This is a genomic window from Wolbachia endosymbiont of Onchocerca ochengi, from assembly GCF_000306885.1.
GTDB lineage: Bacteria > Pseudomonadota > Alphaproteobacteria > Rickettsiales > Anaplasmataceae > Wolbachia.
Genome location: NC_018267.1, coordinates 346028 through 403698, shown reverse-complemented (window position 1 = coordinate 403698; position 57671 = coordinate 346028). Strand labels below are relative to the sequence as shown.

Sequence of the window (57671 nt, the reverse complement as noted above, 5' to 3'; positions counted from 1 at the left end):
TTTCCAAAGGTAGCGCCACTATAGTATCTACAATTTGAGACATAGTCTGTTTTCTTATCGGTAATCCAGTTACAGGTGAGTAAGGAACTCCTATTCTGGAATATATTAAGCGCAGATAGTCATAAATTTCAGTAACGGTCCCAACTGTCGATCTTGGATTCTTTGAGATCGATTTCTGATCAATGGATATTGTTGGAGAGAGGCCTGTAATCGACTCAACATCTGGTTTATCTTTTACGTTAAGAAATTGACGTGCGTAGGTTGATAGGCTTTCAATGTAGCGACGTTGACCCTCTGCATAAATTGTGTCAAATGCAAGGCTGGATTTACCAGAACCACTTAGCCCAGTTATAACAACTAGATTATTTTTTGGTATATCAACATCTATACTTTGTAGATTATGTTCTCTCGCACCCTTAACTCTGATGAAACTTTCCATAAACCAAGTATTTTTGAGTATTATAGTCTTATAAATACATGAATTTATACTAACTTTCTACAAACTTTTAATTATTATGGAAAATAATATGAATATAGGCTTACAAGAAAGATATCACGCAAATAGCTAACGCATTCAGACTTTTTCAGCCACAGAAATAAAAAAACATTTAACAAACTTTTTAGCTCTCTTCTTACAATACTGAGGATGTTTAATTGTCTTTAACCCATGCAAGGTTGAAACGATTGGTGATGCTATATAGTTGATGTCTTATGTTTAATTTCTCGCACTATGTGTACCTATATCTTTATTAATTTTATCTAAATTCTTAACTTCTTAAGTTGAGAGTGCTCATAAAGTTTTTTAAGCACAGCATAGCGTAGAACATCAATTTGAGAAAGTAAACAATTATTTATCATGGTCCCTTGCCTTTTTTCTGTTTAGTAGATTTCTTAAAAATTAAAGCAATCACTAAACTAGCAAGCAATGATAGGAAATTTAAGTGGAACAGTCGATAAAATTCAGAGCAACCATATAATATTGAATGCAAAGGATGTTGCTATATAGTATAGCTTTCATCTAAAGCCTTAAATAAAGGCTTCCATTGAAGGTAAAATCAAATTGTTTATTGAAACTATGTGAATAATAGAGAGAACATTATTCAGCTATATGCTTTTATAAACAAAGAGGAGCAGCAAGTTTGCTAATTGTAAGATAAGCTGTGTTATCTATAGAACTGCAATATAATTTTGAGTAAATTAACTCCAAAACAGATGTTTTTAGCAATCACAAGCGAGAAGAAAGTTGCACTCAAAATAAGTGAACTCGGTTTGAAGCTCATAAATCAAATTATTACTAAACTGAGTAGCAAAGTGAATAAATCGAAAATAAATAATAATAACTTTCATCCGATTAAAGAAGATTCTGTTTCAGCTTTGATAGATCTTGGATATAAAAAAATGAAAGCCTACGATATAATAAAAAACACAAGACAAATCGCTAAACCTGAATATTAAGAACATTATTTGTATGGCGCTTAAGGAACTTTCAACATTATAAAAATAATACTATTTGATAAAGAATATACTGAAGGTATATGGAATTTAAATATTAGAGCCAAGCGGCTTAATGATTTTGTCTAGCAAAAAGAATTAATACAAAATTTAAGAGTGTTTATAAATGCTGCACACAGACAAGAACTAAAGCTTTGGATCACATTCTATTGTATGGTCTCCCCAGGAATTGGAAAAACAACTTTAGCATAAACTGTTTCTAAAAAATTAAGAGTCAGCTTTCGTGTAACTTTTCTGATTCTTTACTTAACAAAGCTGGGAAATTTAGCTGCAGTACTTACTACTTTAAATACAAAAGACGTTTTATTTACAACAAAATCACAAATCAAACCACAACATTAAAGAAGTTTTATATACTGTTATAGAATATTTCCGCCTAAACATATTAGTAGGTGAAGGCCCATCTACTCGCACTCTAAAAATAGACCTACCACCATTTTACGTTGATTGGAGCAATAACACGCCTTAGACTACTTTCCGCATCGTTGAGAGAACGTTTTGGTATCCTTTTGCATCTCGAATTCATCCTTTTGAAGAGCTGGTTAACATTATAATAAAGGAGGCGCAAGAGTTCTTTCTGATCAAATCAGAAGGGTGCAATACAGGAAAATTGCTTATCGTGTACGTGGCACTCCAGAATTGCTTTGAGATTACTCAGAAGAACAAAGAATTTTGTCGAAATGAAAGATGATAAAAAAATACTCACGAAATTTCTGACTCCGCGCTATCAAAAATTGAGCATAGATAAAATGAGACTAAATAAATTAGATATGAATTATTTAAGGTAATATCCCAGGAGCATTCAAATTAACACCATATCCACTGCGCTATCTGAAAATAGCGGTGTATTGAAGAAATGGTAGAGCTTTATTTGATAAAAATCACTTTTATAAAGTGCATACCATGGGAACACGTTCTAACTAACTAAGCGGAAAAGTATTTTAGCCTTCAATATTAAACAGCTGAAATATTGACTAACTGATATAATATTTTTATACTAGTTATACGTCAATATTAATGGAGAAGTATATGTTAGACAAGATTAGAAAACTTTGGAAAGCTATCTGTTCTACAATTAAGGGCAAAGTCGAAAGTCCTTATGCACTTATGGCAGAAGAACCTTCTTTTAATGAGACAGATTTAAAACCAAACAAAAAAAAACAAGAGGAGCATCTTATTTCTCTGAATAAGAAAGTAAGGGGAGATGATAATCCTGATATAATTGTGAAAGAAGAACTTTCTGGTGATTTGAGCAATCAAAATATATCTAAATCAATATTAGACAAAGGCGAGCATAGCATCACTCTTGATGATGACGAAGCATGGAATAAGTTTTTTTCATTGCAAAATAACCTTTCCACCAATATCACAAACCCAAAGCCCTTTGCTCGTGGTAAAAATAAGTATAATGGCAAAGATATTACAGGCAAAATATCTGAACAAATCAAAAATGAGATATCTAAAAACATAGTAAATAACACTATAGAATCTATAAGACTCAAAGAAGCCAAAAGGGAAAATGATATCGTTTACCCTTCTATAAGAGTTGTGTTAAATGATAGTGAAAAAGAAGTAAATGTAACCAAACTTCTAAGTGGCAACATATGTAGAAAATACAATGTAAAAACAATCACATTTTGCTACCCTAATCAAAAAAAGACAAGAGGAGCATGTTGCTATATTAATGATAATGGAAAAAGAGTTTATGAAGTAATTAATGGATCATATCAAATGACTATAAAATGGTATGCCGGAGAAAAAGAATGTAATATTAAAATTAACATTAACGACGATGGCTCCATAAAGCTTATCAAAGATAATGGCATTACTGAAGAACAATTACGTGCAAATAAAGAAGTAAAAGTAGGCAAGAAATGTGAAGCAAAATTTTTACATGAAGCATTAGCATCACAATTACAACAAAAGAGCTCTGAATTAATCAAAGTTTTGCAACATCCTTCAACAAATGTAACAGGTATAGATAAACCACAAGAACATCAAGCTCCTGTTTCTCAGAGATGTATATATCCTCTTAATTAAATAGGGAAAAACAAAAACATTATAAGTTACTTGTAAATACAAGTAACTTATAATGTTATAATGAATAATATAATACTACCAAGAAATTTCTATAAACAGCCAACTTTGATTGTAGCCGGAAAGTTGTTAGGAAAAACATTAAAGTTTTCCAGCTTTAGTGGGATAATAACTGAGGTTGAAGCCTATATAGGAACAGACGATCCAGCTTGTCACGCAGCACAAGGCTATACTAACCGAACTTCAGTAATGTTTGGCATGCCTGGATTTTCATACGTGTATTTTATATATGGAATGTATCACTGTTTAAATATCGTAACAGAAACAGAAGGATTTCCAGCTGCAGTATTAATACGAGGGTTGAAGCTTATTAAACCGCTCGAAGTAAATCTAAATGGGCCAGGAATACTATGCAAAAGACTGAATATTACAAAAGAATATAATAAACGAGATCTTACTATAAGCCATGAATTTTGTGTTTACGAATCCCATCTCAAGCCAGATTACGTCTGCACTCCAAGAATTGGAATTAGTAAAGGCAAAGAGAAATTTTGGCGATTCAAGGTTTTTTAACTTTAGCATTATTTCTATAGTTTAGCCACGGAAATAACATGTAAAATACCCTAGTGAAATTTAACAAGCTTATCTATAGTTTTAGTAATAATTCTTGGAGTATCAGGAGAAACCTCTAAGCTTAGCTTATTTAGTTGCTCTATAGTAAATTCACTGTTCTCATTTATTACAAAACTAGATAAAATCTTTTCTATACCTTTAGTAATATTTTCATACTTTTTCAAAGGATGGTTGTGTGGATATCTATTTATAGTCTTAATGCTGGAGTACTCACCAAACACTTGATCTTTAAAAGCAAGTTGTTCTAATCTCTTTTTGAATTTCACTTCTTCCTCTTGTGCTAAAAAACAAGATTTTATTAGTAATTTTACAATTGAATTTATAACCTGATATACTCCAAAATATACTACTATATTAATAGTATTCTCCTTCACTACACAATCATACATACTTTCCCCACGCTTTAATAACTCTATAAACATTCTACTATTTTGCGAATCTAACTCTAAATTCTCTTCATTCATAGGAGTTATTATGAAAACGTTTTTATTTACTCTAATATTAAATTGTGGAGAACCATCAAAAAGGGAAAATACCACATCCTTAGCTTCAAGTTTACTATTATATGCAGAAAAGAGAGTGCATGCTACAACGTCGCTTGGTATCTCCATCCCATGTCTATTCAAGTGAAGTAATATATTTTCAACGTCATGATATATAAAACCTGAACTCTTTAGCAAATTAACAACCTCTATGTTGTCATGTTGTTCATACTCTATTCTCACTTCTTCTGTAAAAAGAGTTTTTGCTGCTACGTGTTTATTAAGCACTGTGAAAATCTTAATGAAATTTTCTAAATCTTGTTTATTAACTAGTTCAACACTAATCAAATTCTTATCAACAATTAAAATATTCCTTGTCATTTCTACCCACTAAAAAACTTACCAAGTGAATTGTATTTTTAATGGATTAAAAATTACTTAAGCAAGTATACTAATTTTTCACTTATAAATTGAAAAACAATGAAAACGAGATAAGAAACTACATAAAATTATCATCTGGTGGTATAATATATTCTTCACATTCACAATTGCTATCTGTATAGGCAGTAACACCAATATAATCCTTATTATTGTTTAATATATAATCCAACTTTCCTTCTCTGTCAAGATTTATCAATTTATCACAACCAGCAATATGGTACATATAATTGCCATTATCATCATTAACAAAGATTTGTGGAACTGTTCTAACATTATATTTCAATTTTATATCATCAAACAAATCTGAGTTTTCAATCACATCGATTTCTTTATACTCCACCCCTTTTTTGTCTAGCAGCTCTTTTGCTTCTTTGCAGAATGGACAATACTGCCTTACGTATATTACAACCTTTTCTTTAGTATTTTTCACGATTTACCTCGGTAGTTTATAAAATATACCTATTATATATAGAAATATTTATAAAATATCAAGTTATATAAAAGTTGTTTATGACTGCAAACAAGGGATAAAAAGTAGCGTAGCATTAAACTTTCGGAAATTTTGATGGCGTGCATTTAGGATATGAATTTGCAATTTCTTCTTTAAAGAAAATAGCTCAGGAAAGAAAATTATCCTCTGTAATTCTAACTTTTGAGCCTCACCCATCAACTATTTTATTTAACAGAAATAATTTCAGCTTAATAAGCCAAAAACAGAAAAAAGAGCTAATCAGCAACTACGGCATAGATTACTTATATAGTATTAATTTTAATGAAGGTTTTGCTCAAGTAAGCTTTAATGATTTCATTAGCAAGATTTTAATAAATAGATATGGCGCAGAATACATAATTGTTGGAGAAAGTTGCACTTTCGGTTATAAACGATTGGGTAACACATTAATTTAAAAAAAACGTTCTGAAATATATGGATACTCTTTAGCTAAATTGGAACCATTGATGATTAATGAAAAAGTTTGTTCCTCTTCTCTAATCAGAGAACACATACAAAAAGGTGAAATAGAAACTGCTAATAAGTTACTTGGTAGGCCTTACCAAGTTTCTGGTATTGTAACAAAAGGTGCATGTAGAGGTAGGAAAATAGGATTCCCAACTATAAACATTACGATAGAAGATTGCATGATAAAACCCAAGTTTGGTACATATTGTGCTAAAGCAGCATTTTCTGATATCAATCCAAATTGGCTATATGGAGTAGTTAATATTGGTATGAGACCTACGTTCAAGGACTTGAAAAAGCCTATAGTAGAAATGCATATATTCGATTTTAATAGAGATGTATATGGTTGTAACGTTAATATACAACTTTTTAAATTTATCAGATCAGAAAAAAGATTTCATAGTATTGATGAATTAACAAAACAAATAAATCACGATATACTTAAAGCTTATCAATTAATGGCAAACTTATGAAAAAATTATGTTTAATTGCCATACTAATTATGGCATCATCTGATCAGATGAGCAAATTATACATAAATTCATTAATTGATGAAGGAAAGTCAATCGAAGTTTCTAGCTTCATAAAATTAGTTAAAGTATGGAATACAGGAATTAGTTTTGGAATGTTCAGCACTTTACCTTATAGTGACTTTTTTTTTTCAATATCTTCAATACTAATAATTAGCATACTCATATATTTAATACACAAATCTAATGATAAACTAACTTATTTTAGTTTCTCCCTTATGGTCGGTGGGGCAATTGGAAATGTAGCTGACAGAATCTACTGGGGAGCTGTATACGATTTTATATATTTTCATATTGGCAATTGGTACTGGCCAGCCTTTAATTTAGCAGATATATATATAGCCTGTGGAACATTTATATTGTTATATAAGTGGTACATACACAACAGATTCATTTCAAAATAGAGCGAGGAATAAGGTCATAGTCTTAAAAGTTAAATTATATTAGGTTAGAGCAATGCTTTACAAGTTTTTTAGTTTCTTTATATTATCCATGCTTTTTTTTATCTACTCAATTCCCTTGAAAGCCATAAGTGCAGAATACAACATAAAATATGCTAAACTTAGCAATAAACTGGATATCTATGTCGTACCTAATCATCGAATTCCAGCTGTTTTACACGCAGTAATATATAAAGTTGGAGGAATGGATGATCCAATTGGCAAAGCAGGATTGGCTCACTATTTTGAACATTTAATGTTTAAAACTACGGGAAAATTTAAAGATATAGAATCAACCATGAGTAGCATTGGAGCGCAATTTAATGCGTTTACCACTAGGGAATATACCTGTTACTACGAACTAGCTCTCAAAAAAGACTTACCATTAGTAATGGAAGTTGAAGCAGACAGAATGAGCAACTTTAACATTACTCAAGATAAAATAGATATAGAAAAAAACATTGTATTAGAAGAAAGAAAGATGAGATTCGATAATCATCCTAACAATTTATTGTGGGAAGAAATGAACAATGCATTTTACCGTACTGGCTACGGAAGATCCGTTATTGGATGGGAGAGTGATATCAAAACTTACAATCAAGATGATATAATAAGGTTTCATAACAACTATTATCACCCAAACAATGCAATACTAATGATTGTTGGAGATGTAGAGTTCGATGAAGTAGTAAGATTAGCAGAAGAGAAATATGGGAGAATTGAAGCTAAGCCTGTAATTAGATATTACCCAAATCAAGATCCAACACATAATGCAGATCTGTTGGTAACTTTAGAAAGTACTGAAGTAAAAGAACCTGTTTTATACTTTCGCTACCGTGTTCCTTTATTTAAGCGCATAGATGAAATCTTTGTTGTTGATTTAGCAGTTGATATTTTAGGAGGTGGCAAGTCTAGTAAGCTATATGAAAATTTAGTTTTAGATAAAGGTATCGCAGTTTCAACAAATGCCCACTATAATGGTTTAGCTTTCAGTGATGGCTATATTGATATCGAAATAATTCCAAAAAGCGGAATAAAGTTGGACGTTATTGAAAGAGAGCTAGATAATGCCATCAACAATTTTATCTCTGAAGGAATAACAAGTAGAGAGTTGAAAAGTGCAAAGTCAAAATATAAATCAGCACAATTTGATAAGCTATCTGACTTAACTAATACAGCAATATTTTATATACCATATTTAGCACTTGGTATTCCACTTAATGAAATAGACATTTCATACAGCAAGATTAACAACATTGATTTAGATACTGTAAATAGTAAAATCCGTACTATCTTTTCTACTGATAAGTTAATCGGTCGTTTGCTACCAAAAGGAGGTTATAATGAAAATAAGTAAACTTGTATTTCTACTTTTTTTCTGTCTAGGCTTTAACTTACAAGCAAGTAGTAACCTAATAAATATAGAAGAGGTCACTACCCGTAAAGGATTTAAGTTTTTATTTGTTAAAAATTGTGATATACCGAAGGTTTCACTGAATATATCGTTCAAGAATGCAGGTTATGCGTATGAGAACAAAGAAAAACAGGGACTCACTTGGCTTACTTCTCTTGTAATTCAAGAAGGAGCAGGAAAAAATGATTCCAAAGGTTTTGCAAAAAAGCTTGAAGATAAAGGAATAAATCTAAGCTTCAGCACCAGCCTAGAAGCATTTAAAGTTTCATTAAACACTTTATCTAGCAACTTAGAAGACACAATTTCGCTACTAAGCGACGCTATAATGCGTCCTAAAATTGACCCTGAAGGGTTAAATAGAATTTTTGAAAAAGCTAAAGTTAATTTTAATAATCTTGAAAAAAAACCTCACTTTGTTGCTACCAAGAAATTAGACATGCTTTTGTTTAAAAAGCACCCTTATTCAAAAAGTGAATATGGAACTTTTAACACTATAATGAGCATTACTAAAGAAGATATTCTAACATACATAAAGCGTAATTTTACTAAAGATAACATAGTTATCAGTGTTGCTGGTTGTGCAACAAAAGAAGAAATTAGTGCACTACTGGATAAATATTTATTCAAGCTACCACCTAAAAGATCGATAATTAAAAAAATACCTGTAAAAAATGATTTCGGCCCTGCAGAAAGCGAGAGCATTTTTATGGATATACCACAAAGTATAATACTTTTTGCTCAGAAAGGTATAACTTATGAAGACCCCAATTATTATAACGCTATTGTCTTAATTAATGCTCTTGGCGGCATGGAGCTAAATTCAATAATGATGAAAGAGTTAAGGCAAAATTTGGGTATTACTTACAGTGCTAATATGAGTATTATTTCCAATAAACATGGAAACGCTATAATTGGATTTATAAGCACTGATAGCTCCACTGCTAGCAAAGCTATATCAGCAGTGAAAGATATATTGAGCAGGATAAAAAAGGAAGGAATTGATAAGCAATTGTTCAAGGATGTAAAAATCAGATTAATAAATAATCTTACCTTTTTCCTATTCAATAATACAAACATAGCAATGTTGCTTAATGACACACAAATAAATGATCATGATATTAATCGCATAAATAATTATGCAAACATCATTAATAACGTTAAATTAGAAGAAGTAAACAAATTAGCAAACTCTTTACTGGATCCTGAAAATTTGTTTTTTGTTAAAGTTGGAAGAAGTACCTAAGGTTAATGATTAATATTTTCTGCTATCAACCTTATTGCTTCCACGTAACACTTATGCTCTTCAGCAAGAATGCGTTCTGAAAGGCTTTGAATATTATCATTTGGTAACACTGGCACAGCAGTTTGAGCGATTATGCTTCCAGCATCAACCTCAGGAGTAACGTAATGCACGGTACAACCTGTAATTTTGACACCTGCCTTTAAAGCTTGCTCTTGAGCACTTAAACCCTTAAAAGATGGAAGTAAAGAAGGATGAATATTTATAACTTTATTATGCCATTTAGTCAGAAAGTCAGCTTTTAAAATCCTCATAAACCCTGCGAGGCAAATTAAATGAACTTTATGTTGAACAAGTATTTCGTGAATTCTATCAGCATCAAGTGGGTTATTCTCAACAATAAATGCTGAGATACCTGCTTGCTTTGCTATTTTCAAGCCAGCTGCCTTATTGTTATTTGTAATAACACATACAACTTCTGCAGGAAAACTGCAATCTTGGCCTGCCTTTATTAGGGCCTGCATATTTGATCCCCTACCTGAAATCAGTACTCCGAGTTTTATCTTTTCCACTGATATAATTAATTTAGAACTTATGTGAAAGTCAATATTAATAAAATAGCTAACGATAGAAAACCTATTTTATAAAGAATAGAACAACATTATATTAACAAATTTTCTCTGTTATAGATGGAAAAACTTCTCACTTTATGTTTTATGCTTTGCTGAACAGTATAAAGCATCATATACATAACTAAAATTAGCTATAATGCTAATTAATATTAAACCATTTGTATATAAATATACCAACAACACAGCTAGGTAGCATTTGTAATCACATTATCATTTATTTAAAAAAGTACTAGTATAATCTAATTACTAGGCCAAATACAAATAGAGAAAACCGAATGAGTAAATTATCGCATAACATAAAAATAAGTAAACTTCAGGTTACTCAGTGGAAAATAATAAAAAATTGTAAATATGCTGATAACTGCTTGTCAAAAGCAGCAACCTTATACATGAATAGCTCGATTGTCTAACCTTTATACAAATAAAGAATACTATCTTGATAAGAGTAAATATAACAAGTAAAAATGTTTTCTTAGATAAAGCTATTACTATTGAAATTATGGAAAATATTTTTCCATAAAAATTCAACAATGAGAAAAAAATAACATATTAAGATTAGAAAATTTATATAATCATTACCCTTTATTGTTGGTAATAGCCTTCCAAAAGAAATGTTTGAAAGCCCAGTAAGAGAATATGATAATGCTACTAATTTATTTAAAGCAATTACTTAATTAAATGTAGTAGCCTTAAAACTTCGTTCTCTATTTTATAAACGCCACTCTTAAAGCTTTCATCCATCAAACATACAGTAGAAAGATATATTTGCTGTTTTCTTGCAACATCGATAGTCAAAGTACCAGGAGTGATCGTGACTGAATTTGCAAATAATGCAATACTTTTATTGTTATGTCCTTCGCATTTCTTTACAATGATTATTGGCTTGAGTTTAAGTTTAGTTTGTAAAACCTTCTTTGTTACATAAATGCTTGATAAAATAATCTGATATGTTAACCACGGCATATAATTTACTAGTAACTTATAAAACGATAATTTACTTGCACCATTTAAGATCTGACTGAAAGCACTTTCAGCATTTATCAATCGTTTAAAGATAAATAATGTGAACACAGAAGAAAATACCCCACAAAGAACAAAAAACGTCTCAAAATTACCGGATAACATAGTCCATAAAGAAAACAAAATTATAAATGATAGAGAAAAAAACTTAATTTTTTGCTTAAGATTCATGATTTGCAGTATAATTCAAGTAACTTCTTAAGAAAAGAAAATAATAAATAATAACCGATATGAATTTACATATTAATAATGATCTGATTTTAGGCTATAGAAAGAAAATTCAAATTTACTAATAAATTGTTAGTCCACTACAACATACTAGCAACTAAGGCCACAATGGTATAGTGCAGAGAAACTTGACCTGCACTTTCGTCCAAGTAGAAGTTACTTAATTTTTACATATCTACTGTAGAATAGAATAGCTGAATCTGAAATGAAAATGTTAGCTGAAGCTCAAACTTTACTAATGCTTACATTACTTGAAATTATACTTAACATAGATAATTTGATCTTTATTTCTTTATCTCTAGATAAGATACCAAATACACTAAAAGAAAGAATACGCCTTGCAGGTCTTGGACTAGCACTGTTAATGCGTCTTATAACACTGTTTTTTACATCATACATATTATCAATGCAAAAACCTATATTTCATCCTGCATCGCTAAACATTTCAGTAAAAGATTTACTTATGATAACAGGAGGATTATTTCTCATCATTAAAAGTGTCATAGAGTTACAGAATGACATTTTTTTATGCAAGCAATCTGAAAAAAAAATAGATATTAAATCACAACCATTTTTAGTTATATTACAAATCACATTAATAGACTTAATCTTCTCAGTTGACTCTTTATTAACTGCTATAGTATTAACTCACAACGCGGCTATAATTGCTATAGCGTGTACATTTTCTATATTAGTAATGATATTCTTATCGAGTTACACTGTTCAGTTAATTAAATCTAGTACAAGACTAAAAACAATTGCCATCTTATTTATTTTACTTGTTGGTGTATACCTAACCCTTGAAGGGATTAATATAGAATTACCAAAAGGATACTTATACTCTTCATTGATATTTGCATTGCTTGTAGAAGCTACAAACAATATAAAAAAAAGTATGCTGTATGAAAAAGAGAAAAAACAACTTTAGATTTTATTCCCACTCAATAGTTGCTGGTGGTTTAGAAGTTAAATCATATACGACTCTATTTACCCCGGAAACATTGTTAACGATTATGCTGCTGACATCTTGTAAAAAACTCCAAAATATTGATGAATATTGACTTTTATTTTCAAATGGAAATGCATCAGCTGTCATACCATCAGAAGATGTCACGGCTCTCAAAGCACAAACATACCCGTACGTACGACTATCTCCCATGACACCTACAGTTCTTATTGGCAACAGTACAGCAAAAGCCTGCCATATTTGATCATATAAATTATAATTTCTCATTACATTAATATATATTTCATCCACTTCTTGTAATATTCGTACCTTTTCTTCATTAACCTCACCTATAATCCTTACTGCGAGCCCAGGTCCAGGAAAAGGATGTTGAAATAATATTTTATCTGAAAGACCAATTTCTCTTCCAAGCATTCTTACCTCATCTTTAAACAGGTAGCGTAAAGGTTCCATCAACTTTAGATTCATTTTTTCTGGCAATCCACCAACATTATGATGAGATTTAATTGTACTAGCATATCCTGAAGCGTGTCCTGATTCAACTACGTCAGAATAGATGGTACCTTGCATCAAAAAGGCTACATTACCTATTTCCTTTGCTTTTTCTTCAAACACTTCGATAAAAGTGCTACCAATAATTTTTCGCTTTTCCTCTGGATTAATTATTCCCTTCAATCTATTCAAAAACAAACTTGATTTATTAACATAGTTCACAGGAATTTCTTTCAACATAGTGATAATCTGGCTCCTGTGTAATAATCCAGTATCAATAAAAATACAATTCAATTGTTTCCCTATAGCTTTATATGTGAGAGTTGCTGCAACACTCGAATCAACTCCACCACTTACCGCAGCGATTACTTTCTTATTACCTACTAAATTCCTGATTTTCCTCTTCTGTTTTTCAACAAGTGATTTCACCGTCCAATCTCTTTTACAATTCGTAATATCCAAGAAATTAGAAAGCAACTTACTACCATTTGTCGTAGGCTTAACTTCAGGATGGAACTGAGTACAATATATCTTACGTTGTTCGTTGACAATTATTGCAATTGTTTGATTTATTACACCTGATGCAATAACAGTAAACCCTTGTGGTATAGTTTCAACACTATCTACATGATTCATCAATACATCTACTTCAGAATTAATATTCCATGTACCTTTTATAATAGGAGATTCTTTTAGTATTTTAATCTTAATTTTACCAAATTCTTGCTTGAATTCCCTTCTTACCTTTGCCCCAAAATGATGACAAATAATTTGTTGTCCATAGCATATCCCAAGTATAGGAACACTCGTTACCTCGTTAAATTTTATAATCTCACGTGCTACTCCATCTATATCAGAATAACTATCATTGACAGATTGCGGTCCTCCAGAGAAAATAAATCCATTGCATTTTGACATTACTTCAAAATTAATGTTGCTTTGGAATATCTCACAATAAACACCCATTTCTCTGATTTGTTTTGCAATAAGCTGTGTAAATTGTGAACCAAAATCAATAATAGCAATCACTGATAACGTGTTCCTCTATATCATATTATTCAAAGCAATACTCAATAATAAAGAAAATGATGGAGTAAGTAAATTGAGACCTCCTCAAAAACTCTAATATATGGTGTAGGCTAACTTAATTTAGCTTAAGTTGACAGAAATTCTACATAATGTAATTTGACTCTCTTACCCTTTCTTCTTAAGGTTAGGCATATTTTAAGTTTTTCCTTAACCATTATAATTCCCCCCCTCAATAACAAAAATAATGCTATTACCTATATATAGGATGTGTATAAAGACTTAGCTAAAATTATTTCCCGGTTTCACTGTTTATAAACTTTTTCCACTTTAATTCCATATCTCTACCTCTTTTAGAGTAATTTAACACAAGCATTTTTCCTAAATATAAATAAAGCATCATCAATAAGCTCCTCATTTTATACTCCAGTATATTCATACTTAATTACCTTTTAGGCTTATCTACCCTTAGATTTATCGACTTTAAATATATCTAACGCTCACTACCCACCATATTATTCAATACCTTACACAACAGTATATATAATATTATAATTTTGTCTCTAACTCTCTCTCTGCCCTTTTTTACCTACATATTTTTCTATTCCACTAAAAACACACATTCCTAAAATGTTAAGAAAATTTCATAAGTTGAATAAAATTAATTTAGATGCTTTTATAAATTTTTTCCCAATTCCATTACCACTTGAATAATGTATCCAGCACACCAAAATACACTTAAGAAAGACAATCAAAATTCCTGACTTTAATCTTTAATATACAAGCACATACTAACTACCAATGTCGTACCTGAAAAATCCTCCTGGCCATCGCAGAAAATTTAACGCCGAATATACTTTATTTTTAGCTTCCTCTAAAGTATTCCCCTCTCCTACTACATTTAATACTCTTCCACCATCAGAAATCCAATTACCACTTTTATCCAATTTAGTACCAGCATGAAACACCAATATACCAGGAATGCTTTCAATTTTATCCAACCCTTTAATTACTTCTCCTGTTTGATAATTACCTGGATAGCCCTTACTTGCAACAACTACACAAATTATAGTTTTGTTGGTGAGTTCCACCATTTTGGAACTTAATTTTCCTTCTGCAACTGATAACATCAATTTTAATAAATCACAATTTTTATCAAATCTAGGCAAAATAGATTGTATTTCTGGATCACCAAATCTAACATTATACTCAAGAAGTTTTGGGTCATTTTTACAAATCATCAAACCAGCAAAAAGCACTCCACGATAAGGGGTCCCCATATTAGCCAGTGCTTGAATTGTCGGGTATATTATTCTTTGGACAATTTTTTGTTCCATATCCTTACTTATCATCGAAGGTGATGAGTATGATCCCATACCTCCAGTATTCTGACTATCATTACTCTCATCAACCCTTTTATAATCTTTCGCACATCCAAGAGTTACTACTTTTAACCCATCAACAAGAACAAAAAAACTTATCTCTTCCCCAACTAAAAATTCCTCTATAACTATTTCCTCACCTGATTCACCAAATTTCTTTTCTACCAGCATCGAATCTATTGCTACAAAAGCTTCGCTTTCTCTATTACATATTATCACACCTTTCCCTGCAGCAATCCCATTTGCTTTTACCACAAGTGGAAATTTTATCTTATTGCTGAGTATAAAGTTTTTAGCTAATCCCTCATCAATAAAACACTCATACTTAGCAGTTGGTATGCCATATTGCCTGCACAGCATCTTGGTAAAGGATTTTGACGCTTCAAGTTTTGCAGCAGCTTGACTTGGAGCAAAAACATTTATTCCCTCTGCAACTAAGTTGTTAGCAAGACCATCAATTATTGGTTGTTCTGGGCCAATGATAACTAACTTTATATTTTCTCTTTTGCAAAATCGTGTAACATCAATTGGTTTTTTAATATTTATGTTCACAAGAACCCCAAGATTTCTCACAGCTGCTCGTCCAGGAGCGACATACAACTCAGTTAAAATAGGAGACTTTTTGAGAGCCCAAAGCAAAGCGTGCTCACGTCCACCAGAACCCACAACTAGAACCTTCATCTTTAATTTCCTCGTTTTTCCACATACTTAAACCATTACCTGTCTATAACGGTATCATTACTCATATACTTTTGCAACACGCTTGGTATTGCAATCGACCCGTTAGAATTCTGATAATTTTCCATTATGGCAATAATCGTCCTTCCTATAGCTAAGGCTGAGCCGTTTAAAGTATGAACGTATTTTTTCACCCTTTTATCAGCCTCTAAAGAATATTTAGTATTCATTCTTCTTGACTGAAATGTACCACAACTCGAGCAACTTGATATTTCTCTGTACTTATTTTGCCCAGGCAACCATACTTCTATGTCATAAGTCTTTTGCACAGCAAAACCCATATCACCACTACATAGCAGCATCACTCTATATGGTAATTCTAATCTTTTTAATATCTCTTCAGCAATACTCGTCATGCGTTCAAGTTCGTCTTTTGATTGGCTTTCAGTTGTGATACTTACCAATTCTACTTTACCAAATTGGTGTTGTCTTATCATACCCCTTGTATCCCGCCTTGCACTGCCAGCTTCTTTACGAAAGCACTCTGAATACGCAGCAAAACGAATAGGCAGTTCCTTTTCTTCTATTATTTTACCAGTAACTAAATTTGTTAAAACAACTTCACCTGTAGGAATCAATCTTAACTCATCGGTAGTCAAATATGAATCATCAGAAAATTTAGGCAGCTGGCCAACGTTATACATCGCCTCATTCTTCACTAAAATTGGATGATATACTTCAGTATAGCCAAATTCATTAACATGCATTTCAAGCATAAAATTTATTAATGCTCGTCCAAGCTTGGCTAATTTCCCTTTCAACACTACAAATCTTGACCTAGAAATTTTCGTCGCTTGTTCAAAATCCATTAAATTCAACCCTTCCCCGAGTTCATAATGAGACTTTGCTATAAAACCAAATTGTCTTTTTTCTCCATACCTTCTAATCTCTAAATTAGAACTCTCACCTTCACCCATTGGTATATCTTGCATAGGAATATTTGGTAAACTAAATAAGATATCCACCAACCTGTCATTCTCTATTTGCTCCTTTAAGCTAATCACCTTTATTTCACTTGCAATACTTCTTGACAATTTTATTTGCTTTTCGCAAGGGCTATTGCTCATTTTAAGTTTTTTTATTTCCTCTGTAATTTCATTAAGTTGCCTATTTAAATCTTGCAATTTAGTGGTCAATAATCTTTTTTCGTGATCAATTTCTAATACCTTTCTTACGGTAAACTCTTTAATTCCTCTTTCCCTCATAATCTTCTCAAATTCTTCAGGTTTTTTTCGTATATATCTTATGTCATGCATATATTGCATTACTACCAACATTGTTACTGTACCTCAAAAGTCTTTAATACTCAATATCTTTACTCATATTACTAACAAACGCTAAGATCAGTACAATTGACCTTATTCTCAAAATTCATTAAAATTTAGTTAGTGTCCGTAGAACTAATATGTTATCCATAACAAAAAGATACAATAAGTTCAAAGGAAGCACTCACTTCACTAAGCTTAAAACTAATGGGAGATTTGCTATCTACGCTCCTGGTACATATCTGACAGCTACATTCCTTATTGCTTATCTGAGGTCGATAATAGAATTTCCTCTCTTACCTTTACCATTTACTGTGTTAATTTCTCATCCTGTAATTCAGGTTGTAACAGGAGTAGTTTTTACAGTAACATGCAAGATGATATCAAGACTTTATACAGCTTAATCAAAGGCTTTATTAGTAAAAAAGAAGCAAATCAAAATAAGCAAAAAGTTCCAAGTGAGAATAGTGGTATTATAGCAGGTAATAAACATAGCTTAGAGAACAGCAGTTATATAAGTTTTCCTACTCTAAAGGACAATGATTTAGATGGTAAAGAACTTTATGAAAATTTACCAACGCTTGTACATCAAACAAATAGAGAAAATTATACCTATTGGTTACAACAACATGATATTGCTCATATTGCAAGAGCTGTATATAACTATTCAGAAAGTTTAGATGACTATATATCCCTTTGTACTCCTGGCAACCTTGAGACTTTTAATGAAAGATTGATAAAATATAAAAATAAGGCAGAACAGAAAGATCAAAAAGTAACGTTCACTTCAATGATAAACTTAGGAAAGTGTTATTGGGCTACGTTAGTAGTTGCATACAATTCAAATAGTAAATAATTTAGAGCCTATTATTGTGATTCTTTTAGAGCTAAACTACCACCGCTTTGGTAAGCAACTTAATAATACAGAAAATGCAAATGAGTTAGTTACCCCCTAAATAAGCAAGCTAGTGAAAGCTAAATGCACAAAGAAAAAAAGAAATGGGTAAAGATGTCCAAAAAAAACAGTACAAATGCGCCGGAACAAAAAAAATAAATTAGTTAACATTCCAATAAACACTAATAGTATAGTAAGTGCACTAGAAGAGATCTTAAAAATAGAGAGCAATGATATAGTAAATTCCTCGATTAAGCAGCAAAACGACAGTTGTAACTGTGGAATATTTGCGTTAGAAAACGATCATAAAATTACACAAAAGCTCAGTGAAGGCAAACCACTTGATGAAATTGATAAAGAGCTATCAAAATATAGATTTAATTTAAATAAGAAAAGAAGAGAATTTACAGAAGCATTCATAAAAGATGAATAATGGAAGGAAGATTTGAAAAATGGGCTGTTATGTGAGCTCATAATTATATTCTACTTCAAAAAAGGAAAAGAAAAGTTGGCATAGCATTATGTTATTATGAAAAAGAACCTTATACCCCTTCAAATAGGAAATTTAATAATCAATTCTCCGGTAATTTTGGCACCAATGTCTGGGGTAACTGATTACCCATTTAGAAGTATTGTAAAGAAACTTGGTGCAAGTTTATTAGTCTCAGAAATGATCGCAAGCAAAGCCATGATTATACATACTCGCAAAAGTATGCAAAAAGCTAAAGTTGATGAATTGACTGCTGTGCAACTTGCTGGATATGAGCCGGATGTGATTGCAGAAGCTGCAAAATTAAATGTGGATATGGGTGTAAAAATCATAGATATAAATTTTGGGTGCCCAGTAAAAAAAGTTGTAAATGGTTACGCAGGATCAGCGCTAATGCGTGATGAAAAAAAGGCCGCTGAAATAATTGAAGCTGCAGTTAAAGCAGTTAATGTGCCAGTTACAGTAAAAATGCGTACTGGATGGAACAATGAAAGTCGTAATGCTCCACGTTTAGCAAAAATTGCAGAGGATCTAGGCGTAAAAATGATAACCATTCATGGAAGAACAAGAGCACAATTTTACAGTGGCCAAGCAGATTGGAAATTTGTTAGAAGCGTCAAAGAGCAAGTAAAAATTCCAGTTATAGTAAATGGTGATATTAAAAATTTAAACGATATTCAAAGAGCTCTCAAAGAGTCTGAAGCAGATGGAGTGATGATAGGTCGTGGTACTTATGGTAAACCTTGGTTGATTAATCAAGCAATGAATTTTATAAGCGGAAGCAAAATCTCCGAACCAACAGCCTTAGAAAAATTAAGTATAATACTTGAACATTACGATAGTGTTCTTGAGTATTACGGAAAGGATACAGGAATGAAAATAGCCCGCAAGCATATAGGCTGGTATAGTATCGGGCTTAAAAATTCATCTGAATTTCGCATGAGAATAAACAATATGACAGACAGCATGGAAGTAAAAGAAAATATAGTTAGCTTTTTCAGCTAAGAAATTCTCTAGATAACTTTAACTAAACAAAGAAAGATAATTTACTGTTTATTATGATATTAGTATTTTTTGTGACACTGCGTGCTTTTAAATTCTTTTAATATTCAAGAAATTTCCTAAACAAAAAAAGATAGAAGAAACTTAGCAGCAGACAGTCGTTTACTCATTTATATTATACCTTTGCAAATTGGTGTTCTACATTATCTTAAACAAATTATAGTGTATTTTAATTTAAAAACCTAAGAATATAAGGTGAAACTAATAAAGACATGAACATATAACATAAAAATTAAATATAAAACTAATTACATAATGCTCTTATCGTTCAATCTACATAAAATTAAAGACAATTGAATACCATTATCCTTATGATAAAGGAGCTGGCACAAAGTATATCAAATTGCAAGTAATTTTTATCTGGCGTCATTTAGGTAAAAACTACACAAGAAATTTAGTATATATATAAGCTAAACTTTATCAACAGACAAGCGACCTAATACTATTAATTTTTATAGGTTTATCTCCGTTATATAATATTAACAAAACTTCATTGCCTTTGTAATCAACAGTTTCTACTAGTATAGATATTGCATAATTACTGTTATTAACAGTTCTTATATTAAGAATACCATAATTATTTAATCCTAGAGTTGAAGAATGGATTTACATCAAACTTTTCATCTAAGTAGGCTTACGCTATAGTTAATTCCCCGCAAGAATATAGCTTCACTATTATTTATGCATATTTCTACACTCTAATTCTCTTCTGTTAAGCAAATTAATTTAAGTTATACTACCCAGCTCTATCTTATTTGCTTATTTTATTTTCTGAAATATATACTAGTACAAGCACATGATTAGAATTAACTACGTGAGTTATCTTCTGTTTAATACTAATAAAGTTCTCCTTCATTCAGATTAATCTTATTTATATGATCATCAACAGAAAACTTAACTGTAATATTTTTCAAGTTTAGCTCTAGCATTTTAGATTAACTTTTATATTTTACAACACAATAAAAGTTACCTCTAGCTTATATACCCCGTAACTTTTTTCACATTCTCACCATCAAATAAATAAACAACAGCAATCTTATCACTTACTCCTGAGACAAGTTTGGCTTCATTAAAAAAATTTAACCGCATTAAAAAAACTAAAGTATACAGGACAACTTTGTAACCTACACTCCTAAACCCTTACTGAAAAAACTACTGATTGTACTATTATTGCTATAAATCACTTAATTTTTTTCTCAAAAATACACCACTAAAAAAACAACAGAACAACAGCGTACTAGAAATAGTAATAACCTCGCTTCTCATCTTTAAGTAATAAAGTCTACTAACTAGCTTTTGTTAGAAACATACATACAAACTAGATTTTAGAATTAGAAACAATAAGCACAATATTAAGTTTATTGTTATACTATAAATAAAGAAATAAATATAAATATCAATAAGTTTTTCTATCTTTTTTGTTTAACAAATTTCTTAATACTTTTAGTTAAAGTAACCTATAATACAATCTGCTACATATTTGGATAATAGGAGGAAAATTCTAAAACAATAAGCCTTCAGAAAATTTATGTAAAATTCAGCATTCATAAAAATTATGCTTTTTTCATGCATCTCATAGTTTTTGTAATTAATGAAGAATGTTGTAACAGCTGGTTCAGCTTTCAAAACACAAAATAAAATCACTGGCACAATAAATTTAGGAAAGTTAAAATTACAACCTGAAAGATAAGGTAAGCAAAACAAATATACCTCTTGACATAGAAGGAAAAGGAAGAACAAATAGAGAGCTTAATTATGGTATTATACAAAAAGTATAATATAAACAATTTAGGTGCAGCTCTGAAAAATTTACTTCTGTAGAAAATAGTAAAACCGATAAACTAGTTCTTACAGAAAAAGTAGCAAAAAAGCTTACTACCACGGAGTTATAGATGCAGCTGCTTAACTATTCAGCGCTACAAAAGCAAAAATAATTTTAGGAAAAAAGATGTAAAGGTACTCAAAAACTCTCATTAGAAATAGATCTTGTAAGTAACATAGACTCACAAAAAAGCTATGGTAGAAAATACAGACTTACGTACTGCAGTAAAAGTAAAAGGAACCCTAGCAGTAACACAACGTTTTAAAGTATCGTTAAAATTGAGGTCAACGTAAAGAATCAGAAAATTGTAAGGCTCTGTAAAAAAATAATATCCAACTAGTTTTTGAGGTTTCAATTAACGAAAATATTTAACTTTCCTAGTGATTGGTAAATTAACTTAGATTACATATTACAATACTTACTTTTGTATTTTTTTTATCATTCCAGCATCACACACTGGAATCTAAGTACTTCAAAAACTAGATCTTATAGTTAAGCCATAGAACAAAGATAATCTTCATTATTTAAATTCAAGTATTACATATTGAGGCGATATCATCAAAAGTATTAAAAAACACTGTCTATTATAAAAATTAACTACAAACCACAATCCCATATAGCTTATACATTTGTATTAGGATGATGCAATATATATATCATCACAACTAATAAATAGGAAAATTATTACAAATCTTTTCAACTTTGTCTTTCACTACTTTTTCGACATTTGAGCTATCTCCACTAATTAATCCCTGAATTACTTTATTTATTAGCTCAGCTATTTCTTTAAAATTTTTCGCCTCAAGCCCACGTGTTGTTTCAGCAGCGGTACCGAAACGCAGTCCTGAAGTAATAGTCGTTTTTTCTGTATCAAACGGTATAGAGTTTTTATTGCAAATAATACCAGCTCTCTCAAGGCTATCCACAACGCCTTTTCCAGTTAATTTCTGCGGTCTTAAGTCAATTAACACCATATGAGAGTCAGTGTCACCAGTTACAATGTTCAGCCCATACTCTTTCAGAGCTTGAGCCAAAGCTTTAGCATTCTCAATAACTTTTTTGCTATAAGTTTTAAACTCCGGTGCTAATGCTTCTTTAAATGCAACAGCTTTTGCAGCTATTACATGCATAAGCGGTCCACCTTGCAATCCTGGAAAAACTGCAGATTGAATTTTTTTATGTAATACTTCATCATTTGTCATTATTACCCCACCACGAGGGCCGCGTAAAGTTTTATGAGTAGTAGAGGTTATAACATGTGCATATTCAGTAGGTGATGGGTACTCACCTACTGCTATAAGCCCCGCATAATGAGCAATATCTGCAAGTAAATATGCACTAATCTTATCTGCAATCTCACGAAAACGCTTAAAGTTTATTCTCCTTGGATAAGCAGAAGCACCAGCTATTATTAATTTTGGTTTATGCTCAAGCGCTAGTTCTTCTATTTCATCCATATCGAGCAAATAAGTATCTCGTCTAACCGTATACTGAATTGACTTAAACCACTTACCAGAAAGACTCGGCGTTGCACCATGAGTTAAGTGCCCACCACAACTTAATGATAAACCAAGTATTGCATCACCTGGAGAAAGCAGTGAAGCAAACACTGCTTGATTTGCCTGAGAACCAGAGTGAGGTTGAACATTTGCAAACTTAACACCAAACAGTTTACAAAGTCTTTTTATGGCGAGATTTTCAACTTCATCTACATATTCGCAGCCACAATAATACCTTTTTCCTGGGTAACCTTCTGCATATTTATTAGTTAGAAAAGAACCTTGCGCTTCCATTACTGCTCTACTTGCAAAATTTTCTGATGCAATCAGTTGCAGTTGTGACCTTTGACGCTGCAACTCTTTCTCTATAGATTGATAAACTTCACTATCAGAAAATCTTAAACCCTTTTTAAAGATGAAAACTTCCTCTGAAACGCTTGCCATAAATCAAACCATGTTAAGCTTAATAATACTAAAATACACTCTATCTACAAGTAGTTTTAAGAACGTTTCCTTAACCACACAAAACCGAAAACAGCCAAAAGTAGGCATACAGGAATAATTGATATTGCCTTTATCAACAGTTCAGGACCATACACAGGATTCCCTTGTATTACTGTTCTATCCCAATAGAAACTTACTATTTTTGCAATCCCAATATGAAAAAAATAGCCAAAAATCATAATTATCATATTTGAAACAGCTGTAGCTAGTCCTACTAAGTTATTGCTTACGTAGCTTATTGCTTTGTAAATGGTAATTACCTGATATCCAGATGCAAAGCCGATAATAAGAAGTGTAGGAACCACAACATATAAACCACCAACCTGTATAAAAAGTAAGATGAAGCTGATAATCATTGTAAGAGAACATGTAATAATCACTTCATAATGCCTACTTGGATACTTCTCTAGTAAAAAAGCTAAAAAAAATGCTCCAGCTCCAAAACCTATAAATATAAAAGAAGAAAGAAAAGATGCCAAATCTCCTGTTATCTGATAGACTTCACATAAGAACGTTCTTGCCCAGCCATCAGCAAAACCTTCTAGTGGACCAATCATTAAGCTACCAAAAAAACTAATCAAAACTATGTGCTTGTTACAAAGTACACTTTTTAAATCTTGAAGTATATTGCTATTTATAGCTTCTTGTGTATTATTATTTGGTGTTACAAAAAATAACAACAAAGCGAGTAAACAACCAATTATTGAGAAAGCATATATAACATAATCCCAACCAAAGCTATTAAGTAAGAAATCTAGAGGTAATCCGCCATAAATAGCTCCCAGTAACCCTATTATTATAGATAAACTAGTCATTTTTGCTGATCTTTCTCGAGAGAAATACATGGTTGCAACTTTAAAGATCCCAATTGCTGAAGCAGATGATCCAACTCCAACAAGTATTCTACCAAGAATTGAAGGATACCATTCATCAAAATATATAAGTGGTAGTGTTCCAACAAATGTTAAAATAGTGCATATAGGCAAAATAAGCTTTGGCCCAGATCTATCAAGAAAAAGACCAACAGGTATATGAGCTAATGTATATCCTACATAGTATAACCCACTAAATTGACCGACATCAACTATGTTTATATTAAACTTTGTCATTAACCCAGGTGTGATTACATTTGGAATTACACGTAATATATATTGATATGCATAAAAGAGTGATGCTAATAACCATACTAAAAACTTTCTCTGTAACATAAAACTCATTTTAAATTTACTACTATAGGTGCTCTAGCTACAAAAAGCAACATCTTTGCAAATATTTTTTCAATTTATTAAAGTTTAACAAAATTAAATTCATAACTATCATATATCGACTAAATTTTATAGCATAAAGAGAATATTTTCTAAAAAGGCTTTTTACTTTGTTTCCTTCACAAATTTTATTTATACTTTTATTTTGTAATAAAATTTTATCTTAAATAGCATAATTTTTAACAAACTTAGCATCAAAACCATTACATCTACCCAGTTGATTAGCCTCTTTACATATAGAATGACATAATACTAAAGTAAAAGATAGATCAGCGAACATAAAAACAACAAACAATATACTACAAAATCACATATGAAAGTATTAAGTAAGACACCTAACACACCATCTAGGTAACAGACATGATAGACTAAATAGAGAGCTTTTAAGCAAGATAGAAGAAATAATAAAATCATCGTAAATCAAGCAAAGCACTATGATAAAGATTTAGAAAGTCTATATAAAGATTTAAGGCTTGATAAAAATTTGTTTAGGTTTTTGCTAAACACTAAGTGCTAAAACTTCTAAGCACTTACCTAAAAAAGAAAGAAGTCATTACAAAATTCAATAGTAAACATCACATCAACGGAAGCTATTTAAAAAATCTAAAGGAGAAAATTTAGCAAATAAGATAAACAACATAAACTTGATTTAACAAAATAAGAAAAATGAGAAGCTAAACATAAAAAATGTGTTCATTTGATTAATGGGGTACGGCTTTCTTTACAAGTTAGAAAGCTAAAGATAACTTCTAGTAAACATTACTAACATAGGAAAACAAATTTCCTAACTTACTTTGCTCTGATTTTTGGTTACAACTAATTTCTAATCATTTATTAGCAAAACCTTCAAGCCTAAAATATTGAACGTTACCAAAGTAAGAAAAAATTAAACGGTCTAAAATTAACTAGATCATTAAAAAACATTTATTCCCATCATTATTATACCTATATAACTTACGCTAATCTAAATTATGCAAGATGTATAAAAAGAAACATACTATACTTATCGCCAATAAGACAAAATAAAGACTTACAAAGCTATAAACTAGAACGGTTCCTATAGAAAGGATAATAAAAAAAAAGCCATATTACTATTATTTTAGAGGTACAATTCTATACCACTTAAAATAAGCTAGCTAATACTAAATATATCATATATTAGATTTATTTTATTAACACAAGGAAATACAGAATAGCTAACTTAGCATCTCACATGCTTTTACAATACTATTACACCCAATCTCTAGTTGCTCCTGAGAAGTCGCATAAGAAACTCTAATAAAGTTTTTCAGACTAAACGCAACCCCTGGAATCACAGCAACTAAATGGTCTTCTAACAAATACTCAGCAAAATCAAGATCATTATTTATTACTTTACCGTTTTTTGTACTCTTACCCAACAGATTTTCACACGAAATAAACAAGTAGAACGCACCTTGTGGAATAAACACCGACAACCCTGGAACGGAGCCCAATTTTTCAGCCACAAAATCTCTGCGATTTTTAAAAATTTTTATCCTTTCTTTTAGAAAATCATGATTACCATTTAATGCTTCAACCGCTGCTGCCTGTGCTATTGAATTTGGATTTGAAGTACTCTGAGACTGCAGTATAGAAATAGCTTTTACTACATCACTTCTACCAGCAACATAACCTATTCTCCAACCTGTCATTGCATAAGCTTTTGATACTCCATTAACTACAAAAACTCTGTCATAGAGCCTTGGCTCAACCTGAGCAATAGTAAAAAACTTTCCATCGTATACTATGTGTTCGTAAATATCATCCGTAATAATGTTCACGTGTGGATGCTCAAGCAATATTTGTGCTATTTTCTTCAATTCGTCATATGTATATACAACTCCTGCTGGATTATTTGGCGAATTGAGAATTAACCATTTAGTCTTTTCAGTTATCTTACTTCTCAATAACTCTGATGTCAGTTTAAAGTTTTCCTTGCATTCTGCCATAACTGGTAAGCCGCCAAAAAAGCTTACCATATCAACGTACGAAACCCAGCAAGGAGCTGGAATTACAGCTTCATCTTCAGGGTTAATCGTTGCCATAAGCAAGTTAAACAGTACTTGCTTAGCACCAGCACCAACACAGATTTGGCTAGGCGTATATTCAAGATCGTTGTCCCTTTTTAGCTTGTCAATTATCGCTCCTTTAAGCTCACGGGTTCCATCAACAGCAGTATACTTAGTTTTACCTTCATTTATTGCTTGGATAGCTGCTTTCTTTATATGACCTGGAGTATCAAAGTCTGGTTCCCCTGCAGCTAAAACACAGATCTCTTTTCCTTGACTTTTTAGTCTATTTACCTTATCAGTTACAGCAATTGTAGGTGATAGTTTTATTAAAGACATTCTTTTTGCGAGTTCTAACATAATCTTACTGAAGCCAAATCCAAATAATAAACCTCGTTTAACAAAAAAGCCAGAGATTTCGTTATCGTGTTAATAGTTTTTTACTAGATTCACTAATGCAGCAATATTTTCAACTGGAGTATCAGGAAGCACTCCATGCCCAAGATTAAATATGAAAGGTAAATCTCTAAAGCAATCTATTATATGTTTTGCTTCTTTAATTGCCCCTGCTTGATCGTAGGCTAAAAGACTAGGATTAAGATTACCTTGTAAAGGAACTTTTAGATTTGTCTTTGCCCATTCTACTGAAATGTCATAATCTATGCTTATCGCGGATATACTAGTCTGTTGACAGTAATCTTTGTAGAGCTTTCCAGCAGATTTTGGGAAACCTATTATCGGAAAATCTGAAAATTTATCTTTTATTGCTAAGACAATCTCTCTTGTTGGCTTAATGATATATTTTTTAAATAATTTTTCTGAAAGAATGCCAGCATTACTATCAAATAGCTGAATAACGTCCACTCCATACTCTATTTGTTTAGTTAGATAAATAATCGTTGCTTCTGTTATTTGTTCAATTATTTTTTCCAATTTTGAGGAACAAAAATTTAGCGCTTTGTAGAAAGTTCTATTGTTTCTACCTTCTATAATGTATGAAGCTATTGTCCATGGTCCCCCAGCAAATCCTATAAGGGACTTTTCCTCTGATAATTCATACCTTACTTTTTTTATAGCATTTAGAATTGGCAAAGTTTTAGTCTCAATTTTCTCTAAATCAGTTAACTCTTTAGGGTTTTCTATAGGCTTTATTACTGGACCTATGCCACGTACGAAATTTATATCACACCCTAAAACATCAGCTATTACTAAGATATCTGAAAAAATTATGGCTGCGTCCATATTGAATCTTGTTACTGGTTGGAGTGTTAGTTTTGTAATTAGATCTGTGTTATAGCATGCTTTCATAAAGTTGCTCACACCTTCCATTGCTTTATGATACTCTGGGAGAGATCTACCTGCCTGACGCATTAACCAAATTGGTGTTTTTTCGACTTGTTTACTATCTCTAATAATTCTTGCTATTATTGATTTACTCATTTTTTACATAAAAGGTATATATATAATAATAATAGATTCTTAATAATTTGTTGCTAGTTTAAAGGTTAATGATAACTCTCTTTGTCTCACTTGTAGATAAGTATGTTAATAACTTTAGTACGTTATTGGCTTTCTATTGTAAACCGTGTGTATAAGTGAAATGTTTAAATTATTGGCAATCTCTTTTTATGAAAAATTTTTTTTTGTTGTGTGTTGTTACATAGCTATGTATATGCTGGTGAGAAAGTTGTTGAGAAACTGTTAATATCTTATATCAACATATAACTCACAGATTAATTTAATGTTATTCACACACTTATTAAATATTTGACAACAGTTTTCTTGATAAATCTAATATGAAAGTGTTTTATCTATTACAGGAAGTAACTTGAATAAAAAAAGGACTTTAGGAGAAAAGATTGTGTGTAAAGTCTTTCTGTTTCTTTTCGGGAGATTTCGTATGCTGAGAAAATGTGCAATCGAAGTACTAATGAAAAATCTGCCAGGTTTTAATATATTCAATGATTTGCTGAAATTTCATGACTGTAATATAACTGATATAATGACTCCACGTACAGAAATATGTGCGTTAGACATTGAGTCAAGTAAACATGAAGTAATAAAAAAGATAAGAAGTACTCACCACACTAAGATACTGGTTTATAAGAACAACTTTGATAACATAATAGGATTCTTTTATGTGAAAGATGTTCTTTTTGATAAAAATGAGATTTTTGATTTGAAAAGTCTTGTGCAAAACGTAATATTTGTTCCGCCTTCAATGAAGATTACTAACCTTTTTATTAAAATGAAGTCTGCTAGACCACACTTAGCTGTTGTACTAGACGAATACGGTGGAACTGATGGTTTAATTTCAATGATCGACCTTATAGAAAAATTAGTACCGAACGTTAATAGTGAAAATGAATCTTTTGAATGCACAACTATTAAGTTATCTCAAAATGAATTTGAGGTGTCAGCGAGGGCTCTTATAAAAGATATAGAGGAAAGTTTAAAAATAGAATTACGTGATCTAAAAGAGGATTACGTTACGCTTGGTGGATTAATTCTTTCAATTGCAGGTAAGGTGCCTTCTGAGGGTGAAATTATCAAGTATAAAAATGGTGCAAAGTTTATCATTAAGGATGCAAGTGAGCGCTACATTAATAGAATAATATTAGACCTCAATGATTATAAAAAGTAGATTGGTCTCCTTTATAAAAAATTGTCTCATTTTTAGATAAGAGGGTTTACAACGTGTTGATACTCGCTAAGCGAGTATGCCTTCCTTTAAAGATGCTGAACAACTTTAGTTCCTATACTAATACTTAAGCTTGTAGATGCTTTTTGTAAAGTGTGAGGTTATCCTTGAGTTAAAACTAAACCTATTTCTAGCAAATTATTTTTACAAGAACAATGTATTTCAGTGTTATAATATTCTAGTAATAGAGAAGTCATATAGACATTAACATCTTTTGCATTTAAATTAATACTATCTTTTTTTGTTAATTTGTTTGCTAAAGATTTGCTCATTAACTTGTGCTTGTTTAAAATTTTTATAGTTAATAACGTTTTACCTTCTGTTTGGCTTAATAAAACAGAAACTAATTCAACTTCTGCTATTACACTAGCTATAGTTAGTGCCATATTAGAAATTATCTTATTTATTTTTTCAATTAAATCTTCTTTACCTTTTACAGGATATTCGTCTATCTCCCACATAAACTTTACTTTTTTTTTAATAAGTAACTTTCAATGTTAGATTTAGTTTGGCCAAAATTGTAATTATCTGCTGAAGAAGAATATGCTTGCTTCATAACTTTATGTTTATTTATTAAATCATCAGAACTTTCTTTAAGTAATGACAACGCTTCTTTGCACGCAATGTCATTATTCTTATTATATTCTTCAAACTCTTCTAAGCCAAACATTATTCCATTCATAGAATTAGCGAAGTCATGAAGCAGCTGTCCTGACAGTAATTCTGTTATTAATAACATGTTTTTGATGTTTTCATTCATTAGGCGATTGTAAATGATTTAAATTACCCTATATTGGTAAATGTGTGATAGTCAATTGAGAGGAAGTTTCGTTGTACTTTTTGTGATGGCTTATTAATATAGTATTAATAACTATGAAGTTTATAAAGAGATTATGAATACCTATTCTAAATCGGGAGTAGACCTTGAACTGTATAATAAGTTGATGAAAGAAGTCAAACTCATTGTTGAGAAAACTAAAAAGGAAGAAGTACTTAGTGAGGTAGGTTCTTTTTCTGCACTGTTTGATTTTGCTAAGTTAATTAAAAATTATAATCATCCTGTATTAGTTTCCTCAACCGATGGGGTAGGTACAAAGCTGTTAATAGCTCAAGAAGTAAATAAACATGATACTATAGGTATAGATTTAGTTGCAATGTGTGTAAATGACTTACTTGCACAAGGAGCAACACCTTTATTTTTTCTTGATTATTTTGCAACTGGTATTTTGAATAAAGATATTTTGCTTTCTGTAGTTTGTGGTATTGTAGAGGGATGTAAGAAAGCTAAGATAGGGTTAGTTGGTGGGGAAACTGCAGAGATGCCTGGAATGTATGACAATGATCATTATGACCTTGCAGGATTTGTAGTTGGAATAATTGATAAAAGTAAAATTCTTCCGAATTATAGTATAATGAAGGCTGGTGATTATATAGTTGGGTTAGAGTCAAGTGGAATTCATTCAAATGGGTTCTCTTTAGTACGTTGTGTTTTTAGAGATTTAGGTATAAGCTATAATGATTTATCTCCATGGAATAGCCAATTTTGGGGAGAAGTGTTACTTAAGCCAACAAAGATATATGTTGACTCTCTGTTACCTATTACACCGCAAGTAAAAGGTATTGCACATATCACAGGTGGTAGCTTGGTAGATAATATCCCACGGATTCTTCCAAAAAATTTGTTTGCAAATATAGATACTAGTTCTTGGGAATGGCCAGATATATTTTTATGGTTAATGGAAGAAGGCAAGATAGGAAAGAAAGAAATGTTAAAGATATTTAATTGTGGTATTGGTATGGTATTGATCGTGGATCCTGAGAATATGCAAAATGTGAAAGATCATTTTCAAAAACATGGGGAGAAAATTGAAATTATTGGAAGACTCAATGAGGTATGTGACCCTTCCTTTGATAGAATAGTACTTAGTTAATCTAACTTTAATGACAACCTTTTTGCAACTTCTAAGTATGCTTCTTTTAAGTCCCCTAAGCTTAAACGAAAAATATCTTTGTCTAATTTTTTGTGTGTATTTTTATCCCAGAATCTACAATTATCAGGACTAATCTCGTCAGCTAAGACGATTTTTGTACTGTTATTTATTAATCTGCCAAATTCTAATTTGATATCGACCAGGTCCATTCCTGCGTTTGAAAACAAGTTTGTTAGAAATGTGTTGGCTTTTAAGGTTATAATTTTAATTTTTTCTATTTCTTTACGAGATAACCAGCCAAAATATATGATATGGTTTTCATTTACCATTGGATCAGCTAGATTATCATTTTTATAAAAAAACTCAATTATAGGAGATGTAAGTCTTTTACCTTCTTTTATATTAAAGCGCTTACAAAAACTTCCTGCTGCAATGTTTCTCACTACTACCTCAAGAGGTACAATTTTTAGTTTTTTAACTAGCTGTTCTCTTTCGTTTAGAGTTTTTATAAAGTGTGTATTAATTACCATTTTCTCAAGTTTTTCCATAATGAAAGCACTGATAAAATTATTGATTATTCCCTTACCTTTAATAACCTCATGTTTTTTTTTATTAAATGCTGTAACATCGTCTTTGAAGTGCTGTATCACGGTTAATGGGTCTTTAGTTTCAATAATAGACTTAGCTTTACCTTCATATATTATTTTACCTGGTAGCATAAATGGTTTGACTATGTATTATAAACATTATATCAATTTCTACTTAGGTTTGCTACAAATCTATAAAGATGTTCAATATTACAATATTAACCATATTTCCGGAGATGCTTCCTGGGTTCCTAGAGTATTCTCTTGCTGGAAAAGCGTTAGAAAAAAAAATATGGAACCTTGAAGTAGTAGATATACGTTTTTTTGCTGAAGATAAACATTCAACAGTAGACGATGTTCCATATGGAGGTGGAGCAGGAATGATTATGCGTCCCGATGTGATTGGTAGTGCAGTTGATAGTGTTTTTTCTGCCCATAAGAATACTAGATTTATTTATATGACTCCATCTGGCACAAAATTTAATCAGAATGTTGCAAGAGAATTAATAAAATTCTCTCACATAACAATATTGTGTGGTCGATTTGAGGGTATTGACCAGAGGGTGATTGATGAGTATACTCCTTATGAATTAAGTATTGGAGATTATATCCTTTCAGGAGGTGAACCAGCTGCTATGGTGGTTATTGATACATGTGTTAGGCTTCTTCCTGGAGTAATAGGTAATTCAGATAGTCTTATTGAAGAAAGTTTTAGTTATACTGGTGGTATACTTGAGTATCCTCAATATACTAGACCTAAGCAATGGAGAAAACGTAAAGTCCCTGAAGTTTTGTTGTCTGGTGACCATGAAAAAATAAATGATTGGAGGCAGAGGCAGTCTCAAATTATAACAAAGAGACGTAGACCTGAATTATTAGGTGGAGAAATAAATGATAAATTTACTTGAAAAGTTTAATAATAAACAAATGGAAATGCTAATTAAAAAAGTACCAGAGTTTCGTTCTGGTGATGATTTAAAGGTCACTTTTAAAATAGTTGACGGTGCAAGTGAGCGTATCCAAATATTTGAAGGTGTATGTATATCGAAGAGGAATCGTGGATTACACTCTTCTTTTACGGTTAGGAAAGTGAGTTATGAGGAAAGTATAGTATCCCAATTTTTTGTTTGTTCTCCTACGTTAGTTTCAGTTCAAGTAACAAGGAAGGGAAAGGTTCGTAGAGCAAAGCTGTATTACTTATGTAAACTATTTGGAAAGTCTGCGAGAATAAAAGAGCGTACTACTTATAAAAGCGATAGGGTCTAGGTGAGTGAAATGGAGTTTTGACGTCAACATCATACAATAATGTGAGCACTAAGGTGACAAAAAAGGTATTAGTATTTAATATGAGAGAATATCTTATTTAGAATAGTTATAAAATGAGCATAGAGACAAAATTCCTTAGGTTGCTTCGCTCCAGGCGTGTACACACTCGTATAAAAAAGAAAAATAAAAGAAATAGAGTATTGTATTTTTGTTCTTTTATAACGTTAGTTATTTCACTTGGTTGTCCTATATGTATATTGCTGAGTATATTAATTAACTCTTATAGCGCCTTAACAATAACAAAAATTTTATTGCCAATAGAAGTAAACTCTGATTTTTTTTTAGCGGGTAGTCCTAGTGATTTAAGATACAAATCCATTGAACTACTTAATGATTCACTGCGTAGAGTATTTAAAGGAACTGATTTTAAAAATAGTGACGAGATTCTGAGTCGTAGTTCTTATAAGGAGTTAGAGAACTTTTTTTGTAGAAAAGTGGAGTATGGTGGTAAATATGAAATCTGGTTTACCGCATCAAGTATAATTAATTCAATAAATAAGAATAAGTATTTTAATGATCATCACGCTAAATTACTTAACTGGCTAAAAGAGAAGAAAAGGGTAAAAAAATTCTTTAATAAATCTTTGTTTCTTAAATCTGATTCTCGTGAACCTGAAAATGCAGGAATTTTAGGAGCATTTGTTGGCTCTTTAATGACGATTATGGTATGCTTAGCTTTAGCATTACCAATAGGAATTATGTCAGGTGTTTATCTTCATGAGTTTATGTCAAGAAATAGTGTAATGACTAATATTGTAGAGGTTAGTATAAATAATTTGGCTGCAGTACCTTCAATAATATTTGGAGTAGTAGGCCTAACCCTCTATCTTGGCATATTTGAACTACCTCGTTCTTCGCCAATTGTTAGTGGAATGACTCTTTCATTTATGATGTTGCCTAATATTATAATTGCAACAAAAAATGCCTTTGCAAATGTTCCTATTACGATAAAGGATGCAGCTTTTGCTCTTGGGGCTCCTCATATCAAGGTAATATTAGATCACTCTTTGCCGATTGCGTTACCAAGAATAATACATGGTACTATGCTTGCGGTTGCAAGAGTTTTAGGTGAATCTTCTCCTTTGCTTATGGTGGGTACGGTAGCATTTATCGCTGATACGCCTGTATCCTTTTTCGATCCAGCAACTGTTTTACCTGTACAAATATACATATGGTCAAGTAGTCCTGAAATTGCGTTTATTGAACTTGCTGCTATTGCAATTATAGCTTTACTGATAATGTTATTTGCTCTAAATTTAGTGGCAAATTTTGTGAGAAGAAAATTTGAGTTTTTTAATTTTTAATTCATGAAAGTTATTATTTTATTTGGTTATGGTTTAAATTGTGAAAAAGAAACTGCATTTGCATTTGTAGAGTGTAGCAGAAAACTTGGTATTAGTAATGTAGAAGTAAAAATTGTTCATATTAATGAGATTATATGTAATCCGGGTGAATTGAAATCGAGTGATATACTTGTAATTCCAGGTGGTTTTTCTTACGGTGATAACACTGGTGCTGGTAATGCTTTTGCTCTACGCATTAAGAACAACTTATTGAATCAATTTCAAGATTTTTTATCTAAGGACAGGCTTGTTATAGGAATATGCAACGGTTGTCAAATATTAGTAAAATTAATTCCAGAATTTTTTGATTTAGCTTTAGTACGTAATGATATAGGCAATTATCAATGTCGTTGGATTAGAGTTAAAGTTAATCCACATAGTAATTCTATTTGGCTACATGGTCTAGATGAGTTGTATCTTCCTATTGCTCATGGGGAAGGTAAGTTTTTTATGAGCAATGGTGTTTTGAGCCATTTGATTAAAAATAACTCTATTGCACTGCGTTACGTTGATGAGAATGGTAACTATGCTAACTTGCGGTTTCCTTATAATCCAAATGGATCCATATATGACTTAGCAGCTTTGTCAGATAGGAATGGTAAGGTGTTAGCTTTAATGCCTCATCCGGAGAGAGGGATATTTTTTACTCAGCAAGATAACTGGCCACTTGAAAAAGAAAAGTGTAAGCGCCTAAAGTCCGCTGTGCCAAAGTATGGTGATGGGATGCTCATATTTGAAAATGCATTGAAATATTTTTGTTAGGATGATTTTACAGATATTTAATTGCAAATTAATCTGCAAAATTTATGTTTTGTATATACCCATAAGAAATAAAAATCTTTTTTCTCGTCTTGACACTATAATAGTAGTGTAAGTGTTAAAGAATAAAGGATTATATAATGATCATGAATTTGCCTATTTTATTGGAAAATTGATATAGAAAAATTGACACTTTCTGTGAATCTTTCTTTTATAGATTCAATAGATTATTGTACCGAAGTTAGTAAAGTTATCAAAATTTCTGCTTCCACTTCACTAGAAATATGAGCTTGTTTTAAATAATTCTTTCTTTTTTACTAGAGGATTATCTTTCTAAATAGGAAATTAGATAAAAAGTTCATATTTTCCCTAATATACTAAATTATTTTGCTATTATTAATTGGTGTACTAATCAAAATTATTTGCTCAAAATTTATCAAAGTTGGAAAAAAGAGGATTGTCATTACTGCATATTTTCTCCAAAAAATGGGTGAAAGTTAAATATCAAAGCGTTATAGTAAAAGCTTTGATATTTAATAGTAATAAGGTCTAACTCTTTTCTCTTGGAAGAGGGAAGAATAATATCAACTTGATTTTGATTGTTATAGATAGAGTTAGTCTATATAGAAAATAAATTGGAGTATAAAAAGTAAACGATGATGAAATATATTAAAATATCTTATAAAACTCTTTTTTTAGTATATCATCTAATTCAGGCAGTGGAGCTTCAACTCCTAGTTTTTTCATTGATGTAATACCGTAGTCTTTTAGTCCACAAGGGATAATGCCCTTGTAGTGAGAAAGATCTGGAGAGACGTTGAGCGCTATACCATGGTAAGTTACCCATTTTCTTAAACGAATACCGAAAGCTGCTATTTTTTCTTCTACTCCATTTTTAGTTACCCAAACACCTATTCTATCTTCTTTGAATTTTCCAAATATATTGAAGTGCCTTAAAACGCTTATGATCCAATTACTTAGGTTTCTAATATATAGTTTTATATCGCATTTATTTCTTTTTTTAAGGTTCAACATTAAATATATAATACGCTGTCCTGGACCATGGTATGTATACTTACCACCCCTACCTGTTTTATGCACAGGAAACAATTCTTCAACGATTTCATCATCTATTGCACTAATCCCTGCTGTGTATAGTGGAGGATGTTGGAGTAGCCATACTAGCTCGTCGGATGAATTGTTATAAATTTCTTGAACTTTTGTTTCCATGAATTTTACAGCATACTTATAATCAATAAGCTGATCAGGTATTAGCCATTTTACCATGTTCAATTTCTTTGTTCTTTAGATCTGTTATTGATGTTAATGATACTCTAATCCCGAAAGAAATCCAGAATTTTGCTAAAGAAGACTATATTATTAAAGATATTATTGCGTTTTTGAGCGATCATGCAGTTGTAGATACTACACTTCGGCGCTCTTTATTTTTATCGATGCTGGTTAGGAAAAGTTACACCTGAAGGTCTATCAATTACTGAAGTTGCTTTATTCTCCTAACCTAATAATATCAAAATTAGAGTTTGTTGAGAGTAATTATGACTTATAGATTAATCAGTGGTAAATACTTATGCTAGATGATATGATTGAATTGAAAAATAGCAGGAAAAACTATCAACATAACTTTGCCTTCTGCGACAGATAAGATTAAAATTATTGAGGGAATAATGTTTCTTATGTATCTGCTGTGCTTGTGAATAATAATAACTACGACTTTAATTTTGGTAAGCTTGACCGAACATATAGCAATGTTAAATCTTAAAACCTTCAATCTTTTGAGTACTTTGATATGAGCTACACCAATTATGGTGGTGCGTATAATGTAGATCAATATAATTAAACTGGTACTTGTGAAAACTAAGCAATGTTCAAAATAGGGTAAGATCAAAATGTAGTATGTAAGTCAGCAGATGGAAGGTGGTGGTAATTTAAGTGAAGAATAATATTAACTCTTAAAAGCGGAGAACGATCATTATTCAGGTCTTGTGTTAATGATTGAGGTTAGTATTTCTTAAAGAAGGCTTGGAAAGTAAAGGTGAGTATTAATATAAAGAATTTTCTTGGAAATACTCCTTTAAATTATGTTGTTGAATTAATAGTAATTGTATATAGTAAAACTAAAAGCTGCGAATTTGTATGTAAGTAAGAGGAATTTGTAATTTCAAGCTCAAATGATACTGAAAATAAAAAAAGAGAGTATTCCTACATAACTTGTATAAGCAGTTAATTGATACTTTGCCTCAGCCACTCTTACTATGGGTAATACACTTGATAGAATAAAAACCTTTCTAAAAGAAAACAGAGATGGATTTAAGATGAGGATGAGGCTTGAGATTCAATGAAAAATATCTGATTGATTCTGTTACTTTCGAAGATACTACAGTACGGCATGTTCTAAAGCTGGAATTGTGTGTGATTATTTTAGGGATGATTAAAAATAATCACCAAATAGGAATCTTAATAATTCAAGTGCTGGGCAACTTCAGGCAGCTATCCGACTTGTAATTAGTGATTATGTACATAAATATTCATTGATGTGGAAAAAACATGTTTCCTAATTACGTCTAAATAAATCACAATACAAAATCTTCCGCTCATTGTTTAATTAAGGTAACTTTTTCCCTCTTTTGCGTGTTATGAAACTGAATTTTCAATGACTACTTATCACGCAGCTGATCTATATGTATAATGCTACTGCTTAATAATTTTTTAGTACATTTTTTACCATTGTATTTTTTGTCAGAATTTATACTGATTTTATCAAATATTAAAACATCTCCTGAAGTTTTATCGTGAAACTCACTGATAGCAAAAAGTGATACAGTAATTTGTTCTTGTTTTCCGTGAAAGCTTAACCTGACACTAAATCTGTCCTCAGAAACTTTTAAACCATGAAACTGATGCTGTAATATGATAAGCATTTGGGTAGGGTATGACTTTTTCAAATAATCTGGCACGATAACACCATTAAAATATGTAAAAAATAGTATTTCTAAATGAGGTGTGAAATCATTATCTGATATGATGGCTAAAGCCTTTTTGACAACTTGAAACTTTGCAAAAGTAAGTGATTTTTTGTAATCTGTTTTATTCATATAACTTTTATACACATAAATTCTTGGGGAACTTTCTGTTACCCGGCGTTCCCAAACCGTGCTTATAGTAATAAGATTATAGCTTAGTTTAAGCAACTAATGCTACAACATTACCATTAGCAGCAAAATTATCGTTTGCATCTAAATTATAAACTCTTAACGGTGGTATCTGACCGAGCAAAGCTACCATCTTTACTATGTATGTCGATCCTTATTCACCCCCATGTAAAAATATGGTGGAGGCGCCGAGTACTGCCCTCGGGTCCAATACACCTATTACAAGGTAATTTTATTGCCATAGTGTACAAAATGCACACACTTATTATGTAGTAGCATTGAGTAGATGTCAAGATATTTAACTTCAAGATGATTAATAACTAAAGTAAAATTAAGATTTCTTAGTATAAAGAGATTACTTTATTTGTTTATTTAATGATACTACTGGTTACAATAAAGGTATTTAGAGAGCTTAAAATTTATCTCTGCCTACAGGTTTTTATCTAAATTTCAGTTAAAATGAAGTGTACACATTTTTTAATGTACATAGGTGCGTATACACGTGTTTAATCTCTTTCACGTATGCATTACATTTTTTTTGAATCTTTTTTTATGTGGTGGACCTTATGTCTAAAATTTTATACTCTTAATAAAAAACCACTTAAGCTATTAAAATCCTTAATTATCACATGCCTGTATAAGTATTGAATAGGGGGGAGTTTATATCTTGAAAGGGTCGTATACATTAGTAGTTCTTTTTGAGTCGCTTTTTTTTAATTTCTCACTTAATAATCTTAGAATAGGCTGTAAATCATCATTAATTGATAAACATAGTATTTCTTTATTAAGATAATTAACTAAGTAATTTCTCTTTTTAAGAATTTCTGCTTCTTGCAACAAGTCGCATTTGTTTAATACTACAATTTCTTCCTTTTTAATGAGATTATAATTGTAAAGCTTCAACTCATTGCGTGTACAATTATAAGCTGAAATAACATCATCATGAATTATGTCAATAAAGTGTAGTAAAATTTTGCACCTTTCTATATGTTTTAAAAACTTGTGACCGAGCCCAACTCCAAGATGAGCATCAATAATGATTCCAGGAATATCTGCTATCACAATCTTGCTGTCATCCACCTTTGCTACACCTAAATGTGGCCTGATGGTGGTGAATGGATAATTTTCTACCCTTGTATCTGCATTTGAACAACGAGTTAAAAATTTTGATTTACCTACATTTGGCATGCCAATAATACCGACATCCGATAAAACTTTCAGCTTTAATGTTATGTTTCTTTTCTCACCAAGCTGACCGTAAGTAAAACATCTTGGTGCCTTATTAGTAGAGGATTTAAAATTAGTATTTCCAAGTCCACCTTTACCACCTTGTGCTGCTTGAAATTTCATATCAGGTTTATCGAAATCTACTATTACTTCCTCATTTTCTTCATCGATTATTTGTGTACCAACTGGAACTTTAAGTATAATATCCTTCCCTGCTGTACCAGATCTGCCTCTGCTTGCACCATTTTTTCCATCATTTGCTTTAATGTGTCTCATATAATGAAAGTTAAGTAAAGTATTGAGATTTGCATCGCTAACAAAAACTATGTTTCCTCCCTTTCCTCCGTTACCGCCGTTTGGACCACCAAATTCAACAAATTTTTCTCGACGAAAGCTTGCGCAGCCATCACCTCCATCACCTGCTTCTAAATATAATTCAACTTCGTCTATGAAATTCATACTAACTTATGATAATATTTAGCGTTTTCTCCCAGTGTGCTTTCTATTCTCATTAGTTCGTTATACTTTGCAAGCCTATCGGAACGCGATAGCGAACCAGTTTTTATTTGTCCGCAATTTGATGCAACTGCTATGTGAGATATTGTTGTGTCTTCTGTTTCACCTGAGCGATGAGAAATAATAGCTTTATAGTCATTTAATCTTGCCATTTCGATAGCAGCTAAGGTTTCTGTTAATGTTCCTATCTGATTTGGTTTGATCAATACAGCATTTGCCATGTTTTCTTCTATTCCTTTACGTATTAGTTGACAATTTGTAGTAAACAGATCATCTCCGACCAATTGAATTTTATTTCCTAATCTTGCAGTGAGTAATTTCCAACCTTCATAATCGTCTTCGCTCATTGCATCTTCTATAGAGGTTATTGGATATTTTTCTACAAGGTTAAAATAATACTCAGCCAATTCTTCTGAGGTGAGCTCTCCATTTTTAAATTTATAAACTCTATCTTCATAGAAGGTAGATGAAGCAACATCAAGACCTAATGTGAAGTGATTGTGCACTGAATAACCAGAAAATTCTATAGCGTATATAATCAGGTCAAGTACTTCTTCGGTGCTTTCAATGTTTGGTGCAAAGCCACCTTCATCTCCTACGTTTGTACTGTAACCATTTTTCTTAAGAATATTGCGCAAATTGTGAAACACTTCCGCGGACATTCTGATTGCTTCACTTAGAGTCTCAGCTCCAACAGGGAGAATCATGAACTCCTGAAAATCAAGTTTATTATCTGCATGTACTCCTCCGTTAATTATGTTAATGAGTGGACCTGGTATAACATTTGCCTGTTCGCCTCCTAAATACTTATATAGTGGTATTTTAAAACTATTTGCTGCTGCTTTTGCAACTGCAAGAGACACCCCTAAGGTTGTATTTGCTCCAAGTTTAGATTTATTTTTCGTTTCATCGAGTTCAATTAAAGTTTGATCGATTATACTTTGGTTTGTTGCATCCATGCCAATGATCCTATTTGCTATCACTACGTTTGCAGCTTGAACTGCTTTCAATACTCCCTTACCACAATATCTTTTTTCATCTTGATCTCTCAATTCTAAGGCTTCTAGTTTGCCGGTTGAAGCTCCAGAGGGTACAGATGCTCTACCTATTGCTCCATCACAGAGTTCAATCTCTACTTCAATAGTTGGATAACCTCTACTATCTAAAATTTCTCTTGCGAACACACTGTTGATCATCTTTTTCATTATATTAAACTTTTATTTTTGACATGAGTGTTGTAGTTTCTCTTGCTAGTTTAGCTATGTTATTGCTAGGACCAATAAATAGTACTACATCGCCTGAATTTGTCAAATTACTAATAAGATGTGAAATGAGCAAAGCATCATTCGCAGTCTTTACACTATTAAACCCGTTACTTAATAGAGCTTTTTGTATATCGTTGATCCTGCAACCAGGAATGGGTTTATCTTCTAGAGGATGGATAGGGGTGAGGATGATATAGTCAAACATCATCAAAATCCGTATAAATTCATCAAAAAAATTATGAATACGAACAAAACGAAATAGCTCGATGACTCCTATTACTTTTTCTTTAGCGATTAAACGCGCTGCTGTCAGAGTTGCTTGTATTTCATTAGGATGATGCGCATAATCCTCAATTAATTTGAGGCCTTTGATGTTAGCGATTAAAGAAAATCTTCTTGCTACTCCTTTAAATTCCAAGAGACCTTTTTTAATCTCTTTATCACTGATTCCTAGTTTTATCGCAGTGGATATTGCAGCTAAGGCGTTACTGATTTTATGCATTCCTATTGCATTTGATAGTACCACATTTTTTATTCTATGGTTATTATTAACTAACACATCGAAACTAATACTAATACTGTTAGCATACTGCTTAATGTTGCTAGCTTTAATATTACCACCTTCAAGCCCAAACGTTATAGAATTACTTGCATCATGATCAATGCTTACAGAATCAGGTAGAATTGCAAAATCTGCTTCATTTGTAAACTGAAAAAATGCATTTTTGAGGTTACTAAATGTTCTATAATATTCTATGTGGTCGTTATTGATACTCGTTATGACAGCAATATTTGCAGGAATTTTTAGCATAGTTCCATCAGACTCATCAGCTTCGATTAAAAAAATGTCACTCTTTCCAAGTTTTAAGTTACTCTGATAGGAGTTTAATATGCCTCCTACAATTACGGTTGCATCAATTCCTATGTTGGTGTTATTCTGGAGCGTGACGCTAGAATCTAAATCTTTTTTTTTGCTACTAGCATCAGCTATTTGGATAGCGGAAAGTGGTCCACTGGAATAATCCAAAATGGAAGCAATCATAGCAGTTGTTGTTGTCTTTCCACTTGAGCCTGAAACTGCTATTACATATTTATCTTTCATGATTTCAGCAAGTATATCTGACCTATGCAAAATGATTTTGTTGGTATCTTTTGCTGTAACTAATTCAACATTATCAGATTTTATTGCAGAAGAATATACGACCACTTGAGCTTGCTTGATATTATTAGCATTATGACCAATATAGATCTCTATGCCTAACTTTTGTAACCTATCTACATTGGCGTTTGATCGTACATCACTGCCTTGAACTTTATAGTTGGAGTTGTGAAGGATTTCAGCGATTGCGCTCATTCCAATTCCTCCTATGCCAATTAGGTATATTGTTTCTTTTCGAGTATCGTTCATATTTAATGTAAAAGTTTACTTATTACTAAATCTATTATAGTTTAATTTAAAATACTATAGTAATTAAGCCTTTTCACTGAATGTAATGATTAAAAACCTAGTTTTGCTGTGTCTAATATTTGTTTTAGTAAGTAGTTGTGGTCTTAGCAGCAGGTGCAATAGCACTGCAGGTCACTATAAAATCGGTAATAGCTACACAATAAATGGTGTAACTTATCATCCAAAACACTGTAACCATTACGAAGAGGTGGGGATAGCATCATGGTACGGAATAGAAGGCCATAGTACAATTACAGCAAACGGTGAAGTATTTAACCGTCACTTGATTTCTGCAGCGCATAGAACTCTGCCTTTACCATGTTTTATTCTTGTTACTAACTTAAAAAATGGAAGAAAACTTGTTGTAAGGGTTAACGATAGAGGGCCCTTTGTTGAAGGTAGGTTAATAGATCTATCGGAAAAAGCAGCAAAAATTTTAGGATTTCATAAATCTGGACTGACAAAAGTAAAAGTTCAATATTTAAGAAAGATGTCTGAACGATTAGTACAAAAGACTCCTCATTATAGAAAGCAGTATGAGAAAGAAATGCAAAAACGTCACCCAAAACAAGATAATGTAGAAAGTAAAGGATATATCGCATATTTTGAAAATATTCAAGCTGCTAAATCAGTTGCATCGAAGCTTCGTGATCAAGGAATGAAAAATGTTAGATTTTTTTTTAGGGATGGTCAATATTGTGTGAAGGTGAATTATAAATAATAGTGAAAACTGGATTTATTATGAAGAAAGCTATGATATTGATATTTTAGTATTATGGAAACAAAGATCTATATTTTGTATTTTATGTTGTTAGTAGACAAGTTAAATTAAAGGAATTGTTAGAGCTTGCAGAAAAGAATGCTATATCTTTTATAGTAGTCAAAGAAGAAGATATAGTATAGAAAAAAGTCGTTTATTTTAAGAGTTTAGTAAGCATTTTGAACAATGTTACTCATTATAGGTTTGCCATCAGAACTAGGATGGCATGTTATGATATCTCATCAGATAATAAATTTTCCAAGTAAATTGCTAGACAATTTAATGTATCTTTTACAGGGTATGTGACTAAAGTGATTTGCTATGAATAGTTGTAAGTGTCTATTGCTGGATATAATGTTATTATACTATTTTAGTGAAGTTTTTCATGGTCTTTTTTTTAAAATTTAACTTTTTAAAGAAGAATGAAGTATTTTTGAAATACACAGCTGAAAAATAAATAAGCTAATTTTTGTTGTTTATGGATCTGCATCATCTTGTATTGAAAAGAATATATTCAGTAGTGCTGATTTCGTAGGGAAGAGTATGATTAATTTTAACGTTTGAGGAGTTTATCACTTTCTAGTTGCAGTAAATTTTGACTGAAAATATTTCAGCATGTGGAAAATTTAAGGCATTTATAGTAATCGGCAGAATTCTGAAGTGGTTAGAAGGGGTATGTTTTAAATATAGTTCTGAGGAAAGATATCGAAAACCTTTATTTTACAAGAGATAGACTTTTAGTTGAGAAATTTAATCAAATATTCTCGGGTTTTTTCATGTGAAAACAGTTTTTTATAAGCAAATGCTCAGAAATCTTTTACCTTGGGCTGAAGAACAGGAAAAAATTTGTGCTGCTTTAGATATTACAAGATATGGATACATTTCTAAGTATCTACATAAGCTTGAGCTTGCTGGTTTTGTTGCAAAGGATTACACTTAGAGTATGAAGGTTGGTGCTGATTCATGATTGAAGAGGTACAAACTTAAAGATAATCATTTAAAACTTAATCTAAAATATATTTAAAAAAAAATCTAAGGAAAATTAACCTTGTACCTATTTTATTAGATTATTTACCTCCTATTGAAGGTATATACAGCCACCAGACTTTAGTTTGAGAGCTTCTTGGCGGGCTTAGCAATAGAAAGAGCACATATTATAATATATTGGGAATTGATGGAAAATAAGGAAAAAATTTCTTTTGTTGAAGAAAGACAGGTACCGAAGTGTCAAATTGATTATATGTGGTTCAAACCAAATTTTAAAAAATAAAACTGACTGTTTAGTGATGTAAGAGGTGTAAGAGAAGATAGATGAATTAAAATGCTCAAAAGGTATTTTCAATGTTGCCTAGTTCTTGTTTACATTAATGGTATAAGTGATTATGTTATAGATAGCGGTTGTTTCCTGACACAATTGATTTTAGAGAATTATTAAATTTGAAATAATTTTAACTCTGCTTTTTTAATTTTGAATTGTCTAGTGTTGTAATAAAATATAAGCATCAGCTACTTTCATGATATTTTGTTAAATTTTGTAGCAATATTCATGCAAGCTATGGCTTGGAGGGATACTATTCTTTAATGAAGGGTACTCGTACAACCGTGGTGATGCTTTAGTATGCTACATTTTTCTCACTGATTTACTTAAACTTAATCTAAGTGGAGTATTGTTGATACTAAAGTGGTTTAATTCAGATGGTATGCACATAGGAAAACATAAAATCAATTAGTCGAAAGTGGATTTGATATTAATTCAAAAGGTACAAATGAAGTCGCTTTTTTCATAGATTTTTACAAAAGAAGGTGATATGGTTAGAGTGAAGTCATTGCTAGAGCATATGAAGGTGATTTTATGTAGGTAGTGAAAATAAGAGTCGACTGTATTATGCTATTATGTATGAGTGTAAGAAAACACTAAATCTCTTGTTGATTAATTAGTAATTAATTTCAAAAATAGAAACGGGTTTGTTCTACCGTGCCTTGCTACGTTGTAAGACGATAAGGAATTAATAAATTTCCTAATCTTAAAAGGCGTAGAAATTAATGAAAGAGATGTTAAAGAAAAGGTTACAAAAATGTAGGGAGCAAAAGATGAAAAAATAATATCTTAACCTTTTCTAGCAGGATATGATAATAAAGTGCAAATAACGAGACTTATTGTAAAAAAACAGCAAGCAAAAACTAACTTAAAAAGATTTATCTGTGCAGAAAATAACTGTGGTTTTGATTCATTAGATATACTATTGATCTTAATAGTAGAAAATGGTAGTATTTTTTGTTTTAAAGGAAATAGAAACAAACGATCAAGATTTTGATGGTATATGCTCAGTTACATAAAGCTAATTATAATAATGACACTAAAGTAGTTAGGCTCTTATTTAAACTTAAAGTGAATGTTAATGTTGTAACTAAATGTAACAGAACTCCTTTGCTACTAGCTTTTAAAAAAAAGTTCATATAAAAATTGTAAGAATATTATTGGAAGTTGGACTCAATATGAATATCTATGAGCAACGGAGGCATACACTTCTACGTCTTGCCGTTTAAAAGAGTTTTTTGATACAGCTCAGCTGTTAATAGAAATAAGAAGCAGACCTTAACGTAAAATACAAAAATGTCCACACTGTAATAAATATGTTTGTTAACAAAACGAAGAGCTACACGGTAAATACAAAGTTTCTTGTATTTAGCTTTAAACTTAACACTTCTGGAGTTGTTTTTTATTTTTGGCCTATAATCAAATGCAGAAAAAAAGATAAAAGATATAGAAAAACTAAAACTATACTAGAAGACTTATCCTATATTTGACTATAGCTTTATTGTAGAATCTTCAATCGCTTTTTTAAAATTGTGCTCTAACACAGTACAATTTAAAAAAAATTAAAATTTTTAACTTAACTAATTAATATCAAAGAATTGCTTTTTAAATGTCTCTTAATGGATATTACTTAAATAATTACATTTTGCTTATAAGACTTTTATATTGCTTTGCATTAAGTTAGTTTCATATTTTGTTTCTGTTAGATCCTTGTTTAATAATTAGACGTGTAGTTTTACTTTAAATAGTTTTATAACATTGAAAAAGTATCACTATTGAGGGTAATATAGAAAGTTTTCATAATAACCTTTGTATAGCTCTTAGTTTTGCTGAACGCGCACGTGGATTTGCACTTATTTCTTCTGCGCTTGCCTTGATTACTTTTTTATTCAGAAGAGAAAACGTTCTACAGTTGGTGAATTTTGGCTCACATAAGCCTTTAAAAAAGGTCTTGACTATACGATCTTCCAAGGAATGAAAAGTAATGACAATCAGCTTGCCATTCCTATTTAAGATTTTGGATGCAGCTTTAATACCCTTTTCAAGCTCTCTAAGCTCATCGTTTACCCATATTCTGATTGCTTGAAATGTCCTAGTTGCAGGATCAATCTTGCTTTTTCCGCGAGATACCACGGAACGTACAATGTCTGCAAGCTCAAATGTAGTGTCGATAGTTTTTTTCTTACGTACGTTCACTATTGCTCTTGCAATTTTGCGAGAATAACGTTCACCTCCATAGCTATATATAGTGTTTGCAATTTCTTCTTCGCGTAAGGCATTAACAAATATTGAAGCGTTAATGTGAGAAGAGGTATCCATGCGCATATCAAGCGGACTGTTATGTAAAAATGAAAATCCTCTATTTTCTTCATCAAGCTGCATAGACGATACTCCTATATCGAACACAACTCCATCTACGGTATTACTTTGTATCATCTCGGTGCTTGACCTTGCATTTTTTTTCTGAATTCCAGCTGAAACAATGACGGAAGGTTCTGTAAAGTGTTTGAGATTACTACTGTTTAGTATAGTTTGAATATTGCTAAACTTTTCAATAAATAGTTTTATTTTACCGTGGTACTTGGTATTCAAACTATTATAAAATTTAATAACCGTTTCATCTCTGTCGATTGCATACACTCTGCAATCAGCTGACTCCAATATTGCTTTACTATATCCTCCAGCTCCAAATGTGGCATCCACATATACACTACCATTTTGTGGTGAAAGTTGCGATAGCATTTCTTTTAGTAAAACCGGTATGTGTGTCATAGCACTTTATTGAAAGCTTTTGTGTAGGAAAGTGAAGATAACTTTCTCATTTAAGTATGGTGAAATATATGATATCAAAATACTTAATATAGTCAACTATATAAAAATGCTAGAATTTAGTAAGATACTATCATTAGTATAGTGTTTATATTTATAAGATAAATTATTATTATATTAAGTAAATTGTGAAAAGCTGATGCAACAGATAATGAAAATAATATTTTTAAGTTTAGCGTTTATGGCTTTTACAGTAGTGGTTATCCAGTTTTCTCAATGATCTATAAAATTTAATTTGTTAACCATAATAATACATATTCTTTATTATAATTTTAGTAGCTATGTTGCTTACTTCTGTCAGTGTACTTATGTATGAATTATTCCTAATAAAAGTACAGGTATAACCTCATGATTCTGTTTATCAAGAAATATGGCTGCGCTGGACTTTTGTAGTTTTTTAACCATTCATATGGATAACAATTGTCAAGGTTACAGAACAAGAGACTTCACAAGCTTTTACATAATTTTCTGTGTATTAATTGGGGGTGATTGCTATATCGTAAATTAAGGAATTGCAACTAATCTTTAGCTTAAATGTTGAAGAATCTGTACTGTGCAAGAAAAGGTAGAAAAGGTTTTAATTAATATCTATTCAAAAACATTAGTGTTTTTTTATGTTTTAAGCATTTAATAACCGTAATTCAGTTGTTTTTTAATTCGATTAGTTATAGAGGTTTAAAAATTTACTAAGTAGAAGAAAGAGCAAAAGAGGTTTCATGGCAGCTAGTTATTCACTATCTCTATCTAACACCATATAAACTGATGCTCTTATTGTCTTGGACGCTTTGTAAGCGCTTCTAGCTTACATGGGTAAAAACAACCTGGAAATGTTGTAAAACATGAGGTACATGTAACGCGAAAAATTAGACATAAGAAGCAGGCTGCCGTAGTACTTTCGTTGCTTAATTTGTATAGATTGAAGGTAATAAAACAATCTAGAGTTAAGGTAAGGGGATAGTAAAAGTTTGTTAAGTAATTTTTCGAGTTTTTCGTTTCTGAAGGTTTGCGTATGCTTGGGTATTCTACTAGAAATTTGTTATACGGTTTTATATGAGAGATTTGATATCATAAATGTAGAGGTTGTTAAGAGAGTTTGTTTTTAGTATTATTAGAGAACATTATATTTATAGGATTCCGTTATTAATGTGATAATTTTGTATGAACTTTAAATCAGTCGTTTTATGTATATTGGATGGCTGGGGGAATGGAATAGAGAATAGCAAACATAATGCTATTAGCAATGCTAACCCACCCTGTTGGCAACATATTAGCTCTAATTATCCGAAATGCAGTTTATCTGCCTGTGGAATTGACGTTGGGTTACCAGATGGCCAAATAGGTAACTCAGAAGTTGGTCATATAAACATTGGCGGTGGCAGAATGGAGATACAAAGCCTACAGCGTATTAATCAAGAAATTGGGACAATAGAAAGCAATGTAAATCTGCAAAACTTTATTAATAGCCTAAAAGATAAGAATGGTGTGTGTCACATAATGGGATTGGTGTCAGATGGTGGTGTCCATTCACATCAAAACCACATTGCAGCTTTAGCCAGTAAAATATCGCAATATAGAATCAAAGTGATGATACATGCATTTCTAGATGGCAGAGATACGCTGCCAAATTCAGGGAAAAAATGCATTCAAGAATTTGAAGAAAGTGTAAAAGGCTATGATATAGAAATTGCTACTATCTCTGGGCGTTATTATGCTATGGACCGTGACAATAGGTGGGAAAGGACAGTTGAAGCTTATGAAGCTATCGCATTTACAAAGGCACCGCGTCATAATGATGTGATATCGTTGATTGATAATAACTACCAAAGCAGCATAGCTGATGAGTTTATTAAACCTACAGTGATAGGTGGTTATCAAGGTATAAAGCTAGAGGATGGAGTGTTAATGGCTAACTTTCGTGCTGATCGAATGATACAGTTAGCAAGTATTTTACTTGGTAAAACGGGTTACAGCAAAGTAGCAAAATTCTCTTCTATTTTAAGTATGATGGAATATAAAGAAGATTTTCAGATTCCTTGTCTTTTCCCTACTACATCTTTTACTGATACTTTAGGACAAATAATAGAAGATAATAAATTGCGACAATTACGTATTGCTGAAACTGAGAAATATGCTCATGTAACTTTCTTCTTTAATTGTAGGAAAGAAAAACCTTTTCCTGGTGAAGAAAGAATTCTCATCCCTTCACCAAAAGTTAGAACTTATGATTCGCAGCCTGAAATGTCAGCTTTTCAGCTTACAGAAAAACTTGTAGAGAAAATTCATTCTCAAGAATTTGCACTAATAGTTGTAAATTATGCTAATCCTGATATGATAGGACATACAGGCAATATGAAGGCAGCTGAAAGGGCTGTCCTAGCAGTAGACAATTGCCTTGCAAGAGTACTCAATACTGTTAAAAAAGTAGGTAATACTGTGCTTATTATTACAGCAGATCACGGTAATGTTGAGTGTATATTTGATGAAGAGAACAATACACCTCATACAGCACACACCCTAAATAGAGTTCCATTTATTGTGTGCTCTGATTCTCGCAGCAACCTAATGCTGAAAGATGGTCGATTATCCGATATCGCTCCTACTGTTTTACAGCTACTTGGGATAAAAAAAACAGATAAAATGACAGGAAATTCGTTGATTGTATAATTTTTTATATCATTCTCTGTTATTTTAACTAAAATGAGGTTTAACTTAAACTAATTTCTAAATTTTCATCTGTTAATAGTGACCTATCGAAAAACCTGTTAATATCATCAATACTATTTATATTTTTTGTGTTGATAGATTGATCAATCCTTTTCACTAAATTAGATAAAACCTTATTGGGTCCAATTTCAATGAATTTGTTGATGCCTTGGCTTGACATGTATAAAATCATCTCTTTCCATCTCACTTTACTTATTATTTGTTTAGCAAGTAAAACTTTTATATCTTTGGGATTACTCTCTTCTTTAGCTGTGACATTTGATACAAAGGGAATTAAAGGCCGAGTTATTTTGACGTTCTTTAAAAATTTTAAAAATTTTTCATTAGCAGGTTTCATAAGAGATGAATGAAAAGGCCCACTAACTTGTAATTTAATTAATTTCTTTACACTTGTATTTTTAAACAAATCAGGTAATATTTTAAGAGCTTCTGTAGTGCCACTCACTACTACTTGTCTACCACCATTATCATTAGCAATTTCACAGATTCCGTCAATTTGGGCTGATTTTAATATATCTTCTATTTCATTTATTTCTGCACCTAATAATGCAACCATTCCTCCTTGGCATTTCAATGAAGCATTGTGCATTGCTTTGCTACGGACTTTAAGCAACTTGATTGCAGACTCGAGAGTCAATGCACCTGCAGCACATAATGCTGTGTACTCGCCGACTGAATGTCCACAAATATATTTAGCATCGTGACTAGAGAAGAGAGACCTACCAAGAACGTATTCCATAGTACGTAATGTTGCAATTGACACTGCCATTATAGCCGGTTGAGCATTTTCTGTAATGGTTAATTCTTCAATAGGGCCATTAAAAATTAAACTAGATAACTTTTTGTTTAGTATATTATCTACTTCATTAAATACCTGTCTTGCAACGGGAAATCGACTATATAAGCTCTTTCCCATTCCTATAAATTGAGAGCCCTGACCGGGGAAGGCAAAAATCATAGTAATTATTATTTATTTTTCATCAAGAAGACTATATTGTTTGGTTTTTGTCAATATTATTAAAATAATAATTGACTTAGTGAATTAAATTCACTAGAATATTAACAAGCTGAAAACTTGTAAGCACAATGATGGAAATTGATTATCATAAAGTTACTATAGTTACAACAGACGGTCAAGAATTTGAAACTCGTTCCACTTATGGGAAGGAAGGTGATAAGATAAGACTCGATAGAGATCCTCTAACCCACCCTGCATGGACTAAAAGTTTAGCAAGCGGATCGGCAAGTAAAACTAGCAAAATAGCTAGGTTTAACGATAAATATGGAGATATTTTTTAATTTTCTCCCTGTTTTGGAGGATTGACTGAAGCATGCATAGATACAAAAATATAGGCTATATTGCTTCTCTATCGCCAAAATCACAAAAAGTATCTAAACTATTACAGAAGCTTGATTTTGTCAATATAACAGAAAAAAGTAAGTTTGAAGTTGATTTACTGATAGTTGTTGGTGGTGATGGTTTTATGCTACGTACCTTACATAATTACGTTATAGAAAATAAGAGTGTGCATGTGTACGGGACAAATACTGGCAATGTCGGGTTTTTAATGAATAAGTGTTTTAGTTACATTGAAGATTTAATTGGTCATATAGAGTACGCAACTTCAGCTCAATTAACTTTGCTAAAAATGGAAGCCATAGATATAAGTGGTAATAGTTACCGTTGTATAGCAGTGAATGAAGTATATGTCTTTAGAAAAGCAAACCAAATGGTAGAAATGAATATTACTGTAAATGGTAAGCTAAAAATAGAAAAATTTAGAGGTGATGGAATAATATTGTCTACTCCAACAGGTAGCACTGCATATAATTTCTCTGCTGGCGGACCAATTTTACCACTAAACTCAAACTTACTTGCATTAACCTCTATCAATAGTTACTATCCAAGACATTGGAACGGAGCATTAATTTCAAATGATGCAATAGTACAAGTTGACGTTAACGATGTAGAAAATCGTCCAGTACTTGTAGTGTCAGATTATAAAGAGTTTCATAATGTATCACAAATAAAAGTGCAGAAAGACCATGAAAACACGATCACTCTACTTTTTGACGAGGATTATTCATTAGATGAAAGGATCTTTAATAAGCAGTTCTTATACTAAATTTTTTATATTTACGTTTAAATTAGTATCTATTCTATTTTAATAGATATAATATAGTTGATACAGCGGTGTAATTAATTTCGGAAAGTAGTATGCAAAAAGGACCAATAATGATATCAACTTCTTACAAGCAAGCAGGCAAAGATGCAAGATAACACAAGGAACTAAATCAGCATCTAATGAGAGTTTTCCAAAAAGGTGATGAAAGTGAAATTCTACAATTTGCAAATCCGTTTAATGAATCAAGCTCTGAGAATGAAGGGCAAAAAATATCAAGATATCTGAAGTGAGTATGTTATAACTTGGAAAGATCGGCTTCTGAAGAAGAATATATAGCTCACCTTGAGATGGCAATAAAGCATTAGAAAATTGCTTAATAACAAGTTCGGTAATCCAAAACTTCCAACTCTTTTTGCATCGAAAGACAACTTTGATATTGGAGTAGTAAAGTAAACTAAACAACTCTTTTAATCAACTCAGGCAAGAAAATAAACAAAATCTGTTCAAGAGTGAAATATTCTATTCAGCAGAAGGGATTTATAATTTCTAGATAAGAGTTGCTATATTTGGTATACCTACAGCTTTAGTGTATATGAAGGATAAAACAAAATTTATTGTGTTTTTTATGAATAGCCAAAAATATATTACTATATCAGTTACTGTGTTTGCTTTATTGCTTACAATTAGCCCAATATTTTGTGTAATAAAACAATTTAGAAATACGAATGTCAGCTATAAGAAAAAGTGCGGATGAGATTTTGCTAGAGTAATTAAAATATCAGCTGGAAAGTAAAGCTATGAAATCTGTGAGACTGGAATATAGCAATAGTACTCATTCAAATTTTGCACTTAACACTTAAGAAGCTAAAAACGGTTTCATTAAAACATTGATGAAAAAGTAATTACAGAACTAACAAAGCAGAATTAGTAGTCAATGATGAACTACTATTTATTGTATTGTAACTAACGTAGTTGCTGTAAATATAGTGCTTTTTTAGGAGCTGCTTGTAATAAATGGTGTTAATAATATATAAAAATTTTGTCAGGATTATTCGAATCATAGTGTGTAGTTATCATTACTTTATAGGCTTGGGTGTACTTGCATTATTAATCATATGCCTTGGCGTACATTACTATAATAAAGCAAATTGTACTAACTTTATATGTTCTCAGGAAAAGATTGATCCTGAAAAGGATAGTGAGAAATTCATTAAGAAAGTCAAGCAAGAAAAGAACAAAAGTTCTTGGAGAGATTTATAGTAGAGACGCTAAATGTAGCAGCAGCTTAATACTTAAGTAATTTGTAGTTCAATCTCACAATTACCGGATATTATTTATAGTATTGGTGGATAAGATGAATTCTCTATATAATATTGATGCCCTAAAATTAAGTAATATCAATATTGTTGTTGCTGAATAAATTTTTACCCTTGCTAAGGTTTTGCTCTTTAGGTACCTTTAGTTGTAGGAAATGATTGTGCATTCAATGTGAAAAAAGCTTTAGTATTGGCATCCTTAGTGGCGGTTGTGTTAATAGTTGTTACTTTTTTATATAAAAATGGTGGAAATGACGACTCACAAGTAGTAAACGTTTATTCATCACGTAAAGAGGAATTGGTGCGTACTTTATTCGATGAGTTCACAAAGAACACAGGTATTAAGGTACGTTATGTTATAGCTGATTATTCTCAGCTGCTTTCGCGCATGGAGAATGGTGGTGAAGCTGATTTACTTTTAACTGCAGATGCGGTAAATTTGATTTTAACAAAAAAAGGAGGGCTTTTATCTCAAGTAGATTCAGAGGTTTTAAAAAGTGCTATACCTGCAAAATTTAGAGATAGTGAAAATTATTGGTTTGGTCTCACAAAAAGAACTAGAATATTAGTTTATAACAAAGCATTAGTAGATCCTAAAGAATTAAGTACTTATGAAGATTTAGCAAATGAAAAATGGAGAGGGAAAATATTAGTACGCTCTTCCACAAGTCCATATAATAGGTCATTGATTGCTTTTATGATTGCAAACGATGGTTTTGAGAGAACAAAAAAATGGGTTAATGGAATTGTGAGTAATATGGCAAGAAAACCAAGTGGTGGTGATACTGATCAGATTTATGCTGTAGCTGCTGGTGAAGGAGATGTTGCAATAGTAAATAGCTATTACTTTGCAAGGATCTTTTCATCTGAAGATGCGCATGAAAAGAATATCGCAGATAAATTAGGGGTTTTTTTCCCTAATCAGGATAATAATGGTGTGATGGTAAATATTAGTGGTGCAGCAGTAACAAAAAATGCAAAAAACAGGGAAAATGCTATAGCTTTACTGGAATTTTTGATAAGCAAGCAAGCTCAAGAACTATACGCTAAAAAAAATCAAGAGTATCCTATTGTTGAAGACGTTGAAACTTCTGATATATTGCAATCTTGGGGAGCTTATTTACAAAGTAACCTACCTCTCAGTAAACTTGAGGAACATCTGCTTGAAGCTGTCATGATAGCTGACGAGTGTAAATGGAAGTAATACCTAGCGTTTAGTAACCCTCTGAAGTGAAAATCTGCGTTATTGATTTCTCTTCGAATATTTTGTTTCTTGTTCATTGGGTTTTCTTGTACAAGTCTTTCGGTTACAGGGAAAATTTTTGTTTTTCTCTGGGTTCAGTATTTGACCGGTGTTTTCTTCTACAGCTTCTTTAGTTTGGAATTCCTCTTTCGCTAGTTGGCTTTTCTATTTTTATTTCTTTCTTAAAGGTTTTTATCTTATCTATTATCTATTTTCCTATATCTAGTGTTTTATGCCGCTAACAAGTATAATGAGCAAATCAGAGTTATATCACCAATTGGCCACCTAAGTTAGAAGCCAATTGTAATAACGCCAATTTTCTTTGCAAGAAAGCTAGCTTAAGGTGAGAGCTTTTCTAAACATCTGGTCTCATTTTTTGTTTTCTTGTTATTAAATATGTTAGGTCTATTATTAGAGGTAATAGTTTTCGATTCTATTATTCTTTTTATAATTATTATATCCTAAAACTTCAATAACTGTACCAATAATAGTAATACCTGGGGCCACAAAGCAGCAACTACGAACGCTGTTCTTTATGGTAGTAATCTAGAGTTTTTCCCTTTAATCTCGGCTTTACCACCTTTTTCTTCAGCTTCAGTAGCAATTCTTAATTTTATTTTTGTTATTAGTATATTAACTTTAATAAAATTAGAGTACTGATTATCAGTTAATACTAGTTTTGATTTTAGTACAATGACTGTGAATTAAGCTGTAGTTTTTGTGAAGAGGCTTGTTGAAAATAGGTAATGAGAAAGTAAAATAGGTTTGATTAAAATTGTGTCTTAAGAAGAAACTATGGTTAATAAGAAGAATTTGCTGAGTGTACGGGATCTTACAATCAATGATGTAGAAAATATAGTTAAGTTAGCCGATCAATACCTGAAAAATAAAGCTGCAGGTTGCCATATTTTAGAAAATAAAATAGTAATAAATTTATTCTTTGAGGACTCAACACGTACACTTGCATCCTTTGAAATAGCAGCAAAAAGCCTTGGAGCAAATGTTGTAACCTTGCCAATAAAGTCTTCTTCTATTAATAAGGGAGAAGATTTAAAGGATATGGTAAAAACATTAAATGCAATGAATCCTGATTACATAATAATTAGACAGAAAAATAGTGGTATTGTTAATGTGCTAGCTCAGTACATTAACTGTTCACTAATCAATGCGGGTAATGGGAGTAGTGAACACCCAACTCAGGCTCTTGCTGATTGTTTTGTTATCAGCAGTTATAAAAATCAGATAAGAGATCTTAAAATTGTAATATGTGGAGATATTTTACATAGCAGAGTTGCAAGATCGAATATAAGACTGTTAAAAATGTTTGGGGCGAAGATATGCTTGATTGCACCGCCAACTTTGATTTGTAGATATTTTCCTGAGGTAGATTCAATCTATTATTCATTGATTGAAGGTATAAAAGATGCTGATGTAATTATGCTTTTAAGGTTGCAGAAGGAACGCATGGATAATGGTTGTTTTATTTCTTCAGAGAGAGAGTATTTTTATTTATATGGCCTTGATTCACAGAAATTGTTGTATGCAAAACCAGATGCAATTATCATGCACCCAGGGCCGATAAATAGAGGGGTTGAAATTGGTAGTGATGTAGTAGATTATGTTATTTTACAGCAGGTAGAGTTCGGATTAGCGATACGTAAGGCAGTGCTACATTATTATAGTTCTTGCTAATAGCAAAGAAATATGTGTTTCTATGGAACTTATGCTTGGTTTGATATGATGGCTTCTATGTATAAATGTTGCTGCATTCAAGCAGCAACATTTATACATTTATTAGATTAAACTATACTCGTGATAAATCAAGCTACTTATACAATCAAATGTTTTTGCTAAGTCATTCTTTAGACAGAAGTTATATTCCCCTAATATTAGTTCGATAACGCAATATTATTCTCTTCTAAATTAAAATGACTTAAATCTAATAACAATTCATAATTTAGATTATCTATTTTACTAATACTACTTATTACTTTGCTATTATCATTAATGTATAGCATAAGCTATAGTTGTTGTTACTCTTTATTATCTTAATAAGTGCTTTATCTTCAAGTGACACTA

Annotated in this window: 44 protein-coding genes, 1 other RNA gene and 4 pseudogenes (1 of these 49 cut by a window edge); 26 read left to right on the top strand and 23 right to left on the bottom strand. The window is 31.4% G+C overall.

Translation table 11 applies throughout. The features are described 5' to 3' along the window. Window positions 1-439, bottom strand: the beginning of a protein-coding gene (gene uvrA, locus WOO_RS01565) for an excinuclease ABC subunit UvrA (protein WP_014868936.1). 2387 nt of this gene lie to the left of the window's left edge; only the first 439 of its 2826 coding nucleotides appear in the window; it begins with the start codon at window positions 437-439; its stop codon lies off the left edge, out of view. A 486-nt stretch (window positions 440-925) separates the two neighbouring features. Between uvrA and ruvA the strand changes: the two are divergent. The 4 genes and pseudogenes from ruvA to WOO_RS01550 all read left to right on the top strand — a co-directional run bounded on the left by ruvA (window position 926) and on the right by WOO_RS01550 (window position 4122). Continuing rightward, a pseudogene (ruvA, locus tag WOO_RS01560) lies at window positions 926-1498 on the top strand (Holliday junction branch migration protein RuvA). After that, window positions 1495-2440 (top strand): annotated as a pseudogene (gene ruvB / locus WOO_RS03820) (Holliday junction branch migration DNA helicase RuvB). Before ruvA ends, ruvB begins: the two co-directional pseudogenes overlap by 4 nt. Window positions 2441-2541: 101 nt before the next feature. Next, complete coding sequence (locus WOO_RS01555; protein ID WP_014868935.1) at window positions 2542-3552, top strand: hypothetical protein; 1011 nt, start codon at window positions 2542-2544, stop codon at window positions 3550-3552. Between the two features lie 60 nt (window positions 3553-3612). Continuing rightward, window positions 3613-4122, top strand: a complete 510-nt coding sequence (locus WOO_RS01550) for a DNA-3-methyladenine glycosylase (protein WP_014868934.1) — start codon at window positions 3613-3615, stop codon at window positions 4120-4122. Between the two features lie 50 nt (window positions 4123-4172). Here WOO_RS01550 and WOO_RS01545 read toward each other — a convergent pair whose 3' ends face one another. Together WOO_RS01545 and WOO_RS01540 are read right to left on the bottom strand one after the other, a co-directional pair. Continuing rightward, window positions 4173-5045, bottom strand: coding sequence for a hypothetical protein (locus WOO_RS01545; protein WP_014868933.1), 873 nt, complete (start codon window positions 5043-5045; stop codon window positions 4173-4175). Window positions 5046-5163: 118 nt separating this feature from the next. Further along, window positions 5164-5535 carry a glutaredoxin domain-containing protein gene (locus WOO_RS01540; RefSeq protein ID WP_014868932.1) on the bottom strand — a complete coding sequence of 124 codons (372 nt, stop codon included), beginning with the start codon at window positions 5533-5535 and terminating at the stop codon, window positions 5164-5166. A gap of 67 nt (window positions 5536-5602) precedes the next feature. Between WOO_RS01540 and ribF the strand changes: the two are divergent. From ribF to WOO_RS01520, 4 genes and pseudogenes are all read left to right on the top strand, one after another. After that, window positions 5603-6536: pseudogene (ribF, locus tag WOO_RS04340) on the top strand (riboflavin biosynthesis protein RibF). Beyond that, a complete protein-coding gene (gene lspA, locus WOO_RS01530) occupies window positions 6533-6997 on the top strand; it encodes a signal peptidase II (protein WP_014868931.1) in 465 nt (154 codons plus the stop codon). Before ribF ends, lspA begins: the two are co-directional and overlap by 4 nt. 52 nt (window positions 6998-7049) lie before the next feature. After that, the gene (locus WOO_RS01525) at window positions 7050-8390 is read left to right on the top strand and encodes a M16 family metallopeptidase (protein ID WP_014868930.1); all 1341 of its coding nucleotides are present in this window, start codon (window positions 7050-7052) and stop codon (window positions 8388-8390) included. Then, complete coding sequence (locus WOO_RS01520; RefSeq protein ID WP_014868929.1) at window positions 8377-9690, top strand: M16 family metallopeptidase; 1314 nt, start codon at window positions 8377-8379, stop codon at window positions 9688-9690. The genes WOO_RS01525 and WOO_RS01520 overlap by 14 nt, the downstream gene beginning before the upstream one ends. Window positions 9691-9692: 2 nt before the next feature. Here the strand turns inward: WOO_RS01520 and purN are convergent, their stop codons facing one another. Continuing rightward, window positions 9693-10259, bottom strand: coding sequence for a phosphoribosylglycinamide formyltransferase (gene purN, locus WOO_RS01515; protein WP_014868928.1), 567 nt, complete (start codon window positions 10257-10259; stop codon window positions 9693-9695). A gap of 726 nt (window positions 10260-10985) precedes the next feature. Further along, complete coding sequence (locus tag WOO_RS01510) at window positions 10986-11510, bottom strand: Na+/H+ antiporter subunit E (protein ID WP_014868927.1); 525 nt, start codon at window positions 11508-11510, stop codon at window positions 10986-10988. 268 nt (window positions 11511-11778) lie between these two features. Here WOO_RS01510 and WOO_RS01505 point away from each other — a divergent pair, with 268 nt between their 5' ends. Further along, the gene (locus WOO_RS01505) at window positions 11779-12495 is read left to right on the top strand and encodes a TerC family protein (protein ID WP_044135480.1); all 717 of its coding nucleotides are present in this window, start codon (window positions 11779-11781) and stop codon (window positions 12493-12495) included. A 3-nt stretch (window positions 12496-12498) separates the two neighbouring features. On the opposite strand, the gene guaA is transcribed toward WOO_RS01505, so the two are convergent. The 3 genes from guaA to serS all read right to left on the bottom strand — a co-directional run bounded on the left by guaA (window position 12499) and on the right by serS (window position 17428). Then, a complete protein-coding gene (guaA, locus tag WOO_RS01500; RefSeq protein WP_014868925.1) occupies window positions 12499-14055 on the bottom strand; it encodes a glutamine-hydrolyzing GMP synthase in 1557 nt (518 codons plus the stop codon). A 788-nt stretch (window positions 14056-14843) separates the two neighbouring features. Then, complete coding sequence (purD, locus tag WOO_RS01495) at window positions 14844-16115, bottom strand: phosphoribosylamine--glycine ligase (RefSeq protein WP_014868924.1); 1272 nt, start codon at window positions 16113-16115, stop codon at window positions 14844-14846. A gap of 35 nt (window positions 16116-16150) precedes the next feature. Further along, a complete protein-coding gene (serS, locus tag WOO_RS01490; RefSeq protein ID WP_044135477.1) occupies window positions 16151-17428 on the bottom strand; it encodes a serine--tRNA ligase in 1278 nt (425 codons plus the stop codon). A gap of 379 nt (window positions 17429-17807) precedes the next feature. Between serS and WOO_RS01480 the strand changes: the two genes are divergently transcribed. The 3 genes from WOO_RS01480 (at window position 17808) to dusB (ending at window position 19827) form a co-directional block, all read left to right on the top strand. After that, entirely contained in the window at window positions 17808-18293 is a 486-nt protein-coding gene (locus tag WOO_RS01480) for a hypothetical protein (RefSeq protein ID WP_044135401.1), read from the top strand. 175 nt (window positions 18294-18468) lie between these two features. After that, window positions 18469-18765 (top strand): hypothetical protein, encoded by a 297-nt coding sequence (locus WOO_RS01475; RefSeq protein WP_044135400.1) that lies wholly within the window; start codon window positions 18469-18471, stop codon window positions 18763-18765. Window positions 18766-18861: 96 nt separating this feature from the next. Further along, a complete protein-coding gene (dusB, locus tag WOO_RS01470) occupies window positions 18862-19827 on the top strand; it encodes a tRNA dihydrouridine synthase DusB (RefSeq protein ID WP_014868922.1) in 966 nt (321 codons plus the stop codon). A gap of 2544 nt (window positions 19828-22371) precedes the next feature. Here the strand turns inward: dusB and glyA are convergent. The 4 genes from glyA to hemE all read right to left on the bottom strand — a co-directional run bounded on the left by glyA (window position 22372) and on the right by hemE (window position 28444). Further along, the gene (gene glyA / locus WOO_RS01465; protein ID WP_014868921.1) at window positions 22372-23649 is read right to left on the bottom strand and encodes a serine hydroxymethyltransferase; all 1278 of its coding nucleotides are present in this window, start codon (window positions 23647-23649) and stop codon (window positions 22372-22374) included. Window positions 23650-23705: 56 nt separating this feature from the next. Next, window positions 23706-24917: an MFS transporter gene (locus WOO_RS01460; protein ID WP_052307035.1), complete on the bottom strand. Its 1212-nt coding sequence runs from the start codon at window positions 24915-24917 to the stop codon at window positions 23706-23708. Between the two features lie 1253 nt (window positions 24918-26170). Then, window positions 26171-27364, bottom strand: a complete 1194-nt coding sequence (locus tag WOO_RS01455) for a pyridoxal phosphate-dependent aminotransferase (protein WP_014868919.1) — start codon at window positions 27362-27364, stop codon at window positions 26171-26173. 69 nt (window positions 27365-27433) lie between these two features. Further along, entirely contained in the window at window positions 27434-28444 is a 1011-nt protein-coding gene (hemE, locus tag WOO_RS01450; protein ID WP_014868918.1) for a uroporphyrinogen decarboxylase, read from the bottom strand. 388 nt (window positions 28445-28832) lie between these two features. Between hemE and WOO_RS01445 the strand changes: the two genes are divergently transcribed. Then, a complete protein-coding gene (locus WOO_RS01445) occupies window positions 28833-29648 on the top strand; it encodes a transporter associated domain-containing protein (protein ID WP_044135399.1) in 816 nt (271 codons plus the stop codon). Window positions 29649-29806: 158 nt separating this feature from the next. On the opposite strand, the gene WOO_RS01440 is transcribed toward WOO_RS01445, so the two are convergent. Both WOO_RS01440 and WOO_RS01435 read right to left on the bottom strand, forming a co-directional pair. Continuing rightward, window positions 29807-30166, bottom strand: a complete 360-nt coding sequence (locus WOO_RS01440; protein ID WP_014868916.1) for a hypothetical protein — start codon at window positions 30164-30166, stop codon at window positions 29807-29809. A gap of 5 nt (window positions 30167-30171) precedes the next feature. After that, window positions 30172-30465 carry a hypothetical protein gene (locus WOO_RS01435; RefSeq protein ID WP_014868915.1) on the bottom strand — a complete coding sequence of 98 codons (294 nt, stop codon included), beginning with the start codon at window positions 30463-30465 and terminating at the stop codon, window positions 30172-30174. A gap of 133 nt (window positions 30466-30598) precedes the next feature. Here WOO_RS01435 and purM point away from each other — a divergent pair, with 133 nt between their 5' ends. Further along, a complete protein-coding gene (gene purM, locus WOO_RS01430) occupies window positions 30599-31636 on the top strand; it encodes a phosphoribosylformylglycinamidine cyclo-ligase (protein WP_014868914.1) in 1038 nt (345 codons plus the stop codon). Here purM and purC read toward each other — a convergent pair. After that, the gene (gene purC / locus WOO_RS01425; protein ID WP_014868913.1) at window positions 31633-32355 is read right to left on the bottom strand and encodes a phosphoribosylaminoimidazolesuccinocarboxamide synthase; all 723 of its coding nucleotides are present in this window, start codon (window positions 32353-32355) and stop codon (window positions 31633-31635) included. The two genes, purM and purC, sit on opposite strands and share 4 nt — an antisense overlap. Before the next feature lie 68 nt (window positions 32356-32423). On the opposite strand from purC, the gene trmD reads away from it, so the two are divergent. The 4 genes from trmD (at window position 32424) to WOO_RS01405 (ending at window position 35654) form a co-directional block, all read left to right on the top strand. Further along, window positions 32424-33131 carry a tRNA (guanosine(37)-N1)-methyltransferase TrmD gene (gene trmD / locus WOO_RS01420; protein ID WP_014868912.1) on the top strand — a complete coding sequence of 236 codons (708 nt, stop codon included), beginning with the start codon at window positions 32424-32426 and terminating at the stop codon, window positions 33129-33131. Continuing rightward, window positions 33115-33489: a 50S ribosomal protein L19 gene (rplS, locus tag WOO_RS01415; protein WP_014868911.1), complete on the top strand. Its 375-nt coding sequence runs from the start codon at window positions 33115-33117 to the stop codon at window positions 33487-33489. Before trmD ends, rplS begins: the two co-directional genes overlap by 17 nt. Before the next feature lie 113 nt (window positions 33490-33602). Continuing rightward, entirely contained in the window at window positions 33603-34853 is a 1251-nt protein-coding gene (pstA, locus tag WOO_RS01410) for a phosphate ABC transporter permease PstA (protein ID WP_014868910.1), read from the top strand. Window positions 34854-34856: 3 nt separating this feature from the next. Continuing rightward, the gene (locus tag WOO_RS01405) at window positions 34857-35654 is read left to right on the top strand and encodes a phosphoribosylformylglycinamidine synthase subunit PurQ (protein WP_014868909.1); all 798 of its coding nucleotides are present in this window, start codon (window positions 34857-34859) and stop codon (window positions 35652-35654) included. 666 nt (window positions 35655-36320) lie between these two features. Here the strand turns inward: WOO_RS01405 and lipB are convergent. From lipB to WOO_RS01380, 6 genes and pseudogenes are all read right to left on the bottom strand, one after another. Continuing rightward, window positions 36321-36938 carry a lipoyl(octanoyl) transferase LipB gene (lipB, locus tag WOO_RS01400; RefSeq protein ID WP_014868908.1) on the bottom strand — a complete coding sequence of 206 codons (618 nt, stop codon included), beginning with the start codon at window positions 36936-36938 and terminating at the stop codon, window positions 36321-36323. Window positions 36939-38326: 1388 nt separating this feature from the next. Continuing rightward, a complete protein-coding gene (locus WOO_RS01395; RefSeq protein WP_014868907.1) occupies window positions 38327-38764 on the bottom strand; it encodes a ClpXP protease specificity-enhancing factor SspB in 438 nt (145 codons plus the stop codon). A gap of 24 nt (window positions 38765-38788) precedes the next feature. Beyond that, window positions 38789-39118, bottom strand: a transfer-messenger RNA (tmRNA) gene (ssrA, locus tag WOO_RS03810). Between the two features lie 363 nt (window positions 39119-39481). After that, entirely contained in the window at window positions 39482-40507 is a 1026-nt protein-coding gene (gene cgtA, locus WOO_RS01390; protein ID WP_014868906.1) for an Obg family GTPase CgtA, read from the bottom strand. Continuing rightward, window positions 40504-41772 carry a phosphopyruvate hydratase gene (eno, locus tag WOO_RS01385; RefSeq protein WP_410543192.1) on the bottom strand — a complete coding sequence of 423 codons (1269 nt, stop codon included), beginning with the start codon at window positions 41770-41772 and terminating at the stop codon, window positions 40504-40506. Before eno ends, cgtA begins: the two co-directional genes overlap by 4 nt. Window position 41773: 1 nt before the next feature. Beyond that, window positions 41774-43275, bottom strand: a pseudogene (locus WOO_RS01380) (UDP-N-acetylmuramate--L-alanine ligase). Between the two features lie 47 nt (window positions 43276-43322). On the opposite strand from WOO_RS01380, the gene WOO_RS01375 reads away from it, so the two are divergent. The 3 genes from WOO_RS01375 (at window position 43323) to WOO_RS04150 (ending at window position 46497) form a co-directional block, all read left to right on the top strand. Next, window positions 43323-43997 (top strand): septal ring lytic transglycosylase RlpA family protein, encoded by a 675-nt coding sequence (locus WOO_RS01375; RefSeq protein WP_014868903.1) that lies wholly within the window; start codon window positions 43323-43325, stop codon window positions 43995-43997. An 841-nt stretch (window positions 43998-44838) separates the two neighbouring features. Continuing rightward, window positions 44839-44976 carry a hypothetical protein gene (locus WOO_RS04155; RefSeq protein ID WP_232500391.1) on the top strand — a complete coding sequence of 46 codons (138 nt, stop codon included), beginning with the start codon at window positions 44839-44841 and terminating at the stop codon, window positions 44974-44976. Between the two features lie 1374 nt (window positions 44977-46350). Continuing rightward, a complete protein-coding gene (locus WOO_RS04150) occupies window positions 46351-46497 on the top strand; it encodes an ankyrin repeat domain-containing protein (RefSeq protein WP_232500390.1) in 147 nt (48 codons plus the stop codon). Window positions 46498-47151: 654 nt separating this feature from the next. Here WOO_RS04150 and rsmH read toward each other — a convergent pair. Continuing rightward, on the bottom strand, window positions 47152-48126 hold the full coding sequence (rsmH, locus tag WOO_RS01360) for a 16S rRNA (cytosine(1402)-N(4))-methyltransferase RsmH (RefSeq protein WP_014868902.1): 975 nt from the start codon (window positions 48124-48126) through the stop codon (window positions 47152-47154). 1215 nt (window positions 48127-49341) lie between these two features. Between rsmH and gpmI the strand changes: the two genes are divergently transcribed. After that, window positions 49342-50847, top strand: coding sequence for a 2,3-bisphosphoglycerate-independent phosphoglycerate mutase (gpmI, locus tag WOO_RS01355; RefSeq protein WP_014868901.1), 1506 nt, complete (start codon window positions 49342-49344; stop codon window positions 50845-50847). Between the two features lie 40 nt (window positions 50848-50887). On the opposite strand, the gene fabD is transcribed toward gpmI, so the two are convergent. Then, window positions 50888-51865, bottom strand: a complete 978-nt coding sequence (gene fabD, locus WOO_RS01350; protein ID WP_014868900.1) for an ACP S-malonyltransferase — start codon at window positions 51863-51865, stop codon at window positions 50888-50890. A 128-nt stretch (window positions 51866-51993) separates the two neighbouring features. On the opposite strand from fabD, the gene rpmE reads away from it, so the two are divergent. The 4 genes from rpmE to WOO_RS01325 all read left to right on the top strand — a co-directional run bounded on the left by rpmE (window position 51994) and on the right by WOO_RS01325 (window position 57284). Next, on the top strand, window positions 51994-52206 hold the full coding sequence (rpmE, locus tag WOO_RS01345) for a 50S ribosomal protein L31 (RefSeq protein ID WP_014868899.1): 213 nt from the start codon (window positions 51994-51996) through the stop codon (window positions 52204-52206). 32 nt (window positions 52207-52238) lie between these two features. Further along, window positions 52239-53033, top strand: coding sequence for an NAD kinase (locus WOO_RS01340; protein ID WP_014868898.1), 795 nt, complete (start codon window positions 52239-52241; stop codon window positions 53031-53033). 1488 nt (window positions 53034-54521) lie between these two features. Continuing rightward, window positions 54522-55553 (top strand): Fe(3+) ABC transporter substrate-binding protein, encoded by a 1032-nt coding sequence (locus WOO_RS01330; protein ID WP_014868897.1) that lies wholly within the window; start codon window positions 54522-54524, stop codon window positions 55551-55553. A gap of 834 nt (window positions 55554-56387) precedes the next feature. Continuing rightward, window positions 56388-57284: an aspartate carbamoyltransferase catalytic subunit gene (locus WOO_RS01325; protein WP_014868896.1), complete on the top strand. Its 897-nt coding sequence runs from the start codon at window positions 56388-56390 to the stop codon at window positions 57282-57284. Window positions 57285-57671: the final 387 nt, after the last annotated feature.

What these genes read in the sequence shown, in the direction of transcription:
- WOO_RS01440 (WP_014868916.1), bottom strand. Translation starts at nt 30,166, where the DNA reads ATGTGGGAGATAGACGAATATCCTGTAAAAGGTAAAGAAGATTTAATT.
- WOO_RS01405 (WP_014868909.1), top strand. Translation starts at nt 34,857, where the DNA reads ATGAAAGTTATTATTTTATTTGGTTATGGTTTAAATTGTGAAAAAGAA.
- purC (WP_014868913.1), bottom strand. Translation starts at nt 32,355, where the DNA reads ATGCTACCAGGTAAAATAATATATGAAGGTAAAGCTAAGTCTATTATT.
- pstA (WP_014868910.1), top strand. Translation starts at nt 33,603, where the DNA reads ATGAGCATAGAGACAAAATTCCTTAGGTTGCTTCGCTCCAGGCGTGTA.
- WOO_RS01545 (WP_014868933.1), bottom strand. Translation starts at nt 5,045, where the DNA reads ATGACAAGGAATATTTTAATTGTTGATAAGAATTTGATTAGTGTTGAA.
- WOO_RS04155 (WP_232500391.1), top strand. Translation starts at nt 44,839, where the DNA reads ATGCTCAGAAATCTTTTACCTTGGGCTGAAGAACAGGAAAAAATTTGT.
- WOO_RS01455 (WP_014868919.1), bottom strand. Translation starts at nt 27,364, where the DNA reads ATGTTAGAACTCGCAAAAAGAATGTCTTTAATAAAACTATCACCTACA.
- WOO_RS04150 (WP_232500390.1), top strand. Translation starts at nt 46,351, where the DNA reads ATGGTATATGCTCAGTTACATAAAGCTAATTATAATAATGACACTAAA.
- WOO_RS01375 (WP_014868903.1), top strand. Translation starts at nt 43,323, where the DNA reads ATGATTAAAAACCTAGTTTTGCTGTGTCTAATATTTGTTTTAGTAAGT.
- gpmI (WP_014868901.1), top strand. Translation starts at nt 49,342, where the DNA reads ATGAACTTTAAATCAGTCGTTTTATGTATATTGGATGGCTGGGGGAAT.
- WOO_RS01435 (WP_014868915.1), bottom strand. Translation starts at nt 30,465, where the DNA reads ATGAATGAAAACATCAAAAACATGTTATTAATAACAGAATTACTGTCA.
- rpmE (WP_014868899.1), top strand. Translation starts at nt 51,994, where the DNA reads ATGATGGAAATTGATTATCATAAAGTTACTATAGTTACAACAGACGGT.
- WOO_RS01395 (WP_014868907.1), bottom strand. Translation starts at nt 38,764, where the DNA reads ATGAATAAAACAGATTACAAAAAATCACTTACTTTTGCAAAGTTTCAA.
- WOO_RS01475 (WP_044135400.1), top strand. Translation starts at nt 18,469, where the DNA reads ATGCGCCGGAACAAAAAAAATAAATTAGTTAACATTCCAATAAACACT.
- dusB (WP_014868922.1), top strand. Translation starts at nt 18,862, where the DNA reads ATGAAAAAGAACCTTATACCCCTTCAAATAGGAAATTTAATAATCAAT.
- rplS (WP_014868911.1), top strand. Translation starts at nt 33,115, where the DNA reads ATGATAAATTTACTTGAAAAGTTTAATAATAAACAAATGGAAATGCTA.
- WOO_RS01520 (WP_014868929.1), top strand. Translation starts at nt 8,377, where the DNA reads ATGAAAATAAGTAAACTTGTATTTCTACTTTTTTTCTGTCTAGGCTTT.
- lipB (WP_014868908.1), bottom strand. Translation starts at nt 36,938, where the DNA reads ATGGTAAAATGGCTAATACCTGATCAGCTTATTGATTATAAGTATGCT.
- WOO_RS01325 (WP_014868896.1), top strand. Translation starts at nt 56,388, where the DNA reads ATGGTTAATAAGAAGAATTTGCTGAGTGTACGGGATCTTACAATCAAT.
- WOO_RS01460 (WP_052307035.1), bottom strand. Translation starts at nt 24,917, where the DNA reads ATGTTACAGAGAAAGTTTTTAGTATGGTTATTAGCATCACTCTTTTAT.
- WOO_RS01340 (WP_014868898.1), top strand. Translation starts at nt 52,239, where the DNA reads ATGCATAGATACAAAAATATAGGCTATATTGCTTCTCTATCGCCAAAA.
- lspA (WP_014868931.1), top strand. Translation starts at nt 6,533, where the DNA reads ATGAAAAAATTATGTTTAATTGCCATACTAATTATGGCATCATCTGAT.
- purD (WP_014868924.1), bottom strand. Translation starts at nt 16,115, where the DNA reads ATGAAGGTTCTAGTTGTGGGTTCTGGTGGACGTGAGCACGCTTTGCTT.
- WOO_RS01525 (WP_014868930.1), top strand. Translation starts at nt 7,050, where the DNA reads ATGCTTTACAAGTTTTTTAGTTTCTTTATATTATCCATGCTTTTTTTT.
- WOO_RS01555 (WP_014868935.1), top strand. Translation starts at nt 2,542, where the DNA reads ATGTTAGACAAGATTAGAAAACTTTGGAAAGCTATCTGTTCTACAATT.
- hemE (WP_014868918.1), bottom strand. Translation starts at nt 28,444, where the DNA reads ATGAGTAAATCAATAATAGCAAGAATTATTAGAGATAGTAAACAAGTC.
- rsmH (WP_014868902.1), bottom strand. Translation starts at nt 48,126, where the DNA reads ATGACACACATACCGGTTTTACTAAAAGAAATGCTATCGCAACTTTCA.
- fabD (WP_014868900.1), bottom strand. Translation starts at nt 51,865, where the DNA reads ATGATTTTTGCCTTCCCCGGTCAGGGCTCTCAATTTATAGGAATGGGA.
- cgtA (WP_014868906.1), bottom strand. Translation starts at nt 40,507, where the DNA reads ATGAATTTCATAGACGAAGTTGAATTATATTTAGAAGCAGGTGATGGA.
- trmD (WP_014868912.1), top strand. Translation starts at nt 32,424, where the DNA reads ATGTTCAATATTACAATATTAACCATATTTCCGGAGATGCTTCCTGGG.
- WOO_RS01480 (WP_044135401.1), top strand. Translation starts at nt 17,808, where the DNA reads ATGCAAGATGATATCAAGACTTTATACAGCTTAATCAAAGGCTTTATT.
- serS (WP_044135477.1), bottom strand. Translation starts at nt 17,428, where the DNA reads ATGCATGACATAAGATATATACGAAAAAAACCTGAAGAATTTGAGAAG.
- WOO_RS01505 (WP_044135480.1), top strand. Translation starts at nt 11,779, where the DNA reads ATGTTAGCTGAAGCTCAAACTTTACTAATGCTTACATTACTTGAAATT.
- glyA (WP_014868921.1), bottom strand. Translation starts at nt 23,649, where the DNA reads ATGGCAAGCGTTTCAGAGGAAGTTTTCATCTTTAAAAAGGGTTTAAGA.
- WOO_RS01510 (WP_014868927.1), bottom strand. Translation starts at nt 11,510, where the DNA reads ATGAATCTTAAGCAAAAAATTAAGTTTTTTTCTCTATCATTTATAATT.
- WOO_RS01550 (WP_014868934.1), top strand. Translation starts at nt 3,613, where the DNA reads ATGAATAATATAATACTACCAAGAAATTTCTATAAACAGCCAACTTTG.
- purM (WP_014868914.1), top strand. Translation starts at nt 30,599, where the DNA reads ATGAATACCTATTCTAAATCGGGAGTAGACCTTGAACTGTATAATAAG.